Here is a 57,671-nt window from a genome sequence, read left to right as displayed (position 1 = left end):
TTTTCGTATATTTCAGATTTGTTGTTTTTCTTTTTTAATCGGAATCCTTCGGGAATATATTTTGTGTTAAAAGGTACATATCTGTAAAAGTAACGTACCGATAATAATGCATCAGTATATTCCCGGTTTTCTAATGACGGTTCGTTGGTGGGGCTTTTTATATTTTCTATATATCCCGAAATGCTTATGAAATCTGCATGAGAACGACTTTGCAAACTGTGGAATACCGATATTGCAGGTTCATTTTGATATAACCCCATATTCATGTGGTTTGCCGGATCGAAGTCTATCCGATATTCATATTGGGGAGATATATTATGAATAGAGTCAGTCAGAAAAACGGTTAAACTCTGATCGCTGTTGTTGACTCCGTCTATCCGGTTATTTATTTCGACAAAGCTTCCCATATTTATTGCAGAAGCAAGACATGTGATAAACAGCAGATTTTTGGAGGATATACGATAATTGATTATGACGAACAGTAAAAGATAATTTATTATGGTCAAAATGGTTGAATATCCTGATATCAGTTTATTCGTGTCGGTATATCTTCCGAACCAATTTGTCCATCGTGATGAGAACATCTCTCCGAACCACCCTTTTTCGCAGATAAATTGTCCTGAAATAAAAGGAACGGTAATCAGAATGAGGAATGTGAGAATATATAAGAAATATTTATGAGAAATGGGATTATACAGTTTATCGGGGTGCGACAATATGTTTATTGTAGAAAGTGCTAAAATAAGAGACAAAGCGTACCACCAACGGGTATATGAATAGTTGCTCCACAGGTTGAAAGAGGCATTTAACGGTGCGATCAGAGAAATAATGACCAGACATATCAGAGGTTGAGACAACCAGTTACGGGGATGCTGCCGAATGAATGAAACTGCCAGTATTGCGCCTGTGATCGGTAGAAAAGCACCTATTGAACTCCAGTTGAGAATTTGGGGATAAAAGGCAGGGATTTCAAGACTTCCTGCCGGCATGAATAAGGCCCTGAGACGTTCTAATATGTTGAATATGCCTGTTTTGAATTTCCAAATCCTATCGACTCTCGGAGCTTCTGAGATTTTATACCATGCCGGAAGTATCAGAAATGCAGTTAATAATATTCCTAAAATTCCTTCGATGAGTATTGCCGAATAATCGTTTCGTTTATTGCCAGCCCAATCTCCCGATTTGAATCTGAAGAGAGCATAAATTACGATAAATATTCCTGAAGATACGAAAAAATAAATAATTGGTGAGCAGGTTGATGAAAACGGCAAAGGTCAGTAATCCCGGAATCCGTTTCTTTTTGTAGAGTCGTAATTCCAAAGCTGTCGGAATTAAGGGAAAAAGTGCTATAACATCGGTAAAATGATTAAATTGCGTATTTAAAATCGTAAACGAGGAGAATGTATATAGCAGCGATCCTATAATTGCATATATGGGCTTCTTTATAAAAATTCTGAAATAGAGAAAAGAGGTAATTCCGCAGACGAAAAATTTTAATAAGATTGAAGCAGTAATTCCTTGTAGGATATGGTTTTCAGGAAATAAAGTAGCTATCCAGACAAATGGACTTCCCACAGTATAAAAGGCATATCCTCCTAAAAAGTTGTCTCCTAAAAATGAATTCCAACTCCAGTAGGGCATCCCCGTTGAGAAATTCGTTTAGTCTCAAGTATAAACGGTATTTGCTGAGTAATATAATCTGCTTTTGAGACAAAATATCCCCCATGTTGTATAATGGAGGGCAACATACCTGCAAATGCGGTTATTAGGCTTAATATACCTGATAATAGTACATTTACGAATATATTTATACGCCCGTGTTTTTCCATGGGAAGGCAAATTTATAATTCTTCTTGTTCCAGAATATTTTGTAACGTAAGAACCGCCTCTTCTACCGTTTTTATATGGGTGATAGATATAGATCGTTTTCCCTTGATTTCCCTCAGTTGGCACTGTCGGGGATTCTTTTGCAGATAACTTAATACTTTACCGAAAACAGGAGACTGAAAATAGCGGATGTTATTATCCGAAACAAAAAACAGATTCATCTTTTCCTGTTTCAATACTACTTTTTCCATACCTAACTGTTTGGCCAGTTGTCGGAGGGTAACGATACGGATAAGCTCTTTCCCTTCATGAGGTATGCGTCCGAACCTATCTTCCAGTTTTGCTGAGAATGCTTGTATGTCCGAGGCTCGTTCCATATTATCCAACTCCTGATAGAGGGAAATCCGTTCCGAGTCATTCGGGATGTAGCTGTTGGGAAATAATAGTTCCATGTCTGATTCTATGGTGCAGTCGCTGACAAATGTTTCTCGTTCGCCGGGAAGAACCACGCTATTTTCGTTATAAACATCCGTAAATTCCTCATTTTTCAATTCTTCTACAGCTTCTTTCAATATTTTTTGGTAGGTTTCATATCCCAAGTCTGCAATGAATCCGCTTTGTTCTGCCCCCAATAAATTCCCTGCTCCTCGAATATCCAGATCCTGCATGGCGATATGTATTCCGCTTCCAAGTTCTGAAAAACTCTCTATCGCTTGTAATCGGCGGCGGGCATCCACACTCAGTTCTCGCAATGGTGGAGTAAGGAGATAACAAAAAGCCTTTTTATTGCTTCTGCCTACACGTCCCCGTAATTGATGAAGTTCGCTTAAACCGAAATTTTGAGCATTATTGATAATAATCGTGTTGGTGTTGGGCATGTCGATTCCCGATTCGATGATGGTGGTCGCTATCAATACATCATAGTCGTAATTTGTAAAATCGATAATTGCTTGTTCGAGTTTTTCGGGCTCCATTTGTCCGTGACCTACAATTGTTCTGGCGTCCGGAACAAGGCGATGTACGAGATTTTCCAGTTCATAAAGCTGTTTTACTCTGTTATTGACGATAAATACCTGGCCGTTTCGACTCATTTCGAAATTGATGGCTTCTTTGATAATATCTTCATTAAATCCGTGAACCTCGGTTTGTATCGGGTACCTGTTAGGGGGGGGAGTCGTTATGGCCGAAAGATCCCGAGCACCCATTAACGAAAATTGTAAAGTACGAGGAATCGGTGTTGCTGACATGGTCAAAGTATCTACATTTGTCTTTATCTGTTTCAGTTTTTCTTTAACGGCAACTCCGAATTTCTGTTCTTCATCGATGATAAGTAATCCTAAATCTTTAAATTTTACATCTTTTCCTATGATGCGGTGTGTACCTATCAGTATGTCGATTTTACCTTCTGATAAGTTTTTGAGTATCTGTCGTGTTTCTGCAGAAGTTCTTGCCCGGCTTAGGTAGTCTACTTTAACGGGAAAATCTTTAAGTCGTTCGCTAAATGTTTTATAGTGTTGAAATGCCAGTACGGTAGTCGGGACAAGAACAGCTACTTGCTTATTATCGCATGCAGCTTTAAAAGCAGCCCGGACTGCAATTTCAGTTTTTCCGAATCCGACATCTCCGCATATCAGCCTGTCCATAGGGCGTTCTTTTTCCATATCGGCTTTTACTTCGGCTGTCGATTTCAATTGATCGGGTGTGTCCTCATAAATAAATGACGCTTCGAGTTCCTGCTGCATGAATGTGTCGTGGGAAAATGCGAATCCTTTTTCTTCTTTTCTTTTGGCATACAGTTTGATAAGATCGCGGGCAATATCTTTCATCTTGCTCTTGGTCTTTTCTTTCATCCGTTCCCATGCTCCTGTCCCTAATTTGTTGATTCGGGGAGGTTCTCCTTCTTTTGCCCGGTATTTGGCTAATTTGTGCAGAGCGTGTATGCTGACGAAAAGAATGTCGTCATTTTGATAAATGAGTTTAATGACTTCTTGCATTTTTCCATTGATCTCTGTTCGTATCAATCCTCCGAATTTTCCGACACCGTGATCTATGTGAACGATATAATCTCCTATTTCGATTTGTTGCAGTTCTTTAAGTGAGAGAGCAAGTTTTCCCGAACGGGCTTTGTCGCTTTTCAGACTGTATTTGTGGAATCGGTCGAACAATTGATGGTCTGTAAAAAAGCAGGCTTTCAATTCCCGGTCTATAAAACCTTCGTGTAGTGTTTTCTGTACAGGGGTGAACGAGATATTTTCACCTTTATCTTCAAAAATGCTTTGAATACGTTGTATCTGTTTTTCGCTGTCGCTTAAAATATAAAGAGTATATCCCTCTTTCAAGAAAGAGGTGAACGAATCGATAACCAGTTCGAAATTCTTGTGATAGATCGGTTGAGGCGAGCATTCTATTCTCAGAATGGCTGCGTCTGGGGAAAGACTTTTATTCCCATAATCGATTCGTTTAAATTCGAATATTTTTTTGCGGAATGTGTCCGGGTCTATGATTTTTTTTCCTGCATTAAGATCGCCTTCTTCGGTTATCAATAATTGATCGGACAGAGTTTCTCCGGCAATTCCGTTGATTCGTTCTATGCACCATGCCAGATCTCTGAATCCGAAAATTGTTTTCGGATCGATAAACTCCAGAAAAGAGATGCCGTTAGCTTCGTTATTCATCATGTTGGGAATAATGAATATCTCTTCGAATTGATCATTGGACAATTGCGACTCTATATCGAAAGATCGGATACTTTCGATGTCATCTCCGAAAAAATCGATACGGTAGGGCTGGTCGAAAGAAAAAGAATAAACATCGAGAATACTGCCTCTTACAGCATATTGTCCCGGTTCATATACGTAATCGACTCGCTCGAAGCCATATTTGAAAAGAATATCCGAAATGTTCGTGATGTCTGCTTTCCCGTTCTTTACCAAGTGGATCGTTTTCTCAGATAGTGTGGTTTCTCTGACGACTTTTTCAGCCAAAGCTTCCGGACAAGTAACAACGATCAAAGATCGGTCGGTCTGCCTCAGACGGTTAAGAGTTTCTGTCCGTAGTATTTCGTTTGCCGCATCCACTTGTCCGTATTTAATGGCACGTTTATAGCCGGAAGGAAAAAATACGATATTTCCTTCTCCTTGTATTTGCACCAAATCATGATAAAGATATCCTGCTTCTTCCATATCGTTCGCAACCAGAACGACAGGCCTTCCGCAAGTGGATAGTGACGAGAGCAATAACGAGGCTGCAGAACCTTGTAGTCCGGTTATGTGGATTGTCTTTGTCCGGTTATCCGCAACAAGATTTTGTAATGCTTTTTGCCGGGCAGGCGTATTGAAAAGCGTATATAATGAGTCGATTTTCATTTTGTAGAAATAATCATCCGTAAAGTTTGACAAAAATACATCTTTTTGATCAAACTGCGAGATAGAAATTATTGCATGTTAATCATTATTTACTATTCATTTTACGTAGTTTTTCAATTTGTAGTATCTTTGTCACATTGATTTTTTGATAAATAAACGATTTATCGATAGGCTCATGAGCTCGAATGTGAAATCTGACGGGGTGGTGATTATCCCGACTTATAATGAAAAAGAGAATATAGAAAATATCATTTGCAAAGTTCTTTCTTTAGAACATGCGTTCGATATTTTGGTGATTGATGATGGTTCGCCGGATGGAACGGCGGATATAGTGAAGCGGTTGATGACAGAATTTACAGGTCGCTTATTTATTATTGAACGTTCAGGGAAACAGGGACTGGGTACGGCATATATAACCGGATTTAAGTGGGCGCTTGCTCATGGTTATGAATATATTTTCGAAATGGATGCCGATTTTTCTCATAACCCTGACGACCTTTTAAAGTTATGGGATGCTTGCGCCAACAAAGGTGCGGATGTTGCTATCGGGTCTCGTTATATAACGGGGGTAAATGTCGTAAATTGGCCGATGGGTCGGGTGATGATGTCATATTTTGCATCGAAATATGTACGGTTTGTCACAGGAATGAATATTGCCGATACGACTGCAGGATTTAAATGTTATCGTCGGGAAGTTTTAGAAACGATCGATTTGGATAATATTAGGTTCAAAGGGTATGCATTTCAAATAGAAATGAAGTTTACAGCATATAAGTGTGGCTTCAAGTTGGTAGAAGTTCCTATTATTTTTATAAATCGGGTATTGGGCACTAGCAAAATGAATAGCAGCATTTTCGGAGAGGCTGTTTTCGGAGTAATTAAATTGAAATATGACAGTTGGTTCAAGAAATATCCCCATAAAAAAAGCAATGCGGCATCATGAAGAAAATACTGATAAAAAATGCGACATTAATAAATGAAGGATATGCAGGAATAGCTTCGGTTCTTATCGAAGGAGATAAAATTGCTGCGGTTTACCCCGAAGAGTGTACCATCGAAATGGAGCGTAATGCGGATGAGGTTGTAGATGCCTTTGGCAAATGGCTTCTACCCGGTGTTATCGATGATCAGGTACATTTTAGAGAACCCGGCTTGACTTATAAGGCTGATATGCATTCCGAATCGATGGCTGCGGTGGCAGGCGGGGTGACTTCTTATATGGAAATGCCGAATACGAACCCTCAAACGACAACGAAAGAGGCTCTCGACTGGAAATTTAATCGGGCAGCCGAAACCTCAGTTGCCAATTATTCTTTTTATATGGGGGCTACGAATGATAATATAGAAGAGCTTTACAAGATTGATCACCGACGTGTGTGCGGAGTAAAGTTGTTTATGGGATCTTCTACGGGAAATATGTTGGTGGATCAACCTGTTGCGTTGGAAAGGATTTTTTCCGAAATACCTGCATTGATAGCCGTACATTGTGAAAAGGAAGAAATTATCCGGGCTAATCGGGAATATTATGTATCTCGTTTTGGTGAAGAATTGCCGGTGCTTTTTCATCCGTTAATACGGAGTGCAGAAGCTTGTTATGCATCATCTTCACAAGCCGTCGATCTGGCGGTACGGAATAATACCAGATTGCATTTGTTACATCTTTCTACGGCACGAGAACTCTCTTTGTTGGATGATTCTCCCTTGTCCGAGAAAAAAATTACAGGAGAGGTATGTGTACATCACCTTTTCTTTGATGATAACGATTATGCTGAATATGGGAATAGAATAAAATGGAATCCGGCTATTAAGACTTGTGCCGACCGTTTGGCTCTGACAGAGGCTGTAAGAACCGGACGAATCGATGTGGTGGCTACTGATCATGCACCTCATCTTTGGAGTGAAAAACAAGGTTCTTGTTTAAAAGCGGCTTCGGGAGGTCCGTTAGTTCAGCATTCTTTATTGGTGATGTTGGATAAAGTAAAGAAAGGTGATTTTACGCCCGAACAAGTAGTGAGGCGCATGTGTCATGCTCCTGCCGATCTGTTTCATATAGAAAAACGAGGCTATGTCCGCCCCGAATATTTTGCAGACTTGGTACTTGTCGACCCGAATCGGAGTTATACGGTCACGGCAGAAAATATTCTGTCAAAATGCGGATGGTCTCCGTTTATGGGATATACTTTCCCTATGTCGATAGATCGAACTTATGTGAATGGAACTCTTGTTTATGATAAGGGTATAGTTGATGTGAATTATCGGGGCAGAGAACTTGTTTTTGATAACTAACTCTGTAAATATGAGATTGGCACTTTGGGTCGGGATAGGTGGTTTTACGGGTAGCATAGTCCGTTATCTGTTATCTAAATATATATTTAGTCAGGCGGGTAGTGCATTTCCATGGGCGACTTTGGCAGTCAATTTATCAGAATGTTTTATTATCGGGCTGTTGATAGGATGGTCTGCCCGTTGTGAAAATTTGTCTGCAGAAGTACGCATGTTTTTGACGGTCGGTTTTTGCGGAGGTTTTACAACCTTTTCGACATTTGCCAGTGAATCTCTGTTACTGCTCAAGGCCGGGGAATGGCTGAATTTTTCTTTGTATACCGTAATTAGTGTTACATGCGGCATAGCATTAACGTCTTTGGGTTCTTTTATTGCGTTATCTGTACGGAACGGATAAATTTCTTTTGTCTTTTTGTTGAACATTCACCTTCATGAAGTAGTTTATATCTTGTTATATAATGAATTTTTAAATGACAAGATATGAAAAAAATTATTTTGATCGGAGCTAGCGGTTATGTAGGTTCTGCCATTATGAAAGAAGCTTTAAATCGAGGGATGCAAGTTACGGCGATTGTACGACATCCTGAGAAAATCACGATAAAGGATGCTAATCTGACCTTGAAAAAAGGCGATGTTACTGACATTGACAAGATTGCACGTTTAAGTAAAGGTGCGGATGTTATTGTCAGCGCTTATAATCCCGGTTGGAATAATCCGGATATTTATGAGGAGACATTGTCTGTATATCCGAAAATTTTAGAAGCTGTAAAAAAATCGGGAGTTCCTCGTTTTTTAATGGTTGGGGGGGCAGGAACTTTGTTTGTCGAACCGGGACTCCGTTTGATCGATTCAGGGATGATTCCCGAAACTATTTTACCGGGAGTGAAGTCATTGGGAGAGTTTTATTTAAATACTTTATCGAAAGAAAAAGAGGTAGATTGGGTGTTTTTTTCTCCGGCTGCAAATTTATTTCCGGGAAAACGGACAGGAAAATTTAGATTAGGCAAAGATAATATGATTGTTGACGATCAGGGAGAAAGCTCTGTTTCTGTCGAAGATTATGCTGTTGCGATGATCGATGAAGTTGAATATCCTACACATCACTACGAACGCTTTACAATCGGTTATTGATTTGAAAATCAATTATAAAAATATCTGAAAATTTTAATGAACCCGAAATATGGATAGTAGTGACAGGCAAGAATAAATGAAAAGTACCGTTTTATTCGTACACAAGATAAAACGGTGCTTTTCTATTTTATTTAGACAGGCTCTTAAGAGTTTTTATTTTTATAGGCATCCGGTATAAATTTCCCGTGCTACTTCGGCTGTTACGTTTTTGTTTTCTCCGTATGCTATATTATGAGCTTTGAGCCTGTTGTAGATAATATCTACAGCCTCTGCCGGAATTCCGTATTCACTCATTCGCGTGCGCAATCCCATTTGCCGAAAAAACTCTTCAGTTTTTTCGATTGCTTTGTCTGCCTTTTCTTCTTTGCTTCCTGTTGTTATGTTCCATACTCTTTCAGCGTATTGAGCCAATTTTTCCGTTTTTTGTTTTTTCAAAACACGGAGTAAAGACGGATATACGACAGCAAGCGTTTCGGCATGATCGAGGCCATAAAGCACTGTGAGTTCATAACCTATGCGGTGTGTTGCCCAATCTTGCGGAACACCCATACTCACAAAGTCATTTAGAGCCATAGATGCACACAGCATGAAGTTTGCCATTGTGTCATAATCTTTTTGATTTTCCAACACTTTCGGACCTATTTCAATGAGAGAAAGCAGTACACCTTCAGCCCATCGGTCCATCAAAATACCGTTTCCCGTAGTAGTCATGTACTGTTCCATGATATGCATAAAAGCATCTACAATTCCGTTGGAAAGCTGTTTTTTAGGAAGAGTATATGTTACTTCCGGATCAAGGATCGAGAATTGAGGTGATGATTTAGGAGTGATAAATGAAACTTTTTCTTGTGTACGTCGGCGTGAAAGTACTCCTCGATAGTTCATTTCTGATCCGGTTGCCGGAAGAGTGAGAACTGTCGCCAGAGGTGTTGTTTTTGTAATCTTTTCGGGATGTATAGCTAATTCCCAAGCATCTTCACCTGTATAGGGGATTGCATGTGCGATAAATTTTGTACCATCTATTACAGAACCGCCTCCGACAGCAACCAGATAATTTATTTTATTGTCGCGGGCCAATGTAACCGCTTTCATTACTGTGTCATAATCGGGATTCGGTTCTATACCCCAGAATTCGATGTTAAAATGATTTGACAGAGCATTCTTTACTTGTTCATAAACTCCGTTTTTCTTAGCGCTACCTCCTCCGAAACATACCATGATACGTTTGTCAGAGGGTATTTCCGTCCCAAGCTTGGCGATGGTTCCTTTCCCGAAAATAAGTCGGGTCGGATTGTGGAAATCAAAATTATTCATTGTAAGATAAATTAAAAGTTTATTTCATAAAACGTTTCAATATTGATAATTTCCCTGCGTATGGGGCGAATTTTATTCCCGGATTGATGTGCGTTGTAGTAGAAAGAACTGATTTTGTATGGCTGAATGTATAAAAACTGTCAATACCGTGATAACGCCCTATTCCGCTATGGCCTACGCCTCCGAATGGCAAGTCGGGATTGGCGAGGTGAGTTACTACGTCATTTATACAGACTCCTCCTGATGAGGTTTTTTCTAATATTTCTCGTATGTTTTTTTTGTTTTTTCCGAAATAATACAAAGCCAAAGGTTTTTCCTGACTATTGATATAATCAATAACCGTTTCCCGTTCATTGAATGTCATAACGGGAAGAATCGGTCCGAAAATCTCTTCATTCATGATTCTGTTTTCGGGAGTAATTCCCGAAATGACGGTCGGAGCGATATACAAATCTTTTTCATCGTATTTCCCTCCGGCTTCTATTTTGCCTTGCTTTAGCAGCAACATCAGGTTGTAAAATCGTCCCGAGTGTATAATACGGGGATAATCCGGACTTTTTTGGGGATCTTTTCCGTATTGGCGGATAATTTCTTCTTTTAATTTGAGAATCAGCTCATCTTTAATATCTTGATGTGCGAAAATGTAATCGGGAGCGACACAAGTCTGTCCGCAATTTAAGAACTTCCCCCATACAATCCGTCTGGCGGCAATGTCGATATTAGCGTCTTTATCGATGATACACGGACTTTTTCCTCCTAATTCGAGAGTGACGGGTGTCAGATGTTTGGATGCGGCTTCCATAACCCGTTTACCGTATTCTACACCTCCTGTGTAAAATATATAGTCGTATCGTTGTTGTAGTAAAAGATCGGTTTCTCTACTGTTGGCCTCTATCAATATTACATGGCGCGGATCGAAGGCTTCTTTAATGATTTTTTTACTGACAGCAGTAGTGTGCGGAGAAGCAGGTGATGGTTTTAATATAACGCAATTACCTGCCGCTACTGCTCCGATCAATGGAGCGAACAATAATTGGAATGGGTAATTCCATGGGGAGAGTATCAATGAAATGCCGTAAGGCTCATATTGGATATGACTTTTAGATCCGAAAAGAAATAATGGTGTTTTAACTCTTTTCGGAGAAGACCAGTTTTTTAGTTTTTTTAGTGTCCGGTTAAGTTCTGTCAAAACAAAACCTGTCTCAGTAATATAACTTTCGAATTTCGATTTTTTCAGGTCATCCCAAAGAGCCTTTTCTATATCCGGTTCATACTTTTCTATAGCTTTTTTTAACTGTATAAGGGCTGCTTTTCTAAAAGATATCGGCTTGGTTATCTGACTATTGAAGTATGCCCGTTGAGCATTTATATGATCTGAAATATTCATTCTGTTTTCTAAGCAGTAATTATATTGTTGCGGGTGTCAAAGGTAATCATTTTTTGTACAATTGTTCACGATTCTACAGCCCTTTTCAGCAAACAAATAATAAAATAGTTTGTTATATCCCTAAAAGCTTGTCTAAATTTTGCCCGGGTCAGATTTGTACGTTTTTTTCGAAGATGATGGCTGGTTCTCTGATGAATGAAGAAGGGAAAAAAGGCTGGAAGAAAACACAAAAATGACCAGATAATATTTTTTATGGGAAAATTCAGACAGTCCATAAAAACCTGAAAAGAGAAAAATGGCAAAGAGAAATCTTATTTTATCGTTGGTATGTGTGGTTTTATCGGGTATGTTGACGTATGCCTATGGCCAAAATAAGCGAGATGCAGGGCAAAAATATTTGACTCGTCCCTTACCGCAGGCTTGGGAGGCCGATACGTTGTTTTTACAGCAACAGCCGATAGAGGGAAAATGGTGGTCGGAGTTACAAGATTCTCAATTGGATTCGATTATCGGGTTAGCGTTGCAGAACAACCAAGATCTGCTTGCTGCTGCCGATCGTATACGGGCGGCCCATGCGACATTGAGAATACAGCAAGGATATTATTATCCGAATTTGAATTTTTCGGCCGGTTGGACAAAGTTGCAGAACAGCAGGCAGATGAATAAGGAGTTTATCGATTCTCCTACTATGAATCAGCGATATGCTTCCGGTGAATTATCTACAAGTTGGGAATTGGATGTGTTCGGATCTATTCGGAGCAGAGTGAAATCCAGCAAAGAACAGTTTCGGGCTACACAAGAAGAATATAATGCCGTTTTGGTCTCTTTGACAGCAGAAGTTGCAACAGCTTATGCCGAATTGAGAACTTTACAGCAGGAGTTGCTGGTCGCTCAGAAAAATATGGCTTCACAGCAGGCAATCTTGCATATTACCGAAGTGCGCTATAATACCGGGCTTGCCTCTCAGTTGGATGTATCTCAAGCTAAATCGGTTTATTACAGTACAAAGGCGTCTATTCCGTCGATCGAAGCCGGTATTCGGCAACAAATAAATGCATTAGCTGTTTTGTCCGGATTATATCCTTCCGATTTGTATACGGCGTTAAAAGATCCTCGTCCGATTCCGGATTATATGAAAATTGTCAGTATAGGTATTCCTGCCAATTTATTGCGGCAACGACCTGATATTCGTAGTGCCGAACGGTCAGTTGCGGCAGCGGCAGCCTCGGTAGGTGCAGCCAAGTCTGATTATTTCCCAAAATTTTATTTGAAAGGAAGTATCGGTTTTGCAACGAGAGATATGGACAAATTTTTTGATCATAACAGTTTGACTTATCAAATTGCTCCGACTTTATCATGGACTCTTTTTCAAGGTCGTCAACTGACTCAAGCAACTAAAGAAGCAAAAGCTGTTTTGGATGAAAATATCCGGCAATATAACCAGACGGTTTTGGGAGCGGTTCAAGAAGTAGATAATGCCATGTCGTCATATACCAATGCTGTTAAACAAGTTGTCGCACTGCGTGAGTTGGTGGTACAAGGAGAGGTCACCCTTAAACTTTCTTTGGATTTGTATAAACGGGGATTAGCGACTTTTCAAAATGTGTTGGATGCTCAGCGCTCTTTGTTGAGTTATCAAAATTCTTTGGTTTCGGCACAAGGGGGGACTCTCTCTTCTCTTATAGAACTGTATCGTGCTGTCGGGGGAGGTTGGCAAATAGATCAGAATAAAAACGAATAATAATAAATCCCATGACGAAAAATATTTTAAAAAACAGACTTTTTCTTTTTGCAGGAGTAGGATTTGTTCTCTTTTCTTGTACATCTAAAAAAACGGAACAAAGAATGTCTGTTCCGGAAATCTCTGTTGCATACCCGGTTGTGAGGCCGGTTATATTACATAAAACATATCCCGGTTATTTATCTTCGGTGAATACTGTGGATCTGATGGCACGGGTGAACGGTTATTTGCAAAGCACTCCGTTTACGGCCGGTTCGTTAGTCAAAAAAGGTCAATTGTTATTTGTAATTGAACCTACGTTATATGAGGATGCTGTAAAAAGGGCTGAAGCCGGGCTGAAAAATGCACAGGCAAGTCTCGATTATGCAGAGAATAATTATGTCCGTATGAAAGAAGCTTCTCGGAGCGATGCTATCAGCGAAATAGATTTGATTAAATCTGCAACTCAATTAATTAGTGCAAAATCGAACGTGAAAGACGCTGAGGCGCAACTTGAAACTGCAAAAACAAATTTAGGATATTGTTATGTACGCGCGCCTTTCTCCGGTCATATATCGAAGTCGATATATAGTGTCGGCAGTTATATCAGCGGAGAAGGTCAGGCGGCTAAATTGGCGACTATTTATCAGGACGATAAAATGAATGCCTATTTTAATATCGAAGATAATCAGTATTTACAAATGCTTGCTTCTACTGATAAGAAAGGTGTTGAAGAACGTTTACCCGGAGAAGTGGAAATTCTTTTTCAATCGCCTTTATCCCGTCCCTATATGGGAAAATTGAATTATCTGTCTCCGAATATCGATCTCTCGACGGGAACATTGAATATTCGTGCCGAAATTGAGAATCCTGATAATGAATTGAAGGATGGTTTATATGTGAATATCCGTTTACCGTACGGCAAACAAGATAGTGCCGTTTTAGTAAAAGATGCTTCTATCGGTACCGACCAATTGGGTAAATATCTTTATGTGGTTAATGATTCTAACCGGGTGTCTTATCGGCATATTGAAACGGGAGAATTGTTTTCTGATACTCTCAGACTTGTAAAATCCGGATTGCAGCCGAAAGACCGTTATGTGACGAAAGCTCTGTTGAAAGTACGGGAAGGAATGGAGATAAAACCTGTATTAGAGAAAAATTAACCGGACTATATTGAATAAAAATACAAAGACATGATATCTAAATTCTTTATAAACAGACCGATTTTTGCTACTGTACTCGCCTTACTTATGGTATTGGCCGGTGTCGTGGCGCTTGAGTCGTTACCGGTTGCTCAGTTTCCCGATATAACACCTCCGACAGTACAAGTGTCGGCAGTATATCCCGGGGCAAGTGCCGAAACCGTTGCCCGTACGGTAGGTGCTCCGATAGAGGAACAAGTCAACGGAGTGGACGGCATGATTTATATGAGTTCTTCATCTTCCAGTTCGGGACAATATACATTGACGGTAACATTCGAGGTCGGCACGGATGTCGATATGGCTACTGTTTTGGTTCAGAATCGGGTAAATATAGCGCAAGGAAATCTTCCTGAAGCTGTGATACAACAGGGAATCGTTACAAAAAAACAATCTACGAATATCGTAATGTTCTTGTCTCTGCAATCTGATAACCCGATGTATGACGGGTTATATCTTTCAAATTATGCGAGCCTTAATTTGACCGACCAACTTTCCCGCTTGCCGGGAGTTGGGGCTGTAACTGTATTCGGAACAGGAAATTATAGTATGCGTGTATGGCTTGATCCGGAAATTATGCGTATCCGGAAATTGACTCCGGCAGATGTATATAGTGCTATACAGTCTCAAAATATGGAGGTCTCTGCCGGAACTGTTGGAGAACCGCCTTTGGATAGGAAAGAAGCATTCCAGTTTACTTTGACGGCAAAGGGGCGTTTGACTACTCCTGACGAATTCGGAAATATCGTAATTAAAACTTTGCCGGACGGTAAATATTTGCGATTGAAGGATATTGCCCGTATCGATAGGGGAAGTGCATCTTATAGTGTGACTTCGACTCAAAATGGGAAGCAAGCTGCTGCAATTGCTATTTATCAATTACCCGGATCTAATTCTCTTAATGTTGCGAAAAATGTTAAGGCGAAAATGCAGGATTTGGAAAAATATTTACCGGAAGGGGTGCATTATGAGGTGGTATTGGATACTACCGAATTTGTGACGGCTTCTATTGACGAGGTGTTGGTTACTTTTGTCGAAACCACCTTGTTGGTCATGCTTGTCATATTGCTTTTCTTGCAAAGTTTCAGAGCCGTGATAATCCCTTCTCTGACTATTCCGGTTTCTCTTATTTGTACATTTGCTGTGATGCATCTGTTCGGTTTTTCGATAAATACGTTGACTCTTTTCGGCTTGGTATTGGCAATAGCCATAGTTGTGGACGATGCCATAGTCGTAGTTGAAAATTCGTCTCGTCTTCTCGATACCGGAAAATACACCAATAAAGAGGCGGTTACTCAAGCTATGGAAGAGATTACAGGCCCTGTGATCGGTGTGGTTTTGGTGTTGCTGGCGGTGTTTATACCTACGGCCTTTATTAGTGGTATCACAGGTGAACTTTATAAACAGTTTGCGTTAACGATTGCAACAGCTACGGTTTTTAGCGGAATTAATTCTTTGTCTTTGACGCCGGCTTTGTGCGCATTATTTTTAAAACCGACTAAAGACCCTAAATTTTTCTTGTATAAAGGATTCAATAAGGTATATGATAAAACTCTCGGAGCTTATGTAAAGGCTATTACCTATTTTCTTCGCAAGCCGGTAATTACGATGTCTCTTTTTCTCATTTTGTCTGTCGGGGCGCTTTGGTTGTTTTTACGTTGGCCTACATCATTTATTCCTCAGGAAGATCAAGGGTATTTTGTCGTATCCGTGCAGCTCCCGAATGCTGCAAACCTGCAACGTACAGAAGAGGTGTCCCGAAAAATCATGAAAATGCTCGATTCTTATCCTGAAGTTCGCACCTATTTGTGTATAAATGGTTTCTCGATGATGCAAGGAGCAAATGCGTCGAACGGTGCGACTTTTTTTGTCATGTTGAAAAATTGGGACGAACGTAAAGCTAAAGATGAGAGTGTATTTTCTGTTGTGAATCGACTAAATGCTCAAGCTGCATCTATTCAGGAGGCTGTTATTTTTGCAGTCAATCCTCCTGCAATATCGGGCATGGGAGTAAGCGGAGGTTTACAGTTTGAGCTGGAAGATAGAAATAGTTTGGGTACTACAGCATTACAGAATGCTGTTTCGGCACTGTTGGAACAAGCCGGAACAGAACCGGCGATAATGACTCTCAATTCTATGTTTCAGGGGAATACGCCTCAGTATTTTTTGAATATAGACAGAGATAAAGTTAAAATGCAAGGTTTGGTACTGAGTGATGTTTTTTCGACGCTTTCATATTATATGGGTTCGGCTTATGTCAATGATTTTGTTCAATTCGGGCGCATTTATCAGGTTAAGTTAGGAGCTGCCGCCGATAGCCGTACGGTGATAGGTGATGTCTTGAAACTGAGCGTTCGTAATCAGAACGGTGATATGGTACCTTTTTCAGCATTTACTACATTGGAAGAGCAATTGGGACTTAATCTGGTGAATAGATATAATATGTATTCTTCTGCAGCTATTACGGCTATAACTACACCCGGATTCAGTTCGCAGCAAGGAATTCAGGGGATGGAAAATTTAAGTAATCGGGTATTAGGGACTACGTTCGGTTATGATTGGACAGGAGAGGCGTATCAGGAAACTCAAGCAAGTTCTTCGGTTAGTCTAATTTTCGGACTGGCCATCTTGGTCGTTATTTTGGTTCTTGCAGCCCAATACGAGAGTTGGACGAGCCCTATTGCTGTGATACTCGGATTGCCGTTTGCCATATTGGGGGCGGTACTCGGTTGCATGTTATTGGGATTGTCTATCAGTATTTATAGTCAGATCGGGATTATTCTTTTAATTGCACTTTCAGCGAAAAATGCTATTTTAATTGTTGAGTTCGCTATCGATTATCGTAAAAAGGGCGAGTCGATTACCGAAGCGTCTATAGAAGCCGGACGAGTGCGATTACGCCCGATTTTGATGACTTCATTTGCTTTTATATTGGGAGTAATGCCCCTTATTTTTGCGACCGGAGCAGGAGCTTCGAGCCGTATATCATTAGGAACGGCAGTTGTTTTTGGTATGGCGGTGAATACTTTGTTGGGTACGTTATTTATTCCGAATTTTTATCATCTGATGCAGTCTATTCATGAAAAGTTTCAGAAGAAACGCGTTGTACAGGATAATGTACCGGAAGATGATGTAAAAGAATAAAGTTTAATAATGGGGGCTTATAAATCGTTTGTAATGAAGTGTGTGTTATGGGTCTATTGGGCAGTGATTATTATTTCCTTGGTTTCTGAAGTTACGTAAAGAGGACTGTTTTCTTTAGGAATGGCACAGATCTCAAGAACGTAGTTATGCCCTATTTCTATGGTGCGCATTGGTATAAAAGATGACTCGGTAATAGGTCTACTTTCCCACTTTGGGTGTGTTTCTTGTTGTTTTTTAAATGTAACATAGTATTTTTCGGCATTGGGAACAGCATCCCACATTATTTTTATTTTATTTTCAGGTTGTTTTGAAATTGGGTCTATAATTTCAAAAATTTCGTGTTTGAAGTTAGTTGGTGTGGCAAGTAATGTTTTTTTTGTGAAGATAAAAGGATGATTAACTGTTGAAGAATTGTACCATTTTGAATTGGTCGGTGCTATAGCTTGAACAGTAATTGTATGCCATTGATCTTCGGTTATGGATGTATTTGTTAAATTGATGTAGTTCTTTGAAATGGTATAATTTTCACGATCATTGATGGTACAATAATATTTTTCAGCATTAGGAACTGCATCCCATCGAATACATTTATTAGTATAATCGGTTGTGAAGTTAGAAGGTGCAGATAATGCCTCTTCTTCTATGTAGGTATTATTGTCATTCTTCGGATCGCATGAGGAGATTAATGTCGTTATACTCGCGATAGTTACAAATAAATGAAGCCGACAAAATTTGAAATGTGTCATAAAATTATTGAATGATATTAGACTTATGGGCAAATATAGTGAAAATAGTGAGATATTTTATTGTATTTGTATGAAATATTATATAATAAAGAAGGCCCAGAATGTGAATCCGAGCCTTCTTTATTATATATGGTTGCAATTTTATTTGACAATACTCATTTCATCGATGATATTTTTTGCTCCCGCAAACTTGTCTATGATGAATAGTATGTAACGGATGTCGACGCTTATTGTTCGTTGAAGAGCTTCTTCGAATACAATATCGCCGCTCATGGCTTCCCAGTTTCCGTCAAATGCCGTTCCGATAAGTTCTCCGTTAGCATTAAATACCGGACTACCCGAATTTCCGCCGGTAATATCGTTATTCGAGAGGAAGTTTACGGGCATTTCTCCATTCGGCATGGCATACTGACCGAAATCTTTGTTTTTGTAGAGTTCTTTTAGTTTTTCCGGAACTACAAATTCCCAGTTGTTCGGATCTTCTTTTTCCATAACTCCTTTCAACGTAGTATAGTAATGATAATCTATACCGTCTGACGGAGAATACGGCAGTACCTGTCCGTAGGTTGCTCGAATTGTAAAGTTTGCATCCGGATATGCCGGTTTACCGGGATTCATTTCGAGTAGGCCTTTGATATATGTTTGTTTGGCTAAAGCGAACTTCTCATTTATTGGTTTTAGTTCTTTACGTAGGTCTATCATTTTTTGAATGACAGATTGAGCGTATTGTATCATTAAATCCGATTTTAGGGCTTTGGCCGTCGGTTTTTTCATGAATTTATTGAAATTTTCATCGCTTCCGAAAATTGAAGTTTTAAAAGCTTCATCAACAAAGCGGTCGATGTTACCGTCGAATTTTTTATCGATAAGGGTGAAAATTTCGGGACGGTTTTCTTTCCCGACCTCTTTCATATATGCTTTCAGCATGACTTTCGATACCCTTTGGTCGACTTTGCGGTTATAATCTTTATTTGCAAATGCTTTGTAAGCTTTTTCAAGATCGGCCAATTCAGATTTGATGATAGAGTCGTTTTTATGCTCTAAAGCTTCGATCAGTTTTTTATTACGAGCAGGAACTCCGGAAAATTCCACTCCTTGATACAACGCTTCCAATAACATATAATATTGGTATTTGATATTATTCATTTGTAAAGTTGCATCCCGCATTTCATTTAGTGCTTGAATATATTCCGGATGGTTGTTGTCATTTGCCCATACTTTGAACCGAGCTTCGTCCAACTCTTTGTTTTCTATAACTTTCAGTTTATTGATCCCTCTGTTCATCCCGATAGAGTTTTTCCAATAGTTGCTCGAACGGGCATACTTGCTGGCATATTGGATTCTTACTTTCGGGTCGGCAAGCATTTCGTCTAACATCTCTTTTTGACGGATACCTCGCATATTGATGCGGATCGTATTATCTACATCACGACGTTGTTTTACTTCCCATGACGTATAATAACGGTTGGTCGACCCGGGAAATCCCATGATCATGGCAAAATCGTTTTCTTTGATCCCTTTCAGTGAAATATTGAAATATTTTTTCGGGTGCATGGGGATATTGTTTTCTGAATATTCTGCCGGATTTCCCTGAGCATCGGTATAAACCCGGAAAAGAGAGAAGTCTCCGGTGTGACGTGGCCACATCCAATTGTCCGTATCAGCTCCGAATTTCCCGATAGAAGAGGGGGGAGCACCAACGAAACGAATATCTTTATATACTTTCATTGTGAACATAAAGAATCGATTTCCTCCGAAAAACGGTTTTATGCTTATTTCTGTAAAAGGGTTTTCCGCCAAAAATTTCTCTCCGACTTTTTCTTTTGCCATTTTATCGAGAAATGCCGGATCGAAAGCTTTCAACGGATCTCCGGTTTTGCTGACTTCTTCTTGGATAAAATCGGTTACTTCTTCGATTTTATCGATAAAACGGACTTCGAGACCCGGAGTAGGGAGCTCGTCCTTTTTATCCATTGCCCAGAATCCGTTACTCAAATAATCGTGCTCTACCGAGCTATGTTGTTGAATAGCGCTGTATCCGCAATGGTGGTTGGTAAGGATTAATCCTTCTGGTGAGATAATTTCTCCGGTACATCCTCCTCCGAAGATAACGATAGCATCTTTCAGAGAAGTTCGTTCGGGATTATAGATGTCATCTACATCGAGTTTTAACCCTAATTTTTTCAGTTGTTCCGAATTTTGTTGTTTTAAAAACGGAAGTAACCACATCCCCTCGTCTGCTTTTACCGGCGACAAAATTGCCGCGAAAGCTAAGGGTAACAACATTCTTTTTAGTTTCATAATGTTAAGTTTAGCTTATTATTTTGTTTATTTATATTGAAATTCCATGCAAATCCTAACCATACGGTACGGTTATCACGACTTTTTTCAGTACGCTTATATAATGTCGGCGTATCGATTACGGTAATTTCTTTTACCGATCCGAACCAGTCGTTTATTTGTAGAGTTACTTCTCCTTTTCCGGACAATATGCTTTGCCTTATTCCTGTATCTATTCGGTAACGAGACTCTATTTTTCCTTGTACTGTTTGTAAATCGGATATGTAGTTACCGTTACATTGTAAAGTTGTGGTAGGAGTAAGCCTGAATGATACGATCCCATTGGTATTCCATGCCCAGTCGTTTCGTTTATTCCCTTTTTTGTCGGCTTGTATTTCATCATAATATACAGTTCCGTTTATGCGTATATCCATCCATTTTACCGGTGAAATATATATACCGAGCTCTGCTCCTGCCGATTGGCTGTGATATAGATTTTTATAAGTAACGACCATATCTTCTTGTGTAATTTGTGCTATGGTCTGTTTTTTATTTCTGTAAAATAATGTAGGTGTGAATGTAAAGGTTCGGTTCGTATAATGGTAGCTTAATGCTGTATTGTGGCTGATTTCCGGTTTTAGGTAGGGATTTCCCTGTATGGTTTCTTGAGGGTCGCTTTGATCGAGAAACGGGTTTAATTCAGAAAAAACAGGCCGGTTGATACGTTGCCGGTAAGAGAGTTGCCACGAGTGTCCGGAGCGTTGATTATTATAAGAAAGTTGGAATGCCGGAAATAAATTCCAATAATCTTGTTTTATCCGGTTGTTATCCTTTGCCAAATAAACCGATTGGTGAGTATATTCTCCTCTTATTCCTGCATATATAAACCATTTTTGCCACTGTTTTTCATATTGCAAAAAGAGAGAATGTATCTGGCGATTCATATCCATATTAAAAGATGCTTCCTGAGCTTCGGCATAAAAGCCGTTATCATATATTTCTTTTCGGTTTGCATTCGTAGAAGTTGTAATCCATGTGTTATATCCGGTCTTGAATGTCCCGATTTTTCCTGCCAGACTCAATTCATATTCGTCATTTTTTTGGTCGATAAAGAATTTGTCTTGTATCAAGTTTGGTTTGGGGCGTAAAACATTGCGTTGATAGTCGTTGTTTTCATCGTATGTCGTATGTCGGTAATTGAAGTCTGTGAAAAAAGAAATTTGATCGTTGTGCGTATATTGGTAGAACGTTGCGACACTATATTGGCGATTGGCCTGTTCGTTGTCACGGATTACTTTCATCTCTTTTTTTGTTTCGGTATTGTGAATATTTCCGATGCGGTCGAACCACATCTGTATAAAAGAGAAGTCAGCTTTGAAAGTGTGTTTATTTCGGTTCAACTCGCTTCCTAAAGAGCCTACGATTGTTTGAGGATGGGCTATTGCCGAATTATCTTGAATTTGCTCGTTTGTGACAATATTATTTTCGCGAGAAGTGATCGTATTCAGAAATGTACGTTTCCTATACTCGCGTTTGTAATCGATGCCGGCATTGAATTTCCAGTGTGGAGATAGCGGAGTTCCGAAATGAGCACCGGCCATATATCGGTCGCTATTGGCTGTTCCTAAATAGACTTGTCCTGAGGGTATGTTCTGTTGAGATTTTTTTAATATAAGATCGATTGTTCCCGTCGAACCTTCTGCTTGTTGGCTTACATCCGGAATATGGTTGACTTTGATTTCTCCGATGGCCGATGCTGGGAGTTGTATCATTATTTCGCTCCGGTAATTTCCTAAGAAAGAAGTAGGCTTTCCGTTAATGAGAAATGTGATTTTATCAGATCCCCGTAATCGGATATTTCCTTCCATATCGTTTTCCAATGAAGGGAAAAAAGACAGAATGTCGTTCAGTGAATTTCCATATTGAACAAGGCTGTCGGGCGATATGGAGATCGTGTTATTTTTGTTTCTTATTTGAGATACTGTTATTGTTTTCAGATGTTTTTGTGCGACGATAGAGTCTGTGCTGTTTGCTTGTATGAATAATGTATTGCAGAAAATTAAAAGTATAATCTGATAATAAATTTTCATTCTTATGAGGTGAATTCTGTTTATAGTCGCCAAAGATAGTTATTTTTATCCGGTGATGAAAATTCACTTAACCATAAAGGATCTGTTTTCAAAAAACAGATCCTTTATGGTTAAGTGTAAAAGCTTATTATTGAATACCGATTTCTGAAAATCCTATGGGTTCGCCTTCATTGATCATTTTAACTGCTTTCAAGAAAAGATAACGGGTATTTACAGGAGTAAAGTAGACGGATTGGAGTATAGGGTTATGTTTTATATTGGAAAATTCACCTTTTGCTATTGTCTTATCGATATTTTGACCGTCATTGCTTGTCATGAGTTCGTATAAAGCAATGAGACCTTTATTGTATTCACTCTGGTCAGGTAGATAATGGAATGATGAGATAACACGCTCTTCTCCGAAATCGATTATTACCGTGTTACTCTTTATAAAACAAGATGTGGAGTCGTTTCCGTCTGTCGCTTTCAGAATTTCGTTATCAGAAATACCTTGGATTTTAAAAGGAAAACTATTTAATTTTTTTGTATCGGTTTTGAACGAAATTTCATCAGTCTCTCCTGCATAATAAGCCTCGATATTGTTGATGCATGGGCATGCCCGGGAATCGGTTATGTTTATGCGGATTGTATCCGTATTTATTGTTTCGAACCGGAGTAACCGTTTATATCCGATAGTAGTCGTTTCTTCATTCAATTTTACGGGAAACCACTTGCCGTTTTTACGATGTTCTACAGAAAATGTTTTTACACGTTGTCCTAACGGGATATATTCCTGCAACATCATTCGGTTGATTTTTTTCTTTTCCGGTAAAGAAAATTCTATTGTGGCGGATTTGATACTATCTTCGGTTGCCCAATAGGTATCGTATTCTCGGTCAGTTATTGCTTTTGCAGTAAATCTTCCGCCTCTTTCGTTAGATACTGAAGGTATAATACCGGCTAATAGATTATTTGCTAATTGCTTTTGGATGTTTTTGTAGAAGTTTACGGCATTGGCAGAGTCTATGGGGTGAATCAACCCGTTTCGGTCAACAGGGAAGTTAAGCAATAGCGTTGCGTTGTGCCCTACGCTGCGGTAATAAAGATCGGTCAATTGATCTACATTTTTCACCTGATTGTCTTCTTCGGGATGATAAAACCATCCCGGACGAATAGAAACATCGCATTCGGCCGCTACCCATTGATCGCCGTCGGCATGGCCGTATTGCAGTGTACGGTATTTTTCATAGCCGGGAAAGACTTCTCCTGTACGTAAAAAAGACCAGTTTGTTGCTCCTGCAAAACCTTTTTCATTTCCTACCCAACGACAACCGGGTCCTCCATCCGAAAAAATGATGGCCTGCGGTTGCAATTCACTCAGCATCTTATATATTTCAGGATAATTGTAATAGTTTTTGCGATCGATGGTACGATTTTCTTTCGCTCCTCCATACCATCCGTCTCCTCCGTTAGCTCCATCGAACCAGACTTCGAATACCTCTCCGTAATCGGTCATTAATTCTCGCAGTTGTTTATGAAAATAATCTACATATTCCGGTGTTCCGTAGTTGGCTTGATGTCTGTCCCACGGTGAAAGATATACGGCAAATTTGATACCATATTTTTTGCAAGCTGCTGCCAGTTCACCGACAATATCGCCTTTCCCTTCTTTATATGGAGTGTTTCTGATACAGTATTCCGTTAGTTTTGTCGGCCATAAACAAAAGCCGTCATGATGTTTTGCTGTAAGGATAACTCCTTTCATCCCGGATGCAACGAATGTTTTTACCCACTGTTCGCAATCGAGCTTTGTGGGATTAAAAGTTTTGGGATCTGAATCTCCGTATCCCCATTCACGATCGTTGAATGTATTTAATCCGAAATGTACAAATGCATAGGTTTCCATTTTCTGCCATTCTACCTGTTTTGGCTCTGGTATCGGAAGAATTGCTTCGGGAGCTTTAACGGTCGGAGCACATGCACCGGATAAAAATAATGCGGTTATTGCGCAAAAAAGATCGATATGTTTTTTCATTGTGTCATTAAATAGGTTAAATATTATGGACAAAGATAGTCTTTTTATAAAAAGAATCCGAAAAAATACATTTCATTTTGATATAAACAAATAAGTTTCAGATATTTTTCGCTTTGGGGAGAACTCATTTGATGTTTGCGAACGACGTGGATTGTTGTAAAATATTTCTGTGTAATTTTAAACAGGGACTAAATTATCTCTATCTTTGTAGAACCGGTAATTAAAAACAAATAGGAAATGAAGTTGTCTAATAATTGGTTTACGACTGTTTCAGAAACTGAGAACGGAGCTATGGTGATTGTTTGCGGTCGTGATGATTTGGAGTTGTATGTACGTTCAGGAAAATTTAAGGAACGGGTTGAAATTTATTGGAAGTATAATGGTGATAGTAGAGGAATGCCTTGTGAGTCTGACGCTCGTGTGATGGAACCTGTACAGGATGCTCTGCAAAAGGCTATGGAAAAAGACAAACTGGCGATATTGACAGGTGTATATACCGGTGATAATGAACGGACATGGATTTTTTATACACGAAATGTTCCGGCTTTCGGGGAGATGTTGAATAAAGCTTTGTCTTCTTTCGAAAAACTTCCGATAGTGATTTATACAGAAAAAGATCCTGATTGGAATGAATATCATGAAATGTATGAGTTGCGGCAGGAAGAAGGTAGTGACGATGTGCTTGCTGATGAATAAGGCAGGGATTGATATATTGTCCGGATTTAATTTGATTTGGGCCTTGGAGAAATCAAGGTTTTTATAAAACCTGATTTCATTGTTTTTTGTACCTTTGTACCCGAAAAATATTTTTTATGACAGATACGGTTGCACAATTTGAACATGTTATAAGCATTTGTCGTGATCTGTATGCCAAAAAGCTGAAAGATTACGGCCCTTCATGGCGTATCATGCGTCCTCAATCCATAACCGACCAAATATTTATTAAAGCTAACCGGATTCGGAGCATTGAGATTAAGGGAGAATGTAAAGTCGACGAGGGGATTCGCTCTGAGTTGATAGCGATAGTTAATTATGGTATTATCGGTCTTATCCAATTGGAGTTAGGATATTCGGATGGAGAAGACATTTCTGTAGAGAAGGCTCTTGAGCTGTATGACAAGTATATGGATGAGACCAAACGTTTAATGTATGCTAAAAATCATGATTATGACGAGGCTTGGCGTAGTATGCGGACGAGTTCTTATACTGATCTTATTTTGATGAAAATATACCGTACTAAGCAGATCGAAAATAATGAGGGGAAAACACTCGTTTCTGAAGGAGTGGATGCTAATTATATGGATATGATCAACTATTCTCTTTTCGGATTGATAAAATTGGAGTATGGAGAATAAAACGGAAATAAAAGATTCATCGGTACGAAATCGGATTTTATGGCTGCTGGTAATAGCCTCCCGGTTGATTGTCGGGGCTACTTTTATCTTTTCCGGTTTTGTAAAAGCAATTGATCCTACAGGGTCTGCTATTAAATTCGAAGAATATTTTTCTGTTTTAGGTATCGGATTTTTATCTCCTTTATCTCTTTTTTTCGGTGTAGTGTTAGCTGCATTTGAGTTTTTGCTGGGAATAAATACTTTACTCGGTTCTTACCGCAAATTGACCTCATGGCTGGTTTTGTTGGTCATGTGCTTTATGACCCCGTTGACACTTTATCTGGCGATAGCCGATCCTGTAAGCGATTGCGGGTGTTTTGGTGATGCCCTTGTCTTGACCAATTGGGAGACTTTTTTTAAAAATGTTTTTTTATTGATTCCCGTATTATTCCTTGTTCGTTATAATAGTTTGGTAAAAGGAGTATATAATAAATCTGTTCAGTGGCTTACTGTATTATACTCTCTTTTATTTGCCCTTGCTTTGGCATGGTTTGGTGTTTATTTTCAGCCTATATTGGATTTTCGTCCTTATAAAGTAGGTGTGAACATCCTGGAGGCTATATCGGGTGGAAATATCGATGCAGGTGATGATTATCTTTTCGTTTACGAAAAAGGGGGTATTCGAAAAGAATTTTCTTTAGATGATATTCCCATGAACGATACTACATGGGTATTTGTAGATCGGATAGAGAAAAAAAATATATCGGATAAAAAGAAATCTTCGATCGAGGATTTTATTATTCGTTCTGGAGAAGATGATGTTGACATAGCTCGGGATATATTGGAAGATCCGCAATATACTTTTTTATTGCTTACTCCGTCGTTAGAAAATGCAGATGAAAGTGAGATCGATAAAATAAACGATTTATATGATTATGCATTGGCTTATGGCTATAATTTTTATTGTGTGACTGCATCGTCTGATTCGGCGATTGCTGTTTGGCAGGATAATACAGGAGCTGATTATCCTTTTTATAGGATGGATGAGACTACGATAAAAACGATTATACGGGGTAATCCGGGTGTAATGCTTTTGCATAAAGGCACGATTATATGGAAACAGCTTCCTTCGCATTTGCCGGACGAAGCACAGTTGAATGATGAGATAGAGAATCTCCCGATCGGGCGTACATGGGTATATGACGGATCGAAAAATTTGGGAATATTGGTATCGATTTATGCCGTACCGATGTTTATTTTGTTGTTGACTGAAAAAACAGTTGCCGCTATTATCGGCAAAATACGAGAAGCCCGGCAAAAGAGGAGAGAAAAAAAATCTTCTTTGGTATCTTCGGAAAAACAAGAGTAATAGTTATTTTATTATATAACCACACAATTAATATTTGTTATGAGAAAAAACATTGTTGCAGGTAACTGGAAAATGAACAAGACGCTTCAGGAAGGTCTTGAATTGGCTAAAGGTATTGAGGCTGCTTTGGCAGGAAAAACTCCTAATTGCGATGTGATTATCGGTACTCCTTTTATTCATTTAGCCTCTGTTGTAGATGCTATCGATACGAATAAAATAGGTGTTGCTGCAGAAAACTGTGCAGATAAAGCTTCTGGCGCTTATACCGGAGAGGTTTCGGCCCAGATGGTTGCTTCTACAGGAGCTAAGTATGTAATTCTCGGTCATTCAGAACGCCGTGCTTATTATCATGAAACTCCGGAAATTCTGAAAGAGAAGACAATTCTTGCTTTGGCTAATGGTTTGACTCCTATTTTCTGTATTGGAGAAGTGCTTGAGGAAAGAGAAGCCGGAAAACATTTTGATGTAGTGAAAGCTCAGATAGAAGAATCTTTATTTAATCTGTCTGCAGAAGATTTTGGAAAAATCATATTGGCTTATGAACCGGTATGGGCTATCGGAACAGGAAAAACTGCTACTGCAGAACAGGCTCAAGAAATGCATGCGTTTATTCGTAAAACTATTGCTGATAAATATGGCAATGAAGTTGCTGAAAACTGTTCTATTCTTTATGGAGGAAGTTGTAAGCCTTCGAATGCGAAAGAATTGTTTGCAAATAAAGACGTGGACGGAGGACTTATCGGAGGAGCAGCTTTGGAAGTCGATTCCTTTATGGGCATTATCAATGCATTTTAAATAATTAAACAGGCTATAAACTGCAAAAGTAAGATAGAATGCTTACTTTTGCAGTTTTCTTATCTGTATAAAGCCTATGAAAAGAAGAACTGTTTTATCGATCGTTTTATTATCGCTTGTAGGTTGGTGTGGTGCATACGCTCAGGTGCAGGTAGCAGATACTTCAATTGTTCAGTCGTTAGAGCGTGTTACCGGAAATGCACGTGTCCGTTTGTTTCAGGATGCACGTCTTACCGATCGTCTGGCAAGGCGGACAGGTAATGTCGCTTTATCCGGAACATCATCGAGAGATATGAATTATGTAACAGTCCGCGGGTATCGAATACAAGTGTTTTCGGATAATAATCAGAGAAGATCCAAAGATGAAGCTTATCAGAAAGCTTCTATGATAAAAGATGCAGATCCGGAATTGTCCACTTACGTTACGTTTACATCTCCTTTTTGGAGACTTAGGGTGGGAGACTTTCGTTCATTTGAAGAAGCGAATCTCAAGTTGATCGAATTAAAGAATACATTTCCTCAATTTCGGGAAATGCGTGTTGTGAAGGATATGATCCGCTTAACACGTATTGTAGAATGAAGATTATAAAGACTTTGGTAATATGCAAAAGGTACAGGACCGGTTATCTGATCAAGAAAAGGAAGATTTGATAGCCGGACATTATAAAAGTATATTGGAGTTATTGGGTGAAGATGTAAACCGGGAGGGATTAGAAAAAACACCTATACGGGTTGCTCGTGCTATGAAATTTTTAACGAGCGGTTATGACCAGTCGCCTGAAGAGATTCTCCGTTCGGCTATCTTTCATGAAAATTATGGAGATTCTCAGCGAATAGTTCTTGTAAAAGATATAGAGTTCTATTCTTTGTGTGAACATCACTTGCTTCCTTTCTTCGGTAAAGTGCATATCGGATATATGCCGGGAGATAAAATTGTGGGTTTGAGTAAACCTGCGCGGCTTGTTGATGCTTTTGCACGGAGGTTTCAGGTTCAAGAACGTATGACTCAGGAGATACTCGATTGTTTTGATTCTGTAATCGAACCGTATGGGACTATCGTTATGGTAGAGGCGCGTCATCTGTGTATGCAGATGAGAGGGGTTGAAAAACAGAATGCATCGACTACGACTTGTTTATATTCTGGCAATTTTAAGGACAGAGAATTGAGAGAAGAATTTTTTTCGATGTTACGCAATCGTTGATATGAAGGGATCGTTTGATATGATTTAGATATTAAGCGGTTAGTATTCAAAAAGTAACAAAAACAGGATCGTAAAAAAGGTGAAAAAATAATATTTTGCATTTGCACAACTCAAAATAACACCTTATATTTGCAGTCGCAATTGCGAAAGTAGCTCAGTTGGTAGAGCATAACCTTGCCAAGGTTAGGGTCGCGGGTTCGAGTCCCGTCTTTCGCTCTGATATTTTTACGGGGGTAAAAAATTTTAAATTGATAATTTTATGCGAAAGTAGCTCAGTTGGTAGAGCATAACCTTGCCAAGGTTAGGGTCGCGGGTTCGAGTCCCGTCTTTCGCTCCACGGTTTTTCCGTGACAGCGAGTAAGCCCAAATGGCGGAATTGGTAGACGCGCTAGTTTCAGGGACTAGTGTTTATTGCGAACGTGCAGGTTCGAGTCCTGTTTTGGGCACGCTTCAAAAACAACGATGTCCGGGTGGTGAAATTGGTAGACACGCTACTTTGAGGGGGTAGTGATCATTGGATCGTGTGAGTTCGAATCTCATCTCGGACACTAAAAGGGTTCTGCAAACTAATTTGCAGAACCCTTTTTTCCTTTTTAGAGAGAGGTTTTATTCCTGATAAGGAATGTTGGTTTGAAAACTTTCTTAATGATTCTCGAACAGCAAGAATCCTGAAAAGCTGTTGTATTTCTAAAACTTAACAGCTACCTTTGTCTTTATATATTGATTGTAATTAACCGTAGTGTATTTTATGTTAAGAATACTGTTCTTTTTTTACCAGTGGCTTATTGCATTTCCTATTTTATTGGTATTGACTATAATAACAGCATTAGTGACGATTGTCGGCTGTTTTATCGGAGACAGTAAAGTTTGGGGATATTATCCGGGACGCATTTGGTCTCAGCTTTTTTGTTGGATCTCGTTTGTGCGAGTTAAAGTAAAAGGTCGGGAAAATATCGATAAGAAAACTTCTTATGTTTTTGTCGCAAATCATCAGGGAGCGTATGACATTTTTTTAATTTATGGCTTCTTAGGACATAATTTTAAATGGATGATGAAAAAAAGCCTCAGACGCATACCATTTGTCGGAAAAGCTTGTGCTGCAGCCGGACATATATTTGTAGATCGTTCTGGGCCTAAAAGTATTCGGGAAACATTGGATATGGCAGAACAGACGTTGAGACACGGCATGTCCTTAGTTGTCTTTCCTGAAGGATCGCGTACATGGAACGGGAAACTTCAACGCTTTAAGAAAGGGGCTTATCAGTTGGCTATTGATTTAAATTTGCCCGTAGTACCTTTAACGATTGACGGCTCTTTTTCTGTGTTGCCTCGTTCGTCATATTTGATAAAACCGGGAAAAATGGTTTTGACTATTCATAAACCCCTATTCCCTGACCCTATTTCAGGACATGATATTGAAACGCTTATGAAAAAATCATACGAAGCAGTAGAGTCAGCTTTGCCTAAAGAAGAAACAGCCTTGTAAAAAAAACTTAATCGAAAGTAAAAAATATCGGTATGGTTTTGTAATAGAGAAATAAATTCGCACCTTTGCAGCGCAATAAAAAAATTGTCCTGTGGTGTAACGGTAGCACATCGGATTCTGGTTCCGCTTGTGAGGGTTCGAATCCTTCCAGGACAACATGAATATTTATAACCCGCTTATTATCAATTGAATAATAGGCGGGTTTATTTTTTATTGAAATTGTTGACGATTTTTTTATCTTTTTTATTTGCGGAAGTAAAAAATTGCTATTCTGCTTTCAAGATCTGAAAACAATTATTATAATTTTGCAAGTCAGCCATAATGATGTTGCAGTAAATTTGATATGAGTAGTTATTGAGCCTTTACAAGTTATCGATAATAAACTAATAGAGTTGTAAACTTCTTATAATATAATTTCTTAAATATGATAAGGGCGATATTTTTAGATGTTGACGGTACGTTGGTAAGTTTTGATACTCATCGTGTGCCTCAGTCGGCAATAGATGCGTTACGGCAAGTCCATAATTCGGGGTGTAAAATTATTATCGCGACAGGACGAGCTGCAAGTGATTTGCATGAAATAGAAGAAGTCCCTTTTGATGCCGTAATAGCCCTTAACGGTTCGGATTGCGTCTTGAGAGACGGTACTTCCGTGTCTAAAAAACAAATTTCTGATAAAGATTTTCAGAAAGCTTATGCTCTTTCTCGACAATTTGGGTTTCCGATAGCCGTTGAAACGAATAACGGAATTTTTGTCAATGAGTTGAACCCTATCGTTATAGAATTGGCGAGATTGGTAGATCATCCTGTTCCGCCGGTCATCGATATAGAAAAGGAGTTTATCGAAGGTAAATGTTGTCAGTTATGTTTTTATTGTGATGAGGAGACAGAAAAAGAAGTTATGGCTCAACTTCCGAACCTTTCCGCTTCCAGGTGGCATCCGATTTTTGCAGATATAAATGTGAAAGGCGTTGATAAAGCATCTGGTATTAGAGAATTTGCTTTTTATTATGATTTTGATATTTCGCATACAATAGCTTTTGGAGATGGGGGAAATGATATTTCAATGCTTCGGGAAGCCGGTATAGGGATAGCTATGGGTGGGGCTGCCGAGTCTATACGAGCGGTGTCCGACTATGTAACAGATACGGTTGATAATGATGGCATTCGAAATGCGTTAATTCATTTTGGCATTATTTAAAAAGATCGGAAACTTTTTTGTGACATTGTAAAAATATTGAAAAGAGAAGATTGATGTTGTCTGATAGCTCGTTTTTCGATCTTGTTTGGGAGTGTTTGTAGAGTTCAGCCTCTTCAAATTTAATATATGGCTTTTGATAATCGATATTTATTACAGTTGTCTGTTATCGGTCAAAAAATCATATATTTCTTTTGCATAACGCCTTCCTACCGGTATAGGCCTTGATAAACCTCTTAGCCATATTTCTTGTTTAGAAAATCTTTGTATGCGGTTTATGGGTATGAGGAATGAACGGTGTACTCTTAAAAAAGTGTTTTGTGGTAACATTTTATGAATGCTTTTGATGTTGAGCCGTGATATTACGCTATTGCCGTTTATTCTGTGTATTTTACAATAATTTTCTAAAGCCTCGATATAGAAAATATCAGATAGCAATATATTTATGTTGTTATATTCCTGCTTGACAACGATTGTCTCTTGATCATTTTTGTTGTTCCATCCCGAAATATTTCGTATAGCTTTTTCAATTGCCCTGTCGAAACGCTCGTAAGCTATCGGTTTATGCAGGAAATCTACCGCATCGAGATTAAAGCCGTCAAGAGCATATTGAGCATGAGCCGTAGTAAATATCAAACAACAATTATGAGGCAGCTTTTTTGCGATTTCCAATCCGTTAAGACCGTTCATCTCTATATCGAGAAATACGATGTCAGGTTTGTCTTTTTTTATTTCTTCTAATCCTATACGAGGCTCACAGAAAGTTTTTAACTCAATGTTCCCTTTCCTTTCGCAAAATTGTTTGATTACCAGTAGTGCGATCGGTTCATCATCGATAGCTATGCAGTTGATTTGCTTCATATTCGAGACAATTGTATCGTTAATTTAACCAAGAACTCCTGCTTGTTATCATCTTTTTCGGTGACAAGGGTGAAGAGTCCGGGATAGAGCATTTGCAAGCGTTTTCTACAATTTTCGATGCCGATAGATGATTTACCTTCTTTTTTTTCTTTCATGATAGAGTTACGAGTCTTGAAAAGCAAAACACCATCTTCGACTATAATTCGTATAAGTATGGTACAATCTTCAGAAGACGACGTCCCGTATTTAAAAGCATTTTCGACAAATGTAATCAGTATCATAGGAGGGATAAGAACGTGTTCTTCATCTGTACGGCTTTCAAAAATGACTTTTGTATGGTGATTTAGTCTGAGTTTTTGTAATTCTACATATTGCCGGATATATTCGATTTCGTTATTTATGTTTATTTTTTCTACCGAAGTATTATCATACATGTATTTCAGGATATTCGAAAATTTTACAAATGCAGATTCTGTCAGATCTGATTTAGTGATGACCAAACCATAAAGCGTATTGAGCGTATTAAATAGAAAATGTGGATTTATCTGAGCTTTATACATCGCTAACTCGGCTTTGTTTTTTTCTGCTTCAATTTCTTGTTTTTGTAACATTTGGCGGAATAGTTCGAAGGTTACTTCAATGGCTAAACTAAATCCGGATACGATCAAGAAGAAAAACCATATGGTTTGGGCGTGTAAGTGACGGCGAAAATCTATGGGTAATTTAGACCCGAATTTATCGGATATGGGGAAATGTGTTAATAGTTCTGTAATCAGTGTCAATATGATGATCAGGATAATGATATGTAAATATTTTCTTTTTAAAAAGAGCGAGGGAATATTAGCTTTTCTGTAAGTGAAATAAAGTAAATATAAGTATAAGACTAATGTTCCGACAAAAACAGGTTGGGTTTTAATCCATTTGTCGACCGGAACTAATAGGATAATCAATGGCAAGATAACCAAGCAGAAAAGTAGATCGACATAGTGTATTATTTGAGGATACCGTATAAATGTATAATATGCAGTCTCCTTTCCTTTAGCTTTGAAATTTTTAAATAGCATCAGGGTATTAATATATTCGTAAAATATCAAATCTTTATCACAAAGATAAATATTAGATGCTATACCTCAAAAATTGCCTATTGTCGTTAATCAACACTTTTCTGTCGTTAATCAACACTTTTATAATATGTAGCAAAATCCTTTTATTTTTGCCATTACTTGTTTTGTATCTCATTATGTAATGTAATAATTAATCAACTATACTCAATGAAATACCTCATTATTCCTATTTTATCGGGGCTTATACTGCTCTATTCGTGCGGATCTCAGCCTCAGGAACAAACATCTGCTAAGTATAAAACTTTGAATGTCGGATTCAGTAATCAAACGCTTAAGAGAGATTATACCGCTACGCTTCGAGGGCGGCAATATGTGGAGATACGTCCACAGGTAAGCGGTATAATCACGAAAATTTGTATGAATGAAGGGGATGTCGTACATAGGGGACAAGTTCTTTTTGTTATCGATCAAGTTCCGTATAAAGCTGCGCTTGAGACGGCTATGGCTAATGTGAAGAGTGCCGAATCTAAACTTGCGACAGCAAAACTTACGGCTGAAAGTAAGGAAGAACTGTTTCGGGAGAATGTGGTTTCTGAATTCGATTTGCAAACTGCCCGTAATGCTCTTGCCGAAGCTCAAGCTGCACTTGCTTTGGCTCGTGCCGAGGAGATAAATGCACGTAATAATCTTTCTTATACAGAAGTAAAAAGTCCGGTAGATGGAGTAGCCAGTATGATTCCTTATCGAGTAGGAGCTCTTGTCGATAGTAATATTTCAGAACCGTTAGTCACGGTTTCTGACGATAACGAGGTCTTTGCTTATTTCTCGATGGACGAGAATCAAATTCTGGATCTTGTGCAACAATATGGTTCGCTGCAGAAAACAATGGAGCAAATGCCTGAAGTAGAATTGATGCTCAGTAATGGTAAAGTTTATCAATATTCCGGTAAAATTGATGCTATTAGCGGAACCGTTGATAGCGGGACAGGTGCAGTAAGTCTTCGTGCTTCATTTAAAAATCCGGATAAGTTGTTACGCAATGGTGGTAGCGGAAAAGTGATCGTTCCTACTCATCGAGACAGCGTAATCGTTATTCCTCAAACTGCCACTTATGAATTGCAAAATCGCGTTTTTGTCTATAAAGTAGTTGACGGTAAGGCGAAATCTACTCCGATTGAAGTGTTCCGTTTGAATAACGGTACGGAATATATTGTCGAGTCGGGACTCGCTCCCGGTGATGTTATTATTGCCGAAGGTGCAGGTCTTGTGCGAGAAGGAACGGTAATCGATTCTCATACTTCCACTAATGAATAATCCGCATTATGAAAATCAGAACATTTATTGACCGGCCTATTTTATCGGTTGTTATTTCGGTTGTTATTTTACTTGTTGGATTGATAGGGCTTTCGCAGCTTCCTATCGAACAATTTCCTGAAATCGCACCTCCTACCGTCAGTGTTTCTGCTACTTATACAGGAGCAAATGCCGAGACTGTGCAAAAGAGTGTCATTGTTCCTCTTGAAGAGGCATTGAACGGGGTGGAAAATATGATGTATATGACTTCGTCTGCAACCAATACCGGTTCGGCACGAATTACTATTTATTTCCGTCAAGGTACTGATCCCGATATGGCGACAGTCAATGTCCAGAATCGTATTGCAACGGCACAGGGATTATTGCCTGCAGAAGTAACGAAGGGTGGCATTACTGTGCGTAAGCGTCAGACAAGTAATATTAAAGCATTAGCCCTTTATAGTCCGGATAATTCGTTTGATGAGAGCTTTCTTAATAATTACCTGAAGATTAATATCGAGCCGCGTCTTTCTCGTATTGCCGGAGTGGGTGAGGTTAATGTAATGGGAGCGGATTATTCTTTGCGTATTTGGCTTGATCCCGGTAAAATGGCTAAATATAACTTGATGCCGTCGGATATTGCTGCCGTACTTGATGAGCAGAATTTAGAAGCTCCTACCGGAACACTTGGTGCGGAATCTGGAAACACATTCCAATATGTCCTGAAATACCGGGGACGTTATGAAGAGGAAAAAGATTATGAAAATTTGGTAATCCGATCTTTAAAAAGCGGGGAAGTCCTTCGTTTGAAAGATGTTGCACGGATAGAATTAGGTTCTAGGTCCTATACTTATATAGGAGAAGTAAACGGACATCCCGGATCTAACTGTATGATTGCACAAACATCCGGGTCTAATGCCAATGAGATCATAGAAGAAATAGACAAAGTGACAGCAGAAATATCGAAAACTTTGCCTAAAGGTATGGAGTTGGTAGACCTGATGAGTTCTAAAGATTTTTTGGATGCTTCTATTCAAAATGTGATAAAAACGCTTGTTGAAGCTATTTTACTGGTGATTTTGGTGGTGTATGTGTTTTTGCAAAGCATGCGTTCTACTTTTATTCCGGCAATCTCGATAGTTGTTTCTTTAGTGGGGACATTCGCTTTTTTATATGTGGCGGGTTTTAGCTTGAATATGTTGACCTTGTTTGCATTGGTATTGGTAATCGGTACTGTGGTGGATGATGCTATCGTTGTCGTAGAAGCTGTTCAGGCAAAATTCGATGAAGGGTATAAATCTTCATACCGGGCTACGATCGATGCGATGGGAGGAATTACATCTGCATTGGTAACGACGACATTTGTCTTTATGGCAGTCTTTATTCCTGTCAGTTTTATGGGAGGAACGACCGGTACGTTTTACACGCAATTCGGATTGACGATGGCTGTTGCCGTAGCGATCTCTTTGGTCAATGCCTTGACGTTAAGTCCTGCCCTTTGTGCATTGATTATGACTCCTCATGAAGTTGCAGGCGATGGAAAAAAAATGAGTTTTTCCTCTCGTTTTCATATTGCATTCGACAGTGCTTTTCACCGTTTGGTACAGAAATATAAAACGGGAGTTTTCTTTATGCTGAAACGGAAATGGTTGGCTTTGGTTTTATTGTTGGTGGCTTTTGCCGGTTTGTTTATTTTGATGAAAACGACTAAAACCGGACTTGTTCCGCAGGAAGATATGGGAACTATATTTGTTGATGTGCGAACTTCACCGGGAAATACTTTGGAGGAGACGAAAATTATTATGGATGAAGTGGATAGACGCATTAGTGATATTCCGCAAATACGGATGTTTTCTAAGGTGACGGGTAACGGAATGATCAGCGGACAAGGATCGTCTAACGGTATGTTTATTGTCCGTCTGAAACAATGGGACGAGCGTCAGGAAAAAGAGGATGAAATAAATGCCGTTATTGATGAGATATACCGGCGTACAGATGATATATCCTCGGCTCAGATCATGGCTTTTGCCCAGCCTATGATCCCGGGATATGGAGTGAGTAGTGGTTTTGAAATTTATGTACAAGATCAAAAAGGCGGTTCTATAGAAGATTTGCTGAAATATACGAGGCAAATGATTGAGAAATTGAATGCACGACCGGAAATCGGACGTGCAACGACCTCGTTTGATACCAAATTCCCTCAGTATATGGTCGAGGTCGATGCTGCTCGCTGTAAGCGCAACGGAGTATCTCCATCTGATGTGTTAAGTACTTTGTCGGGATATATCGGAGGTAATTATGCCTCGAATATGAACCGTTTTTCAAAACTTTATCGTGTAATGGTACAGGCATCTCCTGAGTTCCGGTTAGATACGGAAGCGTTGAATAATATGTTCGTTCGTAATTCGGATGGAGAGATGTCTCCTGTCAGCCAGTATTTGACTTTGACTCGGGTATATGGCTCTGAGACTTTAACCCGTTTTAATCTTTTTTCCGCTATATCCGTTAATGGAGCGCCTGCTACCGGTTATAGTTCCGGACAAGCTATTCAGGCGGTACGTGAAGTTGCCGAAGAAACATTACCTGCCGGTTATGGTTTCGAGTTTGGCGGAATGTCACGAGAAGAATCTTCAACAGGAAATACGACTGTATTGGTGTTTGTCATTTGTGTAGTATTTATTTATTTGATTCTGTGTGCTCTTTACGAAAGTTTGTTTATTCCTTTGGCGGTTATTCTATCAGTACCGTTCGGATTGGCCGGAAGTTTCCTTTTTGCCAAAATGTTCGGTTTGGAAAATAATATCTATTTGCAGACAGGTTTGATCATGCTGATCGGTTTGTTGGCAAAAACAGCTATTTTGTTGACAGAATATGCTTCGGAGCGGCGTCATCAAGGGATGAGCATTACACAAGCTGCGGTGTCTGCAGCAGAAGTGCGTTTGCGACCTATTTTAATGACCTCATTGACGATGATCTTCGGTATGTTGCCGTTAATGTTTGCTTCGGGGGTAGGAGCAAACGGAAATATTTCTATCGGTGTCGGGACGGTAGGCGGTATGTTAATCGGTACTATAGCATTATTATTTATCGTACCGGTTTTGTTTATCGTGTTCCAATATCTGCAAGAGAAAATTATGCCTCAGCGTAAAGTATCGAAATTGGAGGAGGAGAACTAATTGAAAAGAAGATTCGTATGAAAAAAATAATAATATGTATATCCTTGATCATAGGAACGAGCGGATGTTCGATATATCGGAAGTATAAACAACCTGACATGAAAACTGTTACAGACAGTCTTTTTCGTCATACTCAGGAACAAACGGATACAGCTTCGATAGCTGCCCTTTCGTGGAGAGAAATTTTTACAGATTCGCAGTTACAGCAGCTGATCGACACCGGATTAAAGAATAATACCGATTTGAACATTGCCCGATTGAAAGTGAAGGAGGCAGAAGCTTTGCTTATGACTTCCCGACTTTCTTATTTACCTTCGATATCGTTATCACCGCAAGGTACATTGAATAAAGCGGAAAAGTCTAAACTCACTAAAAGCTATAATTTGGCTGTTTCTGCAGATTGGGAAATCGATATCTTCGGTCGTGTGACGAATGCCAAAAGAGAGGCAAAAGCCGTATTAGAACAGAGCGAGGCTTATCGTCAGGCTGTACAGACTCAGTTGGTCGCTACTATTGCTAATAGTTATTATACGTTGTTGATGCTTGATGAGCAGCTTGAAATCAGTAGACGTACTGCTGAAAATTGGAGCGAGAACTTGCGTGTGATGAAGGCGTTGAAAAAGGCCGGACAAACGACTGATATGGCTGTTGCTCAGACCGAGGCGAGTAAACTTTCTGTGGACGCCTCCTTGCTTTCGATAGAACGTCAGATTACAGAGACGGAGAATGCTCTTTGTGCGTTGTTAGGTTCGACTCCGGAAACAATATCCCGTTCGACTTTAAAACAACAAAAATTCCCGGATACACTTTCGGTAGGCATTCCTTTGCAATTATTGCACCGTCGTCCCGATGTCCGTCAAAGCGAGGCCGCTTTAGCTGCTGCGTTTTATGTTACTAATCAAGCACATTCGGCATTTTATCCTTCAATTACATTGAGTGGTTCTGCCGGATGGACAAATGCCGCAGGAGCTGTTATCTCTAATCCCGGGCAGTGGCTGTTTTCAGCCATAGGCTCATTAGTACAACCTCTTTTTAACCGGGGGCAGAATATTGCCAATTTAAAGGTTGCCAAAGCTCAGCAAGAAGAAGCATTGCTTTCGTTCAAGCAAAGTTTACTTGATGCAGGTACAGAGGTAAATGATGCTTTGTTACAATGGCAAACGGCACGTAAACGTCATCATCTGAATAAGCAGCAGATTACCTCTTTAGAATCGGCAGTTCGTAGTTCAGAACTGTTGATGCGTTACAGTTCTCAAAATTATCTGGAAGTCCTTACCGCTCGTCAAACTTTGCTGCAGGCCGAGTTGGACGCGGTATCGGATTGTTTTGAAGAGATACAAGGTGTAATTAATCTTTATCATGCTTTGGGAGGAGGTATCGATTGATAGGTTTATATAAGAATAAGTTGGAGTTGTAGTCAGATTTAGAATCTGTCTGAATTTTACTTGGGTCAGGTTTGAGATTTCCCTTCGAGGACGTTTTTCAGCTTTTACGAGGAGGATAGCGGGCTATCTGACGAGTGAAAACGGGAAAACAGACCGGAGGAAAACACAAAAATGACCTGATAATATTTTTTGTTGGAAAATTTAGATAGGCTCTAAGATTCTGTTTCTCTGAAAAAGAGTTTCTGAAAAAAGTGCATGTGCGATTAAAAATCCGCATGCACTTTTTTGTGCTGTTAGGTCGATAAATCGCTTTTCGATAGATTATGCAAATATGAAATTTGTGAGTACTTTTTTATATTCCGATTAATTTAAATTTCAAGAAAATCACTTGTTTTATCTGTTTTTAATTTCCCATTATAAAGACTAATGTGCTTATTATCTAACTATTATATCTGAGATAAGATGTGCTTTTTAGGGTGTATGGGATTTTATGTTATGAAATGAGAAAAAAGAGGACGTTATTTTTATTCACAAATAGCGAACAAAGGTTTCGTCTATAATGTTATCTAAAAAGAAAACATCTTAAATTATAAATAACAAAAATTGAATTATGAATACGGAAAGATTTTTTTTATCATGAATTATCGGTTGAGCGGAAATATGAGAACCGTGATGATAGTCTATTAAGATTGCTATTTAGCGTGAAGTGCGTCTTCGGTTATTTAAAAGTCAAAAAATAAAATCCAAGATATAATAATTTTATCGAGTTATCTATTAATATTTTTAATTATGAAAAAGTCTATTATCTTATCAGCATTTGTGATAAGCGCGTTTGCAGCAAATGCTCAGACTGACCAGACTGCTCTCCAAGGTACTAAAATAGGAGATAATTGGTCTATAGAGTTTAAAGCGGGTATGGTAACCCCTTTGACACACAGTTCTTTTTTTAAAGATGCCCGTCCGACTTTCGGACTTGGAGTAACTAAACAATTAACTCCGATTTTCGGAATGGAGTTTCAGGGTATGGGGTATATAAATACGACAGATAGTAAAAATGCTATCGATGCTTCTGACGTCAGTTTGTTGAACAAATTTAATTTGATGAATCTGTTCGGAGGCTATCCCGGTACTCCCCGTTTATTCGAAATTGAAGCGGTGGCCGGTATCGGTTGGATGCATTATTATGTAAACGGTTCTGATGACGATAATTCTTGGTCTACCCGTTTCGGGTTGAATCTGAATTTCAATTTCGGAGAAACGAAAGCTTGGACTTTGGGGATTAAACCCGCTATTGTATATGATATGGAGGGTGATTTTAACAGGGCAAAAAGCCGCTTTAATGCGAATAATGCATTTTTTGAATTGACAGCCGGGGCAACTTATCATTTTAAAGGTAGTAATGGAAAGCACCATTTTACGAAGGTCAGAGCTTATAATCAGACCGAAATCGATCAATTGAACGCTTCTATTAATAATCTTCGTACACAAGTAAACGAGAAAAACAGTGTCGTAAACAATGCAAATCAAAAGATCGGTATGTTACAGCAAGAGTTGGCCGATTGTCGCAATCGTCCTGTAAAAGTAGAAACTGTGGTAGAAACCAGCCGTATTCCGGAATCTATCATTACCTTCCGACAGGGTAGATCGACAGTTGACGCTTCGCAATTACCTAATGTAGAACGAGTCGCCGTTTATATGAAAAAGCATGCTGAGACAAATGTGATTATCAAAGGTTATGCATCTCCTGAAGGAAATCTCGAATTCAATAAAAAGCTGGCTCAGGCTCGGGCTGAAGCAGTAAAGAACATTCTTGTGAAAAAATATAAGATCAATGCAAGTCGCATTACGGCAGAAGGGCAAGGAATCGGAGATATGTTTACAGATCCGGATTGGAATCGGGTAAGTATCTGTTCTATCGTAGAGCCTTGATCGGTTTCATTGAAAATGAAATCATCGGTTACTTTTTTGAAAAAACTCCTCGTATTTAAGGATACGGGGAGTTTTTTCTTTAAATGTATTTTGAAAGGAGGCTTGTCAATCTTATATTGATGAAAATATCAGGATGAATTATCTTTGTATTCTTAAAAAGGAAAGATGCGGATGATTTTATTTAAAGATGTGACATTCATCTATGACGGGAAACCTCTGATGACTCATTTTTCGGATGAGGTATCTTCAGGCGAAAAGGTTGTCGTTTATGGTGCTTCGGGAACGGGAAAAAGTACTTTATTGAGTAGTATTGCAGGGTTGGTGCAGCCCGATGAAGGTGAAATATGGGTTGGCGGACAATTGCTTACCGGTGCTACTGTATCGGATATTCGTCGTCTTATAGCTTGGGTACCTCAGGAGTTTACTTTACCCTATGACACTGTAAAGGAATGTGTGTTTGCGCCTTTCAAACTCCGGCAAAATAGGAATAAAATACCGGCAGAGCAAACCGTTTTAAATATATTCGGGCATTTGGGACTGGAGCAGGAGATATATACAAAACATCTTGTCGAGATTTCCGGAGGGCAACGTCAGCGAGTTATGATCGCTATTGCGGTCTTATTGGATAAACCACTTTTGTTATTGGATGAGCCTACGTCGGCTTTAGATTCTGATTCTATTGAAAAGCTGATCGTATTCTTGAAATCTTATAAGAGTATGACAATGGTTGCCGTATCGCATGACGAGCGGTTTATCCGGGCGTTTGATCGCAGTATAAAAATAGGAGAAGAAAGATGAACGGAATTGTCGATATCGGTTGGGGCAGCATGTGCCTCGGTTTTTTATTATTGTTGATACCTGTGACGGCATTGGCCTATTATCGTACGGGATTGGTGAAGGATACGCTCATTGCGGCAAGTCGGATGACTTTACAATTGTTTTTGATCGGTTTTTATTTGGAATATTTGTTTACATGGAATTCGGCATGGATCAATTTGTTGTGGGTGATTGTTATGATTTGTGTAGCTTCGTGGACGGTATTGGGGCGGACTAAATTACCGGTAAAGCAGCTCTTTATCCCGGTAATAGTTGCGTTTTTTTGTTCTATCTGTATTATAGATGTCTATTTCTTAGGAATAATTATAAAGTTAGATCATCTGTTCGAAGCACGTTATTTTGTTCCTGTCAGCGGTATGATACTCGGCAATATGCTTTCGGCCAATGTTATAGCTCTTAATGTCTTTTATGGAAGTCTTGACCGAGAACGCCAGCTTTATTTTTATTTATTGGCAAACGGGGCGACACGAGGTGAAGCGACAGCGCCATTTATGCGTGAAGCGTTGATAAAATCATTTAATCCGACTATTGCATCGATGGCCGTCATGGGGTTGGTTGCTTTACCGGGGACTATGACCGGTCAGATACTGGGCGGAAGCAGTCCCAATGTCGCGATCAAATACCAGATTATGCTTATGATTACGATCTTTTCTTCGTCATTAATATCTGTCTTATTGACACTTTGGGCAGCTAAACGCCGTTCGTTCGATAGCTGGGGGATTAAAAGATTCTGAGGATACCATTGTGTCTGTATTTGGAAGAATGAAGTAATTCTATTTATTTTTGTCGTAGCAAAGATTGAATTTTTTGCATCGGAAAATATTTGTCGATTTGAAAATTTTTGAATTTGAAATTGTAATTTTATGTTGTCTTATTGTCTTGATTTATAGGTGTGTTATTGAAATTTTTAAGTAAAAATATAAGTAGAAATGTTTCAATTATTTTAAAATAGTATCTGAAATAATTTTTTAATTCAGATTTTATAGCTACTTTTATTAACGAAAAGACATGAAAGCATAGGCTTCAGAGTGTTGTTCTGGAGTGAAGGTATAGAAACCTCCATTCCCAAAAGCACTCATGGAGATGATGTGCTTTCATGTCTTTTCAGTTATACCAGAACGGGATGGAGGTTTCTTTTTATTTAATGTTGATCTTAAAGCAAATGGAAAACTTCGATCTTGACGGTGAGCTGGATAAATACCAGCCTATAATGTTTAAGTATGCTGTCTCATTGACGCATGACTATGATGATGCGTTAGATATTGTACAGGATGTAAATTATCAAATTCTTAAAAATAGAGACAAATTCGAATCACGGCAGTACTCTTTGAAAATATCTTTTGTTTTTATAAGAAACCGCTTTATTTCTTTAATGAGAAAGAGCAAAATTTTATATATAGAACAAGAGATGGAGTATAATGTTCAGGTTGAAAATAATATGATCCTTTATGATTATGACTATATCTTGAATTTAATAAATAAAATGGATATTCCGACTCGTGTTTTGATTGGACTTTTGATACAGGGTAAAAGTTATAAAGAGATAGGAAATATTCTCAACATGAAAGAAGGTACAGTAAAAAGTAGAATTCACAATATTAGAAAAAAGATTAAGAATCAGCTTCCTGAATATTTTCAATAGTACAGAAAAAGGTTTAATATAAAAATTTGGATATGTGTAATATAGATAGGATAACGAACTCGATTCGACGTGAGTAAAAATTATATATAAGCTTGTTTTTGCTGTATTTATTCCTTATATAGAAGTTGTATAAATTTTTCTTTAAAGAAAATATTTATACAACTATTGATGATAATATTTTATAAAAACAAAGTGGAGCTGGAGGGATTCGAACCCTCGTCCAAACGAGGAACTAATGAGCTTTCTACATGCTTATCTTCGCTTTGATTGTCGGGTATGAACAAGACCGAAGCCACCAATTCATACCTTAGCCTTTAAAATTTCATGGGTGGCACAAGGCCGGCTACCCACTATTTCCGATATTATTGCACCACCATTTCGGAACGCTTCGGAACAACAGCAACCGGGTGATGTCTTGTCTCCACAACTGTTGCGGAGATTAAGCTAATCTACTATACTTCGATTAAGCAGCAAGAGCGTAGTTATTTTCGCCAGTTAAATTTTTGATGTCTGAGATTATAGAGCAAGCCATCCACGCTCTGCATGCTTACACACTATTTCTACCCGCTGTCAAAACCGGTCAGCCCCGTAGATTTGTGTACCGTAAAATATTATTGATTTTTACGGACTACAAAGATATGCTTTTTGATAATAGTAGCGAACAGAGTTTTAATTTTTAACTTTTCAGCAACATAATCATTTTTATTGCCAAATCAAAAAATACGATCTTTCCGTTTGCATTTTGCGATATGTCCGATTCCGCCCTGCTCAGTTCATTCATCAATGAAATAATATTACGTTCGTGTATGAACGGTGCGAAACGTGTTGAAAATTGTTCTTCCCTACTATTTAAATAGCTGATTTCGGGGATATGAAGATTATAAATATAATTTTCTCGTAACATACGTTGAGTATAAGCCAGAAAACGTTTTTCTTTTTCTCTTCCCATATCGGCAGCCTCTTCACTCCATGCCTTTAAATCTTTTATTTTTCTGCCGTAGGCCAGGCGCATGAGGCGCACGAAAAGGTCGAAGAAATATTGGTTTTCTTCTGAGAGCTGTATCGTTTCCAAGGCTTTAATGAAATTTCCGTTTGCGATGTGTGCCACAGCATCGGCATCTTGTTGTCCTAAGGAGTATCGCCTTTGCAAGGCTTCCGATATTTTTTCGGATGAAACGACCCGCATATTAATGCGTTGTGAACGGGAGAGTATAGTACCCAATATTTTATCGGGTTGATTGCTGACCAACAAAAAAACGGTCTTTTCGTAAGGTTCTTCCAGTATTTTCAGCAATTTGTTGGCACACACGGGATTCATTAATTCGGGTAACCAGATAATCATGATTTTATAATCCGATTCATAAGTTTTGAGACTTATTTTCCGAATAATTTCACGGCTTTCGTCAGCATAGATGCTTACTTGGGAATTTTCCGCATCGATATAAGAAAGCCACTGTTCCAATGAAAGATACTGATTCTCGGAGAGACATTTGCGCCATTCATCTATATAGTCGTCGCACAAACGTTTTTTCTTTTTTTCATTCTTATAAATCGGAAATACAAAGTGAATGTCGGGATGCATGACCGAACTGAATTGTTTGCATGACGGACACACACCACAAGCATCATCTTCACCCTTGTTCGTGCATTGTATATATCGGGCATAAGCAAGAGCCAAAGGTAATTTCCCGATTCCCTCAGGCCCGCAAAACAGTTGGGCATGAGCTATTTGTCCGGATTTTACAGAATGTATCAATCTTTTCTTTACCTCATCTTGTCCGATAATATCTTTGAAAAACACGATAATTACCTCCTTCTTATTGTTTTAATATACTTGCCGTGCTACACGTTTTATACTTTCGGTAGCCATCATCGAGTAAAAGTGGATGCTTGGTACACCTTTTTCTTTTAGTTCCTTAGCTTGTAATATACACCATTCTACACCAACCTCTTTAGCCTCTTCATCGGTTTTGCATTTTCTTAATTCAGAGGCCAGTGCCTCAGGAAGATCGACGTGGAAAACCTTGGGTAGAACCGTAAGTTGATTGCGGAAGTTTATGGGTTTGATGCCCGGAATAATGGGTACATCGATACCTTCGCTCTTGCAACGGTCGACAAAAGAAAAGTATTTTTCATTATCAAAAAACATTTGCGTTACGATATATTCTGCTCCTGCTTTTACTTTTTCTTTAAGCCAGAAGAGGTCTGAATCGGGATTGGGAGCTTCATCATGCTTTTCCGGGTATCCTGCTACACCATAAGAAAACGGAGTATTTATGAGGGACATTTTGCTTCCGTCCAGAAAGTATCCTTCATTAAACCGGTTTACTTGGGCTTGCAGATCGATAGCGTGCGCATGCCCTTCGGGAGTCGGAATAAATCTGTTTTCATGTTTTGCTTTATCTCCTCGCAAAATCAGCAAGTCGCATATTCCCAGAAAACTCAGGTCTATCAAGGCGTATTCCGTTTCACTTTGAGTAAATCCGCTGCATATTATATGGGGAACAGCGGGAATTTGATATTTATTCTGAATAGCGGCAGCCACTGCAACAGTTCCGGGTCGGGTGCGGACAGTCACACGTTTATATAATCCCCCTTCCATGTCTTTATATAAAAATTCGCTTCGATGGGTCGTGATATTGATGTATTTGGGATCGAATTCCCGTAATGTATCTATCGTATTGAAAACTTTTTCGATACTGTTCCCCTTCAGAGGGGGAAGCACTTCAAAAGAAAATGCGGTCGTAGGACTGTTTTTTATTAAATCTATGACTTTCATTGACATGCTATTTGTTTTTCACAAAAGTAATATTTTTAGGTAATATGTCTATACAAAAGTATGAAATATAGATTTGAGAATAGGTTAATTGTGAAATTGTGTTTCTGATATTTCGATTATTTACTATAATAATTAAATATAGTTAATTGTATGTCGATTTTTTGTTTATTTGTTTGCGTAAATAGAAATATGCCATATATTTGCAATGTGTTTTTCATGGTATTAGATTTAAGGTTAACGAAGATTGGTTGTCGGGATGACAACCATTTTTTTTATCTTTACTTTTCAGTTTGTTAAAATCAAAAAAAATAGTTTTATAGCCTGTTTGAATTTCCCGATAGCGAAAAATTATTCGGTTCTCTTTGCGTTTTCTTTCGGCCTGTTCCCTTTTGAACAAAAATATCCGGAAATTGTCTTTTGCTCCCGAGACAGGTAACTGGGCATGTTTGCTTAAATCGATTTTGTAGGATACCGTTTTTTTACTTTGTAAGAGTAAATTCTCAATTTGTTGAATAAACAAGATTATTTTAATGTAAGATAGGGGAGGATATGCTCTTAATTTGCATTTAATATTTTTTTAATTATTTGCTAATACGAATAACTTGAAAAAATTAATGCTTCTTTTATCTCTTTGTAAAACAAAAAGGCTTGTTGCAAAAATGTCGTATTATGCGTATTGACAATCAGTAAGAATTTAATGTTTAACTAAAAGTAAATCGAAATAACATGAGAAAGATGTTACTGACGGTATCGCTTGTTTTTATTGCTTTTATAAGTGCTTCGCAACTCAGAGCAAATAATGAAGCGAATACTTTAACAGAAGGAGTAAATAACCGCTCTTGCGAAAAAACTTATCGTTTTTTTACGGATGAAGATTTGAGGAATGTAGAAGCCTCTGCTAAAACCGAATGGGGTACTAAAATTGTCGGTATGTTGAAAGAAAGAGTCGATGAACGTGTCCGTTACGGTTTTGACATTCCCGATAAATCGACTGGGCGTAGTCAGAACTATATTTGCCCTGTACATAAAAAGCTGTTTAAATTCGAGCTTGACAAGCCTCATGACCACTATTGTCCCGATTGCGGAAAATCTTATAAAAGTGACTTTTTCGATGCTTGCTGGCGCAATATCTATCAGCATAATATGCAATATTTTATTGTCGATTGCGGTTATTTATATTTAGCTACAAAAGACAAAAAATATTTTGATTACCTAAAGGAAATCTTCTTGGAATATGCCGATAAATATCCGCAATATCCGGTTTATACAAAAGAGCAAGTTGCTAAATCTTATTATTTGGGCAGAATGTTTGAACAATGGTTAGAAGATGCCATGTGGTTTTCCGATGTTTGTCCGATTTATGAAATCATAAGGGATGGTCTGACACAGCAAGAGAGAGAAAAAATCGAGAAAAATCTGTTTCAGGAAGCTGCCGATATGATTACGGCCCGTCGTGGACAGCACAATTGGCAGGCTTGGAATAATGCTATGCGAACATCGTTGGCTGTAACCTTAAAAAATGACGAGATGATGGATTATGCGGTTAATGGCAGTGTCGGCTATATCGAAGAGTTCAAAAAGATGGTTTATGATGACGGCTGGTATAAAGAAGCTTCGCCCGGGTATCACTATTTCCCGCTTAAGGCTCTTTTGCAGACGGCAAATGCAGCAAGGGCTTGCGGTATAGATCTTTATAATGAGAAACTGAAAAGTATGCTTACGGGTGTTGTTAAAGCAATGTATCCGAACATGACTTTTCCTGCTCATAATGACGGGGGATATATGTCCGATATTTCAAATCAGGATTTTTTATATGAGATGGGATATTCCCGTTTCAAAGATCCTTTTATCTTGCAAATCTTAGCAAAAGTCTATGCGACCAAAGATCGAAATTCGGCATTGGCTTTGCTGACGAATGTCGATATTAAACCGGATAAAACGCCGTTGAAACAAGATAGTTATCTGTTTGATGATACGGGAATTTCAATTTTGCGTTCAGGAGATAATACGTTGGTCTTCCGTTATGGTTTTAGTGATGGAGGGCACAGTCATCCCGACCGGCTTTCGGTTACGTTGCACAATGGAGAGAAAGAGATTCTTACCGATTGCGGAACGTATAGTTATGCACAACCGGCCTATTTGGGATGGCAAAAGCGGGGATTGTCTCATAATCTCGTGTTGGTCGACGGACAAGATATGCAGATCAGGGGAGTTAAGAGTGCCGGTCGTTTATTATCGTTCGATCCCGATAAAAACGGGGGAGTTGCTTCCGCTGTATTGGATAATAATGGTTATCCCGGTGTAAAGTTGACACGTACGGTGAAACTTGACCGCAATAAATTTATAGATCGGTTCGAGGCACAGTCTGAAGAAGAACACACCTATGATTATGTCCTGGCTTTATCTGATAAGCCGGAACTCGGGGACGGTTTTGTAGATACTCGTCTCGAAGGTAAATCCCCGGCTTATGAATTTATAAAAGGAGTAAAATCGAAAATTTACAAGAACGGTATCGTGACCTTTAAAGCCGGAACAACTAAATTTGAAATTAAGAATACCTATAAAACACCTATTGAAGTTTTTTGGGCGGAAGCACCGGATATTATGTACGGTAGTTCCGAAAAAGACACGCATACAATAAAGTCATATATGCTTGTGGTACGGACCAAGGGAAAAAATCTATCTATAAGCAGTGATATAATATTGAGTAAAAAACGTTAGCGAACAATAGCAGAAAAAGCATTTGTTAATAGAAGGTTTCTGCTGATTTTAAGAGCCTGAATTTTTCAACAAAAAAATGACCTGATAATATTTTTTGTTGGGAAATTTACGGCAGGCTCTAAGTATCACGTAGATATTGAGTTGGTAAAAGACTGTTCAGAAAATAACTGATAACTATTTTCTGAACAGTCTTTTTATATAACAGATTATCGATATAGAAGTAAATTGGTCTAATTGTTATATTAATTGACAGATTTTTTACTACAAAAAAAAGTATCTATTTCTAATTTTGATAAATCCTTTTATCAAGGATTAAGATTATGTCTATTATGCTGAAAATTAAATTGCAGATATCATGAAAAATTTGTTTATTCTATTTTTATTTTTGATCCCATTTGGGGCGTTTGCTCAAGAATCAGTAACGCAGAGTGAAGATGGTAAAGGCCTGATCGTTCAGCTGAAAAAACATATAGCCTTTTTTGATGCTGACAGTGTGAGAATATCTACGGAGATGTTTAATGATTCGTTGGCAACATTAAAATATTTTATGAGCTCAAGAAATGTAGAGGATACTACAGTTTTTCTGTTGACGAGAAAATTTTCTAAAAATTATCGGGAATGTATTGGAGAAAAACTGCCCGATTTGGAGATTAAGGATTTAGCCGGGAATAAACTGGCGGTCGGGAAAAATAAGAATATTTCGTTAATTGTTTTTTGGAATATCTATTGTCCTCCCTGCATTAAAGAGCTCAAAATATTGGATGCTCTCAGAGAAGAATATCCCGAGACCGACATTTTTGCCATTACAGGTAATAGTCGGGACACAGTCCGTTCTTTTATGCAAAAGCATAATTTTAAATGGGAAAATATTCATCTTATCCCGGATTGCAGCTATGAGGGAAAATACCCTATTTTCAGCGATATACAAGTCATTCCGTTCAGTGTAATTGTAGATCGTGATCTGGTAATAAAAGACGTGTTTGTCGCAGAAGGAATGCGCCGGATGCTGACCGTTTTAGATTCATTGGATAAAGAATTTGAATAAACCTATGAAAGCCATTAATATTGGATATCATGAAAAAATCGCTCGTTTTACTTTTATTTTTTATTCCATTCGGATTATTTGCTCAAGAATCGGTAACACGAAGTGAAGATGGTAAGAGTTTGATTGTTCAACCCAAAAAACATGTAGCTTTTTTTGATGCTGACAGTGTGAGAATATCTATAGAGATGTTTAATGATTCGTTGGCAACATTAAAATATATTATTACCTCAAGAAATGTAGAGGATACCACAGCTTTTCTGTTGATGAGAAAAATTCCTAAAAATTATCGGGAATGTATCGGTGAAAAACTGCCCGATTTGGAGATTGAAGATTTAGCCGGGAATAAACTAACGGTCGGGAAAAATAAGAATATCTCGTTAATTGTTTTTTGGAGTATTTATTGTCCTCCCTGCATTAAAGAGCTCAAAATATTGGATGCTCTCAGAGAAGAATATCCCGAGACCGACATTTTTGCCATTACAGGTAATAGTCGGGACACAGTCCGTTCTTTTATGCAAAAGCATAATTTTAAATGGGAAAATATTCATCTTATCCCGGATTGCAGCTATGAGGGAAAATACCCTATTTTCAGCGATATACAAGTCATTCCGTTCAGTGTAATTGTAGATCGTGATCTGGTAATAAAAGACGTGTTTGTCGCAGAAGGAATGCGCCGGATGCTGACCGTTTTGGATTCATTGGATAAAGAATCTGAATAATAATCTATGAGAGTCAATTAAAATATGATATATCATGAAAAAGCTGACAGTTTTATTCTTTTTGTGTATTATACCTTTTATTGCAAATGCGACCATTTCTGAGATGAGTTTTGGAAAGTGGAGTATTAAATTTAATGATGAGACAAAACAAGCGGAATTCGTAAAAGAAGGTGTGACAGTGCTTAAAGATGTCAAAATAAAGTTTAAAAATGGGGATGTACTTTTGGATGCTTCTTCGTATAATTCTGTAAAAATAAAACAAGAGGATATTGTCGATGAAGTGGGTAAGGCCCGGAAATTTACCATTGAATATACCGGCAGTGAAAATTCGGATAACCCCATAGTCTATCAAAATTTTTATTTATATGACGGACAAGATTACTTTCTTACCGATGTAATATTGCAGTCTCCGGACAATTCGATTATATCGAGCAATTATATTGCGCCTATCATTACCGAAGCCGATAATCTGTTTTTGCCTGCCGACGTTAATAATCGATTTATAACAGTTCCTTTTGATAATGACGGGTTTATAACGTATGCTTCTTATCCTTTGAGTTGTAGTCAGACTGATCCGGAGTCTTTGGCTATCGGGCGTGTTGCCCGAGACTCTGTTTCGATGGAAGTCTCGGCAATATTTAATGGTGAAACACAGTTGGGGTTGGTTATCGGCTCTGTCGATCATGATACATGGAAATCTGCTGTCAGGATAACCGGAAGCCCGCTGGCACAAGGTAAGATCACCAATCTTGAATGCTTTAGCGGTGTTACGCATCATATAACGCGCGATATGATAGATGGTGTATTAAAACCTCATGGTGCTGTAAAGGGACAGCAGGTAAAATCTGCCCGTATGATCGTTCATTATTCCGGTGACTGGCGTACCGGATTGGAGACTTTTGGTGATGTATGTTGTGCTATCGCTCCGAAAAGAAGCTGGGATAAACCTGCACCTTACGGCTGGAGTAGTTGGGGCGGCATGGGTACTGAGATCAGTTATGATGGTGTTGTGTCGGTATCGGATTTTATAAAGGAGAATATTCAGAATAAAGGCGGATTCGGTGATGATGGTGTTATCTTTATCAATTTAGATGCATCTTGGGATAAACTCGATTGGGATGAATTGAAACAGTTTGTAAAGCACTGTGAAGCAAACGGGCAGATGGCCGGAGCTTATTGGTCTCCGTTCTGCGATTATGCGGGAGTAGAAGATCGTGCCGTAGAAGGAAATAACGGTTATGTGTATGGACAAGCATTATTGAAAGTTTTCGGTAAGATTAAGTGGGAAGCCGGTGCAGCGTGTATGGATCCGACAGCCCCGGCTACGCTTTCCCGCATCAACTTTTTTATAGATAAATTTAAGGATGCCGGAATCAAATGTTTGAAATTGGATTTTTTGAGTAACGGATCTATCGAGGCAGATAGTTATCGTAATCCGAAAGTTACTACGGGCATTCAGGCTTATAACTATGGTATGAAGCATTTGAAGGAACGTGCCGGAGACGATATTTTTATCATCGAGTCGATATCTCCGCTTTTTCCTGCCAATTATGCCCATGCCCGTCGTATCAGTTGCGATGCTTGGGGGGAAATGTGGCATACGAGTTATATGATGAACAGTTTCTCTTTCGGCTGGTGGCTTAGTCGTGTTTATTGCTTTAATGACCCGGATCATTTGGTAATGGGAGATCGTAGTGAAGCGGAAAATATATCGAGAATGACAACCGGAGCAGTAACCGGATATTGCATTCTTGGAGATAATTTGTCAACAAAAGGAATTGCCGTCGGTTCGAAAATCAGTCAGGAAAAAGCCATAAAATTTTCTACTGTTGAGAAAGTAAATGATGTCATACGTTTGGGAAAATCTTTCCGTCCGGCTTATGGACATAAATTGTCGGGACGTAATAATTCAGTCGATTTATTTTATCTCGAGACCGAAGATTCCTATTATATTGCTCATTTTAATTACGAATCGGGAGATAAAACCGGAACTATCGATTTTTCGTATATGAATATCGATCCCGAAAATATAGATGTTTCTAGAAGTTATGAGTGTTGGACGGGTGAGGGTGTTACTCTTAATGAAAAGGGACTTGAGTATTCTTCTCCGAATAATATGGCGAAGATATATAGGCTTTTTAAAAAATAGTGTAATACAAGAATAGTAATGAGATCCTTGTTTTTATTATGCTTAAATATAGGTTTATGAAAAATTCTTGGGTTATAATAGCGTCGTTTTGAGATTTTAATTTCTGATTGCAATGAATTTGCTATTATTTGATTAAATATTGCTATGTTTTGATGTGTAAAATATATTCTTTTGTACAACATAAATAAAACATGTTTTTGAGTTTATAATCGCTTGTTATTGAACAAGAGTTTGAAGATAAAAAACATAAAAAAACGATTATTGAGTTCTTTATTAAATGAAAATATAGTTTGTTGTAAGTCATTTGAAAAATGATGTGTGTATATTTTTATATAGAATAGTAATCTTTACGTCAAGAATAGTTTTTCATGGTATTTTAGATTTAAGATTAAGGAAGAACGGTTGTCGGGATGGCAACCGTTCTTTTTTGTTGAGGATAGGCGGCTGTGTATACTGAAAAATTATAGAAGAATAATCTATCTTTTATTTTATTCTATATCTTTGTTTTGATTAGAAAAATAAGATGTGCATTGGTCGCAATAATTATGTAGAGGATATAATAAAGAGTAGTCGGCCAAGCTTGGACGGCTTTTCTCGATTATATACCATTATCCGATACGTTGACAAATGATTTACGTCCGTTTTTTTTAGATATTCAGGAAAATTATTAGACAGGCTCTTAAGAAAAGTAAGGAGGTAGAAGATGTTTAGGCTGTTCAAAGAAATAAGAGTAAAGATTTTGATTGGGTATTTGTTGCTGATAGTAATAGCCTTTTTTTCTGTGTTCTTTTTATTCGATAAATTTTCCCGCCTTTCTCTTCCCGATGAGGAAGAAGGAGCTATGCGAAGTAAGCGTTCTCTAATTAGTGAGACATTGGCATTATTATATGAGTCGGAGGGTGACTTGCAAGCATTGAGTAGCGGACATGTCCGCAATAGCAGGCATTATCGTCAAACTTTTGATAAAATGTACCGAAATTTAGACTCTTTGAAACAGTTGGTTACCGATACGTTACAAAAGCAGCGGATGGATAGTATTATCGTGCTTTTAACCGAGAAAGAATCTAATTCGTTGGCATGGTTGAGATTACGCCGGAATGCAGATGTCGGTAATTTGTATGAACAAAACATTCAGAGAGAAATAACCCGTAGGGATTCGGTAGTTAAGTCGGTACAAATCAGGAAAAAAATTGTAGTAAAACAAGATACCCTCACGGTCAGAAATCCGAGAAAAAGTTTCTTTAAGCGTTTGGCAGATGCTTTTTCTACACGGAAAGAAGATGAAAATACGGTGTATAGTCAATCTCAGCAATTGATTACCGATACGGTTGTTCAACCTTATAATGCAGCAGATACGATTGCCAATATATTTTCCGATATACAGTATGCCGTTTTCGATCAGCAAAAAGAATTGCAGAATCGGGTTACTCGCAGGAGTGAGGCTCTACGTTATAATAACCAAATTTTGTTGGTCAAAATCAATAATTTGGTAAGAGCTTTCGAACAAGAAGAGTTGGACAGATCTTTGGCACGTTATCAGGACAGAGACCAGGTGATGAGGCATTCTGTACAGGTGGTGGGAGGTATTGCCGTGTTCTCTTTGATTTTGATAGTTCTTTTCATCATTTTTATTTGGAAAGATATTTCCCGGAGTAACCGTTATCGGAGAGAACTTGAAGAATCGAATCGTCGGGCAGAAGAATTATTGAAAAGCAGAGAACAGTTGATGTTGACTATTACACATGACATTAAAGCTCCATTAAGTTCGATTATCGGTTATATCGATCTTTTATCCGGACATATTCGTGAATCCCGGGCAAAATATTATTTGGAGAATATGAAGAGTTCATCAGATCATCTTCTTCAATTGGTAACCGATTTACTGGATTATCATAGACTGGATTCTGATAAAATGGAGATACATGATGTGCCGTTTGAGCCGTATCGTTTTTTTTGTGAGATAGGAGATAGTTTTATACCTGTAGCAGGTAAAAAGAATTTAGAACTGATAACCGAAATCGATAAAGATTTGCAGGGCGCTTATCTGGGAGATCCTTTCCGTATTCGGCAAGTTGTAAATAATTTATTGTCGAACGCTATAAAATTTACAGAAAAAGGCTCAGTTGCATTGCGAGTCAAGCTATTAGGTAGTCGGTTGAAAATTCAGGTAGAAGATACCGGTATGGGAATTGCGGAAGATGACCGTGAACGCATTTTTAAGGAGTTTACGAGACTTCCCGGAGCGCAGGGTGCTGAAGGTTTTGGTTTGGGATTATCTATAACAAAAAAACTGGTCTTGCTTCTTGGCGGAAAAATTTCGGTCGATAGTACACTCGAGCAAGGAACATGTTTTACGGTAATTATTCCGTTTAAGAAAACGGATATGGTAATACCGGAAGAAACTGCAGAAGAAAGTGCTGTGCTTGATATGGGAAAGAATGTTCGTTGTTTGTTGGTAGATGATGATCGTTTGCAGCTTGAGCTTACGGCGTCATTGATGAAACGTTATAATTTTTCTTGTGTCTGTTGTGAACATCCGAAAGAAGTGCTTGGCTTATTGTCAGACCAAAAGTTCGATTTTGTATTCACAGATATTCAGATGCCTGAATTATCCGGCTTTGAATTAGTTCGTTTAATTCGTGCTTCTGATTTGCCGGAAGTTCGATCCATTCCTGTTGTAGCATTGACTGCCCGGTCGAATATGTCTGATAATGAATTTCTATCAGCGGGTTTTACGTCACATTTAAACAAGCCTTTTACGGGAAAGGAGTTATATGATCTTGTAGTCCGATATTATCCGGATTATATTTCTGATTTATATACGGAAGAAACCGTTCATAATCCAGAGGAGGAACTTCGTTTTTCTGCGTTATTGGCATTTGCAGGAGATGATAAAGATGCGGCGAATGAGATATTGGCATCGTTTGTCTCTGAGACAAGACAAAATCTGGAACGTTTTAAGAGTGCTCGTCAAGATAAAGATATGAGTACGATATCTGCTGTGTCACATAAATTGATACCGCTATTTACATTGTTGGAACATCGAGAGTGTACCGATATATTGATTGAGTTGGAGAAAATTAAAGGAGAATTCAATTTCGAGATTGATCAAAAATGCCAACTTGTAGAAACTTATATTGTAAATACGATTTCAGAGGCAGAACGGTACATTACCCTACACAATTGAGGAAAAAATCTACATGTTATGTGTGGAATATTCCACATTTGGTAGGATGTATATTAATTGCGTTGTTTTGTAATTATTTGATAATCATTGTGTAATTGTTATATATCATTTTCTTGGCATATTTTTGGAATATTATGTTGGTGTGTTTATGAATAAAATACCAATATAATAAACTAAAAAATTGATGATTATGAAAAAGATGATTTTTAGTGTTGCTACAATTCTGTTTTTAGGTATTACAACAACAATTTGTGCTCAAGAACCGGTAAAAAAAGATACGACCAAGACCGAACCTGCAAAGAATTTTGCTTTGATGGACGAACCGGTGAAAAAAGATACGGCCAAGACCGAACCTGCAAAGAATTTTGCTTTGATGGACGAACCGGTGAAAAAAGATACAGCCAAGACCGAACCTGCAAAGAATTTTGCTTTGATGGACGAACCGGTAGAAAAAGATACGGCCAAGACCGAACCTGTAAAGAATTTTGCTTTGATGGACGAACCGGTGAAAAAAGATACGACCAAGACCGAGCCTGCAAAGAATTTCGCTTTGATGGATGAACCGGTGAAAAAGGATACAACCAAGACCGAACCTACAAAGAAATTTGCTTTAATGGATGAACCTGTAAAGAAAGATTCTACTAAGACTGAAAATCCAGCTCCAGCACCTAAATCGGTTTCTATTGCATAAATTTCTGATTATAAGTTAGACAAAACATAGCTCTCCAGTAAGTAAAGTGCGTAATGTAATAATAGGTTAGCTTCAAAAACGATTGCATTACAAAATAATAAGTTTCGATAAAAGTATGTGCTTCTTCTGCTTTTGTCGAAACTTATTTGTGAATCTACACAGATTCTGATAGCATTGAAAAAAGCCATATCAAACTCTATTTTGAGAATTGATAATGGCTTTTTATAAATTAAATTTTCAATAATTCAATGATTCAATAATTACAACGGCATATTCCCATGCTTTTTAGGAGGATTAGAAACGTTC

Annotated in this window: 41 protein-coding genes, 5 tRNA genes and 1 other RNA gene (1 of these 47 running past the window's edge); 33 read left to right on the top strand and 14 right to left on the bottom strand. The window is 38.5% G+C overall.

The genetic code is table 11. The features are described from left to right. The 3 genes from AC0UMU_RS01455 to mfd all read right to left on the bottom strand — a co-directional run. Positions 1-1,271: the 5' portion of a YfhO family protein gene (locus tag AC0UMU_RS01455; protein WP_472300232.1), read on the bottom strand. 565 nt of this gene lie to the left of the window's left edge; only the first 1,271 of its 1,836 coding nucleotides appear in the window; the start codon lies at positions 1,269-1,271; its stop codon lies beyond the left edge, outside the window. Further along, complete coding sequence (locus tag AC0UMU_RS01450; RefSeq protein ID WP_288640246.1) at positions 1,159-1,641, bottom strand: YfhO family protein; 483 nt, start codon at positions 1,639-1,641, stop codon at positions 1,159-1,161. The genes AC0UMU_RS01455 and AC0UMU_RS01450 overlap by 113 nt, the downstream gene beginning before the upstream one ends. A 200-nt stretch (positions 1,642-1,841) precedes the next feature. Continuing rightward, the gene (gene mfd / locus AC0UMU_RS01445; RefSeq protein WP_288640329.1) at positions 1,842-5,192 is read right to left on the bottom strand and encodes a transcription-repair coupling factor; all 3,351 of its coding nucleotides are present in this window, start codon (positions 5,190-5,192) and stop codon (positions 1,842-1,844) included. A gap of 175 nt (positions 5,193-5,367) precedes the next feature. Between mfd and AC0UMU_RS01440 the strand changes: the two genes are divergently transcribed. The 4 genes from AC0UMU_RS01440 (at position 5,368) to AC0UMU_RS01425 (ending at position 8,606) form a co-directional block, all read left to right on the top strand. Continuing rightward, complete coding sequence (locus AC0UMU_RS01440; protein WP_009317361.1) at positions 5,368-6,135, top strand: polyprenol monophosphomannose synthase; 768 nt, start codon at positions 5,368-5,370, stop codon at positions 6,133-6,135. After that, positions 6,132-7,478 (top strand): dihydroorotase, encoded by a 1,347-nt coding sequence (locus AC0UMU_RS01435; protein ID WP_278715044.1) that lies wholly within the window; start codon positions 6,132-6,134, stop codon positions 7,476-7,478. Before AC0UMU_RS01440 ends, AC0UMU_RS01435 begins: the two co-directional genes overlap by 4 nt. 10 nt (positions 7,479-7,488) lie before the next feature. Further along, entirely contained in the window at positions 7,489-7,872 is a 384-nt protein-coding gene (crcB, locus tag AC0UMU_RS01430; RefSeq protein WP_009317359.1) for a fluoride efflux transporter CrcB, read from the top strand. 83 nt (positions 7,873-7,955) lie between these two features. Further along, the gene (locus AC0UMU_RS01425; protein WP_009317358.1) at positions 7,956-8,606 is read left to right on the top strand and encodes an NAD(P)-dependent oxidoreductase; all 651 of its coding nucleotides are present in this window, start codon (positions 7,956-7,958) and stop codon (positions 8,604-8,606) included. Between the two features lie 159 nt (positions 8,607-8,765). On the opposite strand, the gene AC0UMU_RS01420 is transcribed toward AC0UMU_RS01425, so the two are convergent. Both AC0UMU_RS01420 and AC0UMU_RS01415 read right to left on the bottom strand, forming a co-directional pair. After that, the gene (locus AC0UMU_RS01420) at positions 8,766-9,920 is read right to left on the bottom strand and encodes an iron-containing alcohol dehydrogenase (protein WP_022391018.1); all 1,155 of its coding nucleotides are present in this window, start codon (positions 9,918-9,920) and stop codon (positions 8,766-8,768) included. A 19-nt stretch (positions 9,921-9,939) separates the two neighbouring features. Further along, a complete protein-coding gene (locus AC0UMU_RS01415) occupies positions 9,940-11,307 on the bottom strand; it encodes an aldehyde dehydrogenase (RefSeq protein ID WP_022391019.1) in 1,368 nt (455 codons plus the stop codon). A gap of 295 nt (positions 11,308-11,602) precedes the next feature. Between AC0UMU_RS01415 and AC0UMU_RS01410 the strand changes: the two genes are divergently transcribed. The 3 genes from AC0UMU_RS01410 to AC0UMU_RS01400 are packed head-to-tail and all read left to right on the top strand — an operon-like array spanning position 11,603 to position 17,373. Beyond that, complete coding sequence (locus tag AC0UMU_RS01410) at positions 11,603-13,048, top strand: efflux transporter outer membrane subunit (protein ID WP_288640238.1); 1,446 nt, start codon at positions 11,603-11,605, stop codon at positions 13,046-13,048. Between the two features lie 11 nt (positions 13,049-13,059). Next, positions 13,060-14,193, top strand: a complete 1,134-nt coding sequence (locus AC0UMU_RS01405; RefSeq protein ID WP_009317353.1) for an efflux RND transporter periplasmic adaptor subunit — start codon at positions 13,060-13,062, stop codon at positions 14,191-14,193. A 30-nt stretch (positions 14,194-14,223) separates the two neighbouring features. Further along, positions 14,224-17,373: an efflux RND transporter permease subunit gene (locus tag AC0UMU_RS01400; protein ID WP_288640237.1), complete on the top strand. Its 3,150-nt coding sequence runs from the start codon at positions 14,224-14,226 to the stop codon at positions 17,371-17,373. 53 nt (positions 17,374-17,426) lie between these two features. Here the strand turns inward: AC0UMU_RS01400 and AC0UMU_RS01395 are convergent, their stop codons facing one another. From AC0UMU_RS01395 to AC0UMU_RS01380, 4 genes are all read right to left on the bottom strand, one after another. After that, positions 17,427-18,119 (bottom strand): hypothetical protein, encoded by a 693-nt coding sequence (locus AC0UMU_RS01395; protein ID WP_278714535.1) that lies wholly within the window; start codon positions 18,117-18,119, stop codon positions 17,427-17,429. A gap of 141 nt (positions 18,120-18,260) precedes the next feature. Further along, entirely contained in the window at positions 18,261-20,420 is a 2,160-nt protein-coding gene (locus AC0UMU_RS01390) for a S46 family peptidase (RefSeq protein ID WP_353955706.1), read from the bottom strand. Continuing rightward, positions 20,417-22,489, bottom strand: coding sequence for an outer membrane beta-barrel family protein (locus tag AC0UMU_RS01385; RefSeq protein WP_278714536.1), 2,073 nt, complete (start codon positions 22,487-22,489; stop codon positions 20,417-20,419). The genes AC0UMU_RS01390 and AC0UMU_RS01385 overlap by 4 nt, the downstream gene beginning before the upstream one ends. Before the next feature lie 127 nt (positions 22,490-22,616). Continuing rightward, positions 22,617-24,503 (bottom strand): alpha-L-fucosidase, encoded by a 1,887-nt coding sequence (locus tag AC0UMU_RS01380; protein WP_288640234.1) that lies wholly within the window; start codon positions 24,501-24,503, stop codon positions 22,617-22,619. 237 nt (positions 24,504-24,740) lie between these two features. On the opposite strand from AC0UMU_RS01380, the gene AC0UMU_RS01375 reads away from it, so the two are divergent. From AC0UMU_RS01375 to AC0UMU_RS01315, 13 genes are all read left to right on the top strand, one after another. Then, positions 24,741-25,199 carry a DUF695 domain-containing protein gene (locus AC0UMU_RS01375; protein WP_009317348.1) on the top strand — a complete coding sequence of 153 codons (459 nt, stop codon included), beginning with the start codon at positions 24,741-24,743 and terminating at the stop codon, positions 25,197-25,199. A gap of 116 nt (positions 25,200-25,315) precedes the next feature. Beyond that, the gene (locus tag AC0UMU_RS01370; protein WP_009317347.1) at positions 25,316-25,858 is read left to right on the top strand and encodes a DUF1599 domain-containing protein; all 543 of its coding nucleotides are present in this window, start codon (positions 25,316-25,318) and stop codon (positions 25,856-25,858) included. Beyond that, complete coding sequence (locus tag AC0UMU_RS01365; RefSeq protein ID WP_009317346.1) at positions 25,848-27,206, top strand: BT_3928 family protein; 1,359 nt, start codon at positions 25,848-25,850, stop codon at positions 27,204-27,206. The genes AC0UMU_RS01370 and AC0UMU_RS01365 overlap by 11 nt, the downstream gene beginning before the upstream one ends. Positions 27,207-27,245: 39 nt before the next feature. Next, entirely contained in the window at positions 27,246-28,001 is a 756-nt protein-coding gene (tpiA, locus tag AC0UMU_RS01360) for a triose-phosphate isomerase (RefSeq protein WP_009317345.1), read from the top strand. Positions 28,002-28,077: 76 nt separating this feature from the next. Beyond that, a complete protein-coding gene (locus tag AC0UMU_RS01355) occupies positions 28,078-28,581 on the top strand; it encodes an SPOR domain-containing protein (protein ID WP_009317344.1) in 504 nt (167 codons plus the stop codon). A 22-nt stretch (positions 28,582-28,603) separates the two neighbouring features. Next, positions 28,604-29,203, top strand: a complete 600-nt coding sequence (gene folE / locus AC0UMU_RS01350) for a GTP cyclohydrolase I FolE (RefSeq protein ID WP_288640228.1) — start codon at positions 28,604-28,606, stop codon at positions 29,201-29,203. A 143-nt stretch (positions 29,204-29,346) separates the two neighbouring features. Beyond that, positions 29,347-29,419: transfer RNA gene (locus AC0UMU_RS01345), tRNA-Gly, on the top strand. 45 nt (positions 29,420-29,464) lie between these two features. Beyond that, positions 29,465-29,540, top strand: a tRNA-Gly gene (locus tag AC0UMU_RS01340). Positions 29,541-29,564: 24 nt separating this feature from the next. Then, positions 29,565-29,649: transfer RNA gene (locus tag AC0UMU_RS01335), tRNA-Leu, on the top strand. A gap of 18 nt (positions 29,650-29,667) precedes the next feature. Continuing rightward, positions 29,668-29,751: transfer RNA gene (locus tag AC0UMU_RS01330), tRNA-Leu, on the top strand. A 200-nt stretch (positions 29,752-29,951) separates the two neighbouring features. Next, positions 29,952-30,689, top strand: coding sequence for a lysophospholipid acyltransferase family protein (locus tag AC0UMU_RS01325; protein WP_288641899.1), 738 nt, complete (start codon positions 29,952-29,954; stop codon positions 30,687-30,689). Between the two features lie 85 nt (positions 30,690-30,774). After that, positions 30,775-30,845: transfer RNA gene (locus AC0UMU_RS01320), tRNA-Gln, on the top strand. A 268-nt stretch (positions 30,846-31,113) separates the two neighbouring features. Then, positions 31,114-31,890 carry a Cof-type HAD-IIB family hydrolase gene (locus AC0UMU_RS01315; RefSeq protein WP_278715524.1) on the top strand — a complete coding sequence of 259 codons (777 nt, stop codon included), beginning with the start codon at positions 31,114-31,116 and terminating at the stop codon, positions 31,888-31,890. A gap of 150 nt (positions 31,891-32,040) precedes the next feature. Here AC0UMU_RS01315 and AC0UMU_RS01310 read toward each other — a convergent pair whose 3' ends face one another. Both AC0UMU_RS01310 and AC0UMU_RS01305 read right to left on the bottom strand, forming a co-directional pair. After that, positions 32,041-32,748: a LytR/AlgR family response regulator transcription factor gene (locus AC0UMU_RS01310; RefSeq protein WP_009317339.1), complete on the bottom strand. Its 708-nt coding sequence runs from the start codon at positions 32,746-32,748 to the stop codon at positions 32,041-32,043. Further along, on the bottom strand, positions 32,745-33,812 hold the full coding sequence (locus AC0UMU_RS01305; RefSeq protein ID WP_122338221.1) for a sensor histidine kinase: 1,068 nt from the start codon (positions 33,810-33,812) through the stop codon (positions 32,745-32,747). Before AC0UMU_RS01305 ends, AC0UMU_RS01310 begins: the two co-directional genes overlap by 4 nt. Positions 33,813-34,019: 207 nt before the next feature. Between AC0UMU_RS01305 and AC0UMU_RS01300 the strand changes: the two genes are divergently transcribed. From AC0UMU_RS01300 to AC0UMU_RS01270, 7 genes are all read left to right on the top strand, one after another. Further along, positions 34,020-35,126: an efflux RND transporter periplasmic adaptor subunit gene (locus tag AC0UMU_RS01300; RefSeq protein WP_278715526.1), complete on the top strand. Its 1,107-nt coding sequence runs from the start codon at positions 34,020-34,022 to the stop codon at positions 35,124-35,126. Positions 35,127-35,134: 8 nt separating this feature from the next. Continuing rightward, a complete protein-coding gene (locus AC0UMU_RS01295; RefSeq protein WP_278715528.1) occupies positions 35,135-38,281 on the top strand; it encodes an efflux RND transporter permease subunit in 3,147 nt (1,048 codons plus the stop codon). 17 nt (positions 38,282-38,298) lie between these two features. Beyond that, on the top strand, positions 38,299-39,666 hold the full coding sequence (locus AC0UMU_RS01290; RefSeq protein ID WP_278585795.1) for an efflux transporter outer membrane subunit: 1,368 nt from the start codon (positions 38,299-38,301) through the stop codon (positions 39,664-39,666). Positions 39,667-40,455: 789 nt separating this feature from the next. Beyond that, a complete protein-coding gene (locus AC0UMU_RS01285) occupies positions 40,456-41,595 on the top strand; it encodes an OmpA family protein (RefSeq protein WP_278715531.1) in 1,140 nt (379 codons plus the stop codon). Positions 41,596-41,766: 171 nt separating this feature from the next. Beyond that, positions 41,767-42,393, top strand: coding sequence for an ABC transporter ATP-binding protein (locus AC0UMU_RS01280; RefSeq protein WP_031258114.1), 627 nt, complete (start codon positions 41,767-41,769; stop codon positions 42,391-42,393). Next, positions 42,390-43,166 (top strand): ABC transporter permease, encoded by a 777-nt coding sequence (locus tag AC0UMU_RS01275; protein WP_022599852.1) that lies wholly within the window; start codon positions 42,390-42,392, stop codon positions 43,164-43,166. The genes AC0UMU_RS01280 and AC0UMU_RS01275 overlap by 4 nt, the downstream gene beginning before the upstream one ends. 428 nt (positions 43,167-43,594) lie before the next feature. Beyond that, entirely contained in the window at positions 43,595-44,074 is a 480-nt protein-coding gene (locus AC0UMU_RS01270) for an RNA polymerase sigma factor (protein WP_009317331.1), read from the top strand. A 190-nt stretch (positions 44,075-44,264) separates the two neighbouring features. Here the strand turns inward: AC0UMU_RS01270 and ssrA are convergent. The 3 genes from ssrA to metF all read right to left on the bottom strand — a co-directional run bounded on the left by ssrA (position 44,265) and on the right by metF (position 46,853). Then, positions 44,265-44,662: a transfer-messenger RNA gene (gene ssrA, locus AC0UMU_RS01265) on the bottom strand. Positions 44,663-44,750: 88 nt separating this feature from the next. Further along, the gene (gene holB / locus AC0UMU_RS01260) at positions 44,751-45,875 is read right to left on the bottom strand and encodes a DNA polymerase III subunit delta' (protein ID WP_278715537.1); all 1,125 of its coding nucleotides are present in this window, start codon (positions 45,873-45,875) and stop codon (positions 44,751-44,753) included. Positions 45,876-45,899: 24 nt separating this feature from the next. Then, positions 45,900-46,853, bottom strand: coding sequence for a methylenetetrahydrofolate reductase [NAD(P)H] (metF, locus tag AC0UMU_RS01255; RefSeq protein WP_278715540.1), 954 nt, complete (start codon positions 46,851-46,853; stop codon positions 45,900-45,902). Positions 46,854-47,579: 726 nt separating this feature from the next. Here metF and AC0UMU_RS01250 point away from each other — a divergent pair. The 6 genes from AC0UMU_RS01250 (at position 47,580) to AC0UMU_RS01225 (ending at position 57,365) form a co-directional block, all read left to right on the top strand. After that, positions 47,580-49,574, top strand: coding sequence for a heparinase II/III domain-containing protein (locus AC0UMU_RS01250; protein WP_009317328.1), 1,995 nt, complete (start codon positions 47,580-47,582; stop codon positions 49,572-49,574). A gap of 355 nt (positions 49,575-49,929) precedes the next feature. Further along, positions 49,930-50,619 carry a TlpA family protein disulfide reductase gene (locus AC0UMU_RS01245; RefSeq protein ID WP_302548585.1) on the top strand — a complete coding sequence of 230 codons (690 nt, stop codon included), beginning with the start codon at positions 49,930-49,932 and terminating at the stop codon, positions 50,617-50,619. Between the two features lie 29 nt (positions 50,620-50,648). Continuing rightward, positions 50,649-51,338 (top strand): TlpA family protein disulfide reductase, encoded by a 690-nt coding sequence (locus AC0UMU_RS01240; RefSeq protein ID WP_009317326.1) that lies wholly within the window; start codon positions 50,649-50,651, stop codon positions 51,336-51,338. A gap of 34 nt (positions 51,339-51,372) precedes the next feature. Further along, a complete protein-coding gene (locus AC0UMU_RS01235; protein ID WP_288641916.1) occupies positions 51,373-53,487 on the top strand; it encodes an alpha-amylase family protein in 2,115 nt (704 codons plus the stop codon). A gap of 739 nt (positions 53,488-54,226) precedes the next feature. After that, the gene (locus AC0UMU_RS01230; RefSeq protein WP_169721110.1) at positions 54,227-56,674 is read left to right on the top strand and encodes a hybrid sensor histidine kinase/response regulator; all 2,448 of its coding nucleotides are present in this window, start codon (positions 54,227-54,229) and stop codon (positions 56,672-56,674) included. Positions 56,675-56,864: 190 nt separating this feature from the next. Next, the gene (locus AC0UMU_RS01225) at positions 56,865-57,365 is read left to right on the top strand and encodes a hypothetical protein (protein ID WP_288641919.1); all 501 of its coding nucleotides are present in this window, start codon (positions 56,865-56,867) and stop codon (positions 57,363-57,365) included. Positions 57,366-57,671 lie beyond the last annotated feature (306 nt).

The sequence above is a fragment of the Coprobacter fastidiosus genome, from assembly GCF_982245605.1.
Note: the sequence above shows the minus strand (reverse complement) of the source record. Positions and strands in the feature narration are given on the sequence as shown.

Coding starts and splice junctions, on each gene's coding strand:
- AC0UMU_RS01365 (WP_009317346.1), top strand. CDS start 25,848: ATGGAGAATAAAACGGAAATAAAAGATTCATCGGTACGAAATCGGATT.
- AC0UMU_RS01400 (WP_288640237.1), top strand. CDS start 14,224: ATGATATCTAAATTCTTTATAAACAGACCGATTTTTGCTACTGTACTC.
- AC0UMU_RS01405 (WP_009317353.1), top strand. CDS start 13,060: ATGACGAAAAATATTTTAAAAAACAGACTTTTTCTTTTTGCAGGAGTA.
- AC0UMU_RS01290 (WP_278585795.1), top strand. CDS start 38,299: ATGAAAAAAATAATAATATGTATATCCTTGATCATAGGAACGAGCGGA.
- AC0UMU_RS01250 (WP_009317328.1), top strand. CDS start 47,580: ATGAGAAAGATGTTACTGACGGTATCGCTTGTTTTTATTGCTTTTATA.
- AC0UMU_RS01450 (WP_288640246.1), bottom strand. CDS start 1,641: ATGCCCTACTGGAGTTGGAATTCATTTTTAGGAGACAACTTTTTAGGA.
- AC0UMU_RS01235 (WP_288641916.1), top strand. CDS start 51,373: ATGAAAAAGCTGACAGTTTTATTCTTTTTGTGTATTATACCTTTTATT.
- AC0UMU_RS01270 (WP_009317331.1), top strand. CDS start 43,595: ATGGAAAACTTCGATCTTGACGGTGAGCTGGATAAATACCAGCCTATA.
- AC0UMU_RS01300 (WP_278715526.1), top strand. CDS start 34,020: ATGAAATACCTCATTATTCCTATTTTATCGGGGCTTATACTGCTCTAT.
- mfd (WP_288640329.1), bottom strand. CDS start 5,192: ATGAAAATCGACTCATTATATACGCTTTTCAATACGCCTGCCCGGCAA.
- AC0UMU_RS01280 (WP_031258114.1), top strand. CDS start 41,767: ATGATTTTATTTAAAGATGTGACATTCATCTATGACGGGAAACCTCTG.
- AC0UMU_RS01310 (WP_009317339.1), bottom strand. CDS start 32,748: ATGAAGCAAATCAACTGCATAGCTATCGATGATGAACCGATCGCACTA.
- AC0UMU_RS01420 (WP_022391018.1), bottom strand. CDS start 9,920: ATGAATAATTTTGATTTCCACAATCCGACCCGACTTATTTTCGGGAAA.
- AC0UMU_RS01435 (WP_278715044.1), top strand. CDS start 6,132: ATGAAGAAAATACTGATAAAAAATGCGACATTAATAAATGAAGGATAT.
- AC0UMU_RS01305 (WP_122338221.1), bottom strand. CDS start 33,812: ATGCTATTTAAAAATTTCAAAGCTAAAGGAAAGGAGACTGCATATTAT.
- AC0UMU_RS01385 (WP_278714536.1), bottom strand. CDS start 22,489: ATGAAAATTTATTATCAGATTATACTTTTAATTTTCTGCAATACATTA.
- crcB (WP_009317359.1), top strand. CDS start 7,489: ATGAGATTGGCACTTTGGGTCGGGATAGGTGGTTTTACGGGTAGCATA.
- AC0UMU_RS01295 (WP_278715528.1), top strand. CDS start 35,135: ATGAAAATCAGAACATTTATTGACCGGCCTATTTTATCGGTTGTTATT.
- AC0UMU_RS01390 (WP_353955706.1), bottom strand. CDS start 20,420: ATGAAACTAAAAAGAATGTTGTTACCCTTAGCTTTCGCGGCAATTTTG.
- metF (WP_278715540.1), bottom strand. CDS start 46,853: ATGAAAGTCATAGATTTAATAAAAAACAGTCCTACGACCGCATTTTCT.
- AC0UMU_RS01440 (WP_009317361.1), top strand. CDS start 5,368: ATGAGCTCGAATGTGAAATCTGACGGGGTGGTGATTATCCCGACTTAT.
- AC0UMU_RS01240 (WP_009317326.1), top strand. CDS start 50,649: ATGAAAAAATCGCTCGTTTTACTTTTATTTTTTATTCCATTCGGATTA.
- tpiA (WP_009317345.1), top strand. CDS start 27,246: ATGAGAAAAAACATTGTTGCAGGTAACTGGAAAATGAACAAGACGCTT.
- AC0UMU_RS01415 (WP_022391019.1), bottom strand. CDS start 11,307: ATGAATATTTCAGATCATATAAATGCTCAACGGGCATACTTCAATAGT.
- AC0UMU_RS01275 (WP_022599852.1), top strand. CDS start 42,390: ATGAACGGAATTGTCGATATCGGTTGGGGCAGCATGTGCCTCGGTTTT.
- AC0UMU_RS01315 (WP_278715524.1), top strand. CDS start 31,114: ATGATAAGGGCGATATTTTTAGATGTTGACGGTACGTTGGTAAGTTTT.
- AC0UMU_RS01325 (WP_288641899.1), top strand. CDS start 29,952: ATGTTAAGAATACTGTTCTTTTTTTACCAGTGGCTTATTGCATTTCCT.
- AC0UMU_RS01245 (WP_302548585.1), top strand. CDS start 49,930: ATGAAAAATTTGTTTATTCTATTTTTATTTTTGATCCCATTTGGGGCG.
- AC0UMU_RS01355 (WP_009317344.1), top strand. CDS start 28,078: ATGAAAAGAAGAACTGTTTTATCGATCGTTTTATTATCGCTTGTAGGT.
- folE (WP_288640228.1), top strand. CDS start 28,604: ATGCAAAAGGTACAGGACCGGTTATCTGATCAAGAAAAGGAAGATTTG.
- AC0UMU_RS01370 (WP_009317347.1), top strand. CDS start 25,316: ATGACAGATACGGTTGCACAATTTGAACATGTTATAAGCATTTGTCGT.
- AC0UMU_RS01395 (WP_278714535.1), bottom strand. CDS start 18,119: ATGACACATTTCAAATTTTGTCGGCTTCATTTATTTGTAACTATCGCG.
- AC0UMU_RS01285 (WP_278715531.1), top strand. CDS start 40,456: ATGAAAAAGTCTATTATCTTATCAGCATTTGTGATAAGCGCGTTTGCA.
- AC0UMU_RS01225 (WP_288641919.1), top strand. CDS start 56,865: ATGAAAAAGATGATTTTTAGTGTTGCTACAATTCTGTTTTTAGGTATT.
- AC0UMU_RS01425 (WP_009317358.1), top strand. CDS start 7,956: ATGAAAAAAATTATTTTGATCGGAGCTAGCGGTTATGTAGGTTCTGCC.
- AC0UMU_RS01380 (WP_288640234.1), bottom strand. CDS start 24,503: ATGAAAAAACATATCGATCTTTTTTGCGCAATAACCGCATTATTTTTA.
- AC0UMU_RS01375 (WP_009317348.1), top strand. CDS start 24,741: ATGAAGTTGTCTAATAATTGGTTTACGACTGTTTCAGAAACTGAGAAC.
- AC0UMU_RS01410 (WP_288640238.1), top strand. CDS start 11,603: ATGGCAAAGAGAAATCTTATTTTATCGTTGGTATGTGTGGTTTTATCG.